Raw genomic sequence first — 57,671 nt, 5'->3', positions numbered from 1 at the left:
GCTAAAACGAGTCGTTTCATAATGTTTCCTCGGGTTATTTATCTTCATCGTCCAGTGTTAAAGACAACACACCACTTTCACTCAGCGATTTAAACCAGTGAGATGATTTCTTCTGACGGCGATCACGGTTGTTATCAAGATCAATCTCGATCAGCCCGTAACGGTTTTTAAAAGCATTCATCGGCGAGACGTTATCGGTAAAAGCCCAGAGCATATATCCCTGACAATTTGCACCGTCTTCCCGCGCCTTTAATGTCCAGTAAAGATGTTCGGCAATAAATTCAATACGATAATCGTCCTGAATTTCTCCGCTGCTGGCATCACGGAACTGGCCTTCATTTTCAATGCCCATTCCGTTCTCAGCAATAAACCATGGAATATTTCCGTATTCCGTTTTAATGCGCATTGCAAAGTCATAAACAATTTTCGGGTAAATTTCCCAGCCACGGGATTTATTCATCCTGCGGCCCGGCAGTTCAAAATGTTCGTAGTAAAACGCGGGATGGAATGGCGTCTCTTTATTCCATTCACGGGACGGGGCTTTAACACGGTGCGGGTAATACAGATTAATGCCCACTTCGTCCACCGTGTTATTACGGATAACCGCCAGTTCCTGCTCTGAATAATCAAACTGCACGTGGTGCTTTTGCAGCAAATCGAGCAATTCCTGCGGGTATTCGCCTTTAATCATCGGGTCTAAAAATACGCGGTTATAGAATAAATCGTATAAATGCGCCGCCTTCTGATCGTGCGCCGCCGCTGAACGGGCGTACGTCACTTCCGGGTTTAAAATCACGCCCATCGTGCCGTGCGAACCGTAACCTTTACGGTGAAACAGCTCGACGACTTTGGCGGTTGCCAGCACTTTGTGATGATTCCACTGCATCCATTTACCGGTGTTCTGCTCGAAAGGCCAGCGGATTGCGTCCAGATACACGCGGGTTTGCACCACTACCGGCTCGTTGAAAGTGAACCAGCGGCTGACCTTCCCGGCGAAGCGCTCAAGCACTTTATCCGCGTACAGGACAAAAAGCTCAACGACTTTTTTCGAGCCCCAGCCGTCATATTTTTCAAGCAGATACGCCGGTAATTCGTAGTGTTCGAGGCACAGCATCGGCTCAATGCCGTTGCGCTTCATCTCATCCAGAAGATTGCCGATGTACGCCGCATATTCCTCATCAACCGTACCCAGTTCGTAGTCGGTGAAAAAGCGCGACCAGTTAACTGAGGTGCGGTAATGCGTCAGCCCGCTGGCCTTCATCAGCGCCACATCTTCTTTATAACGGTTAATGAAATCAGTGGCTTTCGCCGGGCCGTAGCCGTTGTGCCAGACGTGGCGGTTGTTTTTGTACCAGAGATCCAGATACGAATCCTGCCCGTCCTTTTTGCCACTCCAGCCTTCGGTTTGCCACGCAGAAGCCGCCGCACCGAGAATAAACCCGTCAGGAATGGTGATTGAAACTTTGCTCATAATTTTCCTCGTTGTCCCGGATTCAGGCCGTTGCAGCGCGTTTTTGCTGCTGCGCGATAGCGTCAATCTGCGCCTGTTCTGCACGGCGCGAAGCCACTTTGACGAACGGCAGATAAATCAGCACAGCCACCACGATGCAGCCAATTTGGGTAATCACCGCGCCCATCGAACCGGCGGTAGACAGCCAGGCGTTGATGATCGGCGGCGTGGTCCACGGCACCATGACCACGGCACGTCCGGCAAAACCCAGGCTGGTCGCAAAATACCCGATAGTGCCGGTGATGAGCGGCGTGATGATGAACGGGATCGCCAGAATCGGGTTGAGCATGATCGGCATGCCAAAAATCACCGGTTCATTGATGTTGAAGAAGCCCGGCCCCATGGATAATTTGGCGATTTCGCGCATTTCTTTGCGGCGCGTTCCCAGCATGACCGCCAGCAAAAGCCCGATAGTGCAGCCGGAGCCGCCGATGCTCATGTACACATCCCAGAACGGCATGGTGATGATGTTCGGCACTTCATGTCCCTGCTCGAACGCCGTCATGTTCACCATGATCGCGCCCAGCAGCAGCGGCTCACGGATGGGTTTGATCATCTGATTGCCGTGAATACCAATGACCCAGAACAGTTGCGCGACAAACATCAGCAGCAGAATGCCCGGCAGGCTTTGCATCACCGATTCCAGAGGACGCTGGATCACCTGATACACCGCGTCGTACAAATACATGCCGGTCACGCGATGGAAAACGAAGCCGAATGTGGCGACGATAACCACGGTAATAATCGCGGGGATCAGTGCGGAGAACGACGCGGAAACGTTCGGCGGCACACTTTCCGGCATTTTAATCCGCAGGCCGTTAACCTTTTCCAGGCGGGAATATATTTCCACCGAGAGAATGGCAATAAACATGCCAAGGAACAGGCTTTTGGTGTCGGAGAATTGTTTCGCCAGCACGTCTTTCACTTCCTGCATCTGGCCGTTGACCATCATATCGACGGTCGTCGGCGTGACGGCAATAAAACAAATCACCGCCAGCAGGCCGGGAAATAACGAACGCGAACCGTTAATTTTGCCCAGTTCAATACCAATTAAAAATACCGCGCCGATGGTCAGGAAACTCAGCGTGGCATAGTTAATACTGCTCATAATCGGTTTGAGCGTCGCCAGCCAGGAGAACATTTCAAAGTGGGCTAATCCGTTTTTCGGATCCATCACCATATTTGAAATTAAAACTGAGAATGCCCCCACGATAATGACCGGCATTAACGTGATAAAAGAAGCCTTAATAGCCATGATGTATCTGAGGCTATTAAAAGTATTCGCGAATCCCCCGAGAGAATCGATAAAACGGTCTTTCAGTGACATGACACCACCTCTTTTAATATTGTGTTTTGCTTTACAGGTGTTTGTTTCGCATTGACCTTTTGACGTATCAGAGGATAAAGGTTGAGTGCGAATATAAAGTCAGATTCCGGTTCTGAGAGAAATTCCGTCCATCTTTTGGGTCATTATTGTCTTAATGTGGCATGCCAAAAAATAGCGGAATACGAATTAATTTCTGTGACAGCGTTCTCACATGTGAATATTGGAATTCCAATATGATGAATTCACCCCTTTCTGGTATACCAATTTTGGAGATGTCGATGGAATTCGATCTGGAACAAACGGTAATGGAGTTATTGATCAACGCCGGGGAAGCGCGTTCTAACGCGATGATGGCGATTCAGCACGCCCGCAAAAAGGAATGGGAGCAGGCGGATGCCATGCTGAAAGCCTCAGACGATGCGGCGCGCGTCGCTCACAAAGTGCAGACGCAGCTGATCGGGCTGGATGAAGGCGTGGGAAAAATACCGGTAAATCTGATTATGGTGCATTCGCAGGATCATCTGATGACCGCCATGCTGTGCCGCGAACTGGCCGAAGAAATCGTGTTACTGAGGAAAGAGATGTTTGAAAAACAGTAAATTCAACACGAAACTCCCCTGCGAAAAAGTACAGAGAACTCGTTCAGCTCCTCCCCCTTTCGCAGGGGGAGGAGCTGAGCTTACAGCTCTAAAGCGATTAACTCTTCCACCGTCTGCCTGCGACGAATCAGCCGCGGGACGCCATTTTCGAACAGTACTTCCGGCAGCAGCGGACGGGTGTTGTAGTTAGAAGACATCGATGCGCCATAGGCACCGGTATCGTGGAACACCAGATAATCGCCAATCTGCAACGGTGGGAGCGGGAAGGTTTCAACGCCGCCGCCTGCCTGCTGGGTAAAAACGTCACCGGATTCACACAAAGGCCCGGCAATCACGGATTCCGTCAGCGCCTGACCGCTGAGGTCGCGGCCATCTGCCGGTAACAGCGAAATATGGTGATAACTGCCGTACATCGCCGGACGCATCAGGTCGTTAAACCCCGCGTCGCACAACACAAAATGGCGACTGCCCATGTTTTTCACCGCACGGATTTGCGCCACCAGCACGCCGGATTCCGCCACCAGGAAACGCCCCGGTTCGATTTCCAGTTTCACTTCATGTCCGAGGTGTGCCGCAATCTGCTCACGCGCACGGTTCCACAAACCAAAATAATGGCCGGTATCGATAGATTCTTCGTCAAAATGATACGGAATCGACAACCCGCCGCCCGCTGAAATCGCTTCAATATCTTGTCCGGTTTCAATGACCTGGCGAACCATCGCATCACAAACCTGCTCAAGATGGCCGTAATCCACGCCGGAACCAATGTGCATATGAATGCCCACCAGTTTCAGGCCGTAACGGGCAATTTCAGCCAGCGCCTGCGGTAAATCGGCATGCCAGATCCCGTGTTTGCTGTTCTCACCGCCGGTATTGGTTTTCTGGCTGTGACCGTGGCCGAAACCCGGATTCACGCGCAGCCACACCGGATGCCCGGCTTTGTGCTGACCAATCTGACTGAGCATATCAATGGAACCGGCGTTTACCGGGATATCCAGCGCCGTCACACGTTCCAGCGTCGGCTGATCCAGCACGTCGGCGGTAAACACGATTTCACTGTTTTCACGCCCCGGAATAAAACCGGCCACCAGCGCACGTTCTATTTCGCCCAGCGATACCGAATCCACCTTCACGCCCTGCTCACGCATCAGGCGAAGAATATGAATATTCGAACAGGCTTTTTGCGCAAAGCGGATCACATCAAATTCACGTAACTGTGCAATACGTTGCTTAATGATTTCAGCGTCATACGCCCAGACCGGGCAACCAAATTGTTGCACAAGCGCCAGCAAATTCGCGGCGTTAAGTGCAGTGGACGTATCGTTCAGGGCGCGTGGCATAAGATTTTCCGTCAGATGAAGGCTGTCATATTTCGTTCAGTATGACGGCAGATGAAGCAGCGATAAAATATCTATTTCAGGCCAGTCTATTCATTTATGATATGGATAAATGCCTTGCCGGAATGCGATAAACTCATGCCCGCTCTCTCCTTGCGCCACATCGAAATCTTTCATGCCGTGATGACCACCGGCAACCTGACTGAAGCCGCCGCGCTGCTCAATACTTCACAGCCAACGGTCAGCCGCGAGCTGGCGCGCTGTGAAAAGCTGCTGGATTTGCAGTTGTTCGAACGCCTGCGCGGGCGTTTATACCCGACGGTGCAGGGTTTGCGGCTGTTTGAAGAAGTGCAGAGATCGTATTACGGGCTGGACCGGATCATCAGCGCAGCGGAAGGGATCCGCCAGTTTGAGCAGGCGCAGCTGTCTATTGCCTGTCTGCCGGTTTTCAGCCAGTCGCTGTTACCGGCGGTTTGTAAGCCGTTTCTCGACAAGTATCCTGACGTCAGTTTTAACATTGTGCCGCAGGAATCGCCGCTGCTTGAAGAGTGGCTGTCGGCGCAGCGCCATGATCTGGGTCTGACGGAAAATACCCAGACGCCCGCCGGTACTGAACGCCAGACGCTGATGACGCTCAACGAAGTTTGCGTCCTGCCCGCAGGTCATCCGCTGGCGGCGAAAAAGCGCCTGACACCGCAGGATTTCAGCGGCCTGAACTTTATCAGTTTGTCGGCCACCGACAGCTACCGGCAGTTACTGGATACGCTGTTCGCCGAGCAGCAGGTCACCCGGCGGCTGGTGATGGAAACACACAGCGCCGCCTCGGTGTGCAGCATGGTGCGCGAAGGCGCGGGCGTGTCAGTGGTCAATCCGCTGACGGCGCTGGATTATGCCGAACGCGACCACGGCGTGGTGATTCGCGAATTCAGCGTCGCCGTGCCGTTTACCGTCAGCCTGATCAAACCGCTGCACCGCCCTGCTTCCGCGCTGGTCACGACGTTTACCGAACATTGTCATCAGCAGGCACAACGGTTCGCAGAACGCCTCGAGGGGGTCGTCGGCGGCTGATCTTGTAAATGATAATCATTATCCATAACATGCGGGCACTGTCCCGCTATGGAAAATGAGGATCCCAATGAAAAAGCTGTTACTTCTGGCCACGCTTGCACTGACCGCCTGCTCGACCGCACCGCACAATACCGCCGTTCCCGCCACCGCGCCTTCAGGCCAGATTCAGGATTTACGCACCGGAAAAACGCTGACGCCGGATCAGCTGCTCCGCCAGCTTGCCGCCGCGCCAGGGGTCATCGTCGGCGAAAAACATGACAACCCCGCGCATCATCAGATTGAAAACTGGCTGGTTCAGCGCCTGCCGGAGATCCGCCCGCAGGGCAGCGTGCTAATGGAAATGCTGACGCCGGATCAGCAGCCGAAAGTCGATCAGGTAAAAGCCTGGCTGCAAACCGGCGCGCAAGCGCGGCCTGCCCGGGTTGCAGAGCTGATTAACTGGCAGAAAAGCTGGGACTGGACGATGTACGGCGATGTGGTGATGACCGCGATGAAAGCGCCGTATCCGCTGCTTTCCGCCAATCTGGATCGCAGTGAAATCATGGCATTTTACGAAAAACCCGTCTTCCCGGCAGGCGTTCACGCGGCGGATCCGCGGGTTCGTGATGCCATCAGCGACACCATCCGCACTTCCCATCAGCAAAATATCGATGCAAAGCAGTTACATGCGATGCTCGCCATTCAGCAACAACGCGATCGCCGCATGGCTGAGCGTCTGCTGGCCGCGCCTGCACCCGCATTGCTGATTGCCGGGGGCTATCACGCCGGAAAAAGTATCGGCGTGCCGGTGCATATTCAGGATCTGGATCCTCAGGCGTCTGTCACCGTTCTGATACTGGCCGAAAAAGGCATAGTGATTGATAAATCACAGGCCGATTTTGTCTGGACGACGGCAGCCGTGGCGGCGAAATCCGCGCCCTGATAACCCCTGATTTATTGTGACCATTGAAATTAAATTGTGGAGGAATCGAAAGTTTCTTGTTAAGACCCATTACAAATGATTACTATTATCAAATAATATTGAATCTCATTATCATTTTAATGGACTAAATGACTACTTACTCTCCTTCCGGCTCTCCGGCTGCTGCGGCGTTTGTCTTCCGCCCTCAGCGCCGGAGTCTCGGCTTTCTCTTATCAGTGACGCTTCACGTCGCGCTGGCCGCATTTTTCCTGTGGTCCGCACCCGTACCGCCACCTGTCGAACTGCCGCCTCCCGCCGTCATGCTGACGTTTTCCGCTGATATCGAAAATAACCAACTGACTAAACCGCTGCCGGTAGGCATTGTGCAGGCGGTGGATTCGGCTGCGTCCAGCCAGCAGGAAGCCGTGCAGCAGCAACAAAAAAACATCACGCCACCGGTCAATGAAAGCGCGGAAATCAAACTGGTTCAGCAGCATAAGAAACCGAAAGAACAGCAAAAACGCCCGAAACCGGTACAGAAAACGCAGGAGCGCTCGCAGGATCAAACCCGCGCTTCCGCTGCCAGTGCTGCCGCGCCACCGGCAACCGCAAGCCTTTCCGACAAAATCGCCGCACCGATGAACAGCGATTCTACGCAGTCCGCCAGCGCGAAAGTGACATGGGAAACCCGGGTGAAGGTGCAGCTCAATCGCCTGAAAAAATATCCGCAGGATGCGATTGCGCGCCACCGGACGGGTGTCGCACAGGTGGCGTTTGTCGTGGATGCGCGGGGAGAAATTGTCAGCAGCCGCCTGCTGAAATCTTCCGGCACGATGTCGATGGATCGCGAAGCGCTGGCTGTTTTGCAACGCGCCAGCCCGTTGCCGCCACCGCCGGGCGATATGCTGAAGGCCGGACAAGTGCCGGTCAGTATGCCGCTTGAATTCACACTCAGTGACGGCAGCAGCCGGAAGTCGTAAAACCAAACGGTTAATACCTTTATTCCTGAGTCTTTCAGGGAAGATTTATTTTTTTCAATATCATCGGGCCACTATGACTTTTTCACGTTTTATTACGCTGTTACTGGCGGGGACTCTCTTTTTCTGCTCGACGACAACTGCTGAATTCCAGCCGCCGGTCGCTGAAATACATCCGCATATTTTGAGCAGTGCAACGGAGCGCCGGACGGACAATTATTACTGGCTGCGCGACGATTCCCGGCAGGATCCTGAGGTCCTGAATTATCTGCGTGCGGAGAACCAGTACAGCGCGCAGGTCATGTCGCGCTGGTCAGATTTGACCAACACGCTGTATCAGGAAATGCGTCTGCGTCAGGGCGAACACACCGAATCCGTGCCCTACGAATTACGCGGTTATCGCTATCAGCAGCGTTATTTGCCGGGCCAGGATTATGCACAATATCTGCGTCAGCCGGTTGGCGGAAATACCGTCTGGCAGACGCTGGCCGATGCCAGCCAGCGTGCAGCGGGCAAAAAGTTTTATCAGTTTGGCGGGCTGGAAATCAGTCAGGATAATCAGCAGATGGCCATTGCCGAAGATACGCAGGGGCGTCGCCAGTTTGCCGTCAGCCTGCGCAATCTCACCACCGGCCGCTGGCAAAACGACGTACTGCAAAATACCTCGGGAAGTATGGCGTGGTCTGCCGACGGAAATTATTTGTTTTACATCCGTAATCACCCGCAAACGCTGATGCCGTATCAGGTTTATCGCCACAAAATCGGCACACCGGTGGCGCAGGACGCGCTGGTTTACGAAGAGAAAGATGGCGGATTTTACCTCGGCCTTTCCCGTTCGGCGTCCGGTGATTTCCTGATTATTCTCAGCAGCGGCAGTACGTCGTCTGAAGTTCATCTGATCCCGGCCGCCAGTCCGCTGGCGGTTCCGCAGCGCTTCGCGCCACGTCGTGCGGGCGTTGAATATTATCTGGATCATTACCGCGGCCAGTTCTTCATCCGCTCCAACCTGCACAGCCTGCATTTCGGTCTGTATCAGACGGCTCGCATCACAGGTCAGTGGCAAACGCTGATCGCGCCAGACGATAACCGTGATCTGGAAAACTTCGCCCTGTTCCGCCGCCATCTGGTATTGCAGATTCGCAGTCAGGGACGTGTGCAGCTCGAACAGATTGGCCGGGAAGACCACAAAACGCGAACCGTGCCGTTCGATGAAGAAAGTTACATGGCGTGGCTGGGTTCCAACCCCAGCCCGGAAACCGACAAGCTGCGTTACGGCTATTCCTCGATGACCACGCCAACCACGATTTATGAATGGGACATGGCGACCGGTACGCGCACGCTGTTGCAGCAAAAGCCGGTCGAAGGCGTTGATCCGGCGAATTACGCCAGTCAGCGGCTGATGATTACCGCCCGCGACGGCGTGCAGGTGCCGGTTTCGCTGGTGTACCGCAAATCGCTGTTTGAGAAAGACCGGAATCCGCTGCTGGCGTACGGCTACGGCGCGTACGGCATGAGCATGGATCCGGCGTTCAGCGCCAGCCGCGTCAGCTTGCTGGATCGCGGTTTTGTGTTCGCACTGATCCACGTTCGCGGCGGCGGCGAGCTGGGCCAGCAGTGGTATCAGCAAGGGAAACTTGACAAAAAACCGAATACCTTCAATGACTTTATTGATGCCACGCAGGCGCTGGCGGAGAAAGGTTTCGGCCAGCCGGGGCATTTATATGCTCAGGGCGGCAGCGCGGGCGGTCTGCTGGTGGGTGCCGTCATCAATCAGGCACCGGCGCTGTTTCACGCGGTCGTGGCGCAGGTGCCTTTCGTCGATGTGCTGACCACCATGTCTGACCCGACGTTACCGCTCACCGAAGGCGAGTACGAAGAGTGGGGAAATCCGGCGCAGCCCGCCGCCTATCAGACCATCAAATCCTACAGCCCTTACGACAATGTGCGACCGGTCGCTTATCCGAATCTGTTTGTGACAGCCGGATTGTACGACTCACAAGTGCCCTACTGGGAACCGGCGAAATGGGTCGCCAGATTACGCGCCATGAATCAGGGGAATTCCCTGATCTTACTGTCCACCGAAATGGCCGCCGGGCATGGCGGGAAATCAGGCCGCCTGAACCGCCTGAAAAATACCGCGCAGGAATACAGTTTCATCCTTGAGATGGACAAAAATAATAATAATCGCAGTCTCCGTTTTTAATTTATGGAACGCAATGCAAAGCAATAACGATTAGAAAATATCGCTCCTCGAGGGAATATGAAAAATACACTTTTCACCGGCATATTGAGTGCCGGTTTAACGCTGGCCGCACCGCTGGCAATCGCTGACACCACTGATTCAGAAAACAATAAAGAAACCGTCGCCTTCAGCCCGCTGAAAGTTTCCGCGGCAAAAGTAAACAGTGAACATGAAGCGATGGCAAAGCCCGGCGCGTTCAGCTCGCGCGGCGAAAACACCAACCTGCAATCGACCGATTCCGTGTTGCGCGGCATACCCGGCACCTTCACGCAAATTGACCCGAGCCAGGGCACGGTAGACATCAATATTCGCGGAATGTCCGGCTTTGGCCGCGTCAACACCATGATCGACGGCGTCACCCAAAACTTCTACGGCTCCTCAGTACCGGGCGGGATTTCCCACGGCTCGACGAGCAGCGCGGCAGGCGCACTGATCGACCCGAATTTCCTGGTCGGCATTGATGTCTCGCGCGGCTCCAGCGCCGGTTCAGCCGGGGTTAACGCCCTCGCGGGCAGCGCCAACCTGCGCACTATCGGCGTGGATGACGTGATTTTTTCCGACAATCCGTTCGGGATCCGCACCCGCTTTTCCGCCGGGAATAACGGCATCGGCGAAAGCGGTATGGTGGCGGTGGCGGGCAAAACAGACGCCTTCACCGACACCGGCAGTTTTGGCATTATGACGGCCATCAGCGGCAGTTCTATCGATGCTAATTTCAAAAATGGCGACGGTCAGAACAGCAGCGATTTCGGCTACGAAAAGAGTTACCGCCAGAATCCGAAATCCCAGTTAGTGAAAGTGGATATTAAACCGGATGAATTTAACTCTATTGAATTATCCGGGCGGCATTACGGGAATAAATTTACCCAGCGTGATATCCGCAGCGATGACTTCTATGTGAAATATCATTTCGCGCCCTTTTCTGAACTGGTGGATTTTAATCTGATGCTCAGCTCCAGCCGCGGGAATCAAAAGTATAACGAGGACACGCTTTATACTTTTTTTAATACCGATGCCAGCAATCAGTCCGACGCTCTCGATATTAATAATACCTCACGCTTTACGCTTGCTGACGTGGATTTGGCGTGGAGTTATGGCAGCAAGCTGATGCGAAATAAGTACGATAAAAACATCAACAGCAACGCCTGGGATCCGGATAACCCGGATGCGGCAGAACAGTCCATCGAGAACAACACTTTCCAGCCTTCCGGCAAGCAGGATGTTTACAGTCTGTATACCGGACTGGAGCTGAAAAAAGGCATCTGGCAGGCCAACTTTGACCTGAATTACAGCTATTACGATCTCAGCGGATACAAACCGGCGTGCGATCCGCGCGTCGCCTGTTTCCCGCAGGGCGGACAGGATATTCATTTAACTGAAGACGGATTTAACCCGTCGGTCATGTTGTCAGCGGAAGTCCGGCCGTGGTTCCAGCCGTTCGTCAGCTACAGCAAATCCATGCGCGGTCCGAACGTTCAGGAAGTGTTTTTCTCCAACTCCGGCGGCGCCTCCATGAACCCGTTCCTGAAAGGCGAACGGGCTGAAACCTACCAGATTGGTTTCAACTCCACCGCCGGTAACCTGTTGTTTGAAGAGGATGCTTTCCGCCTGAAGGCCCTGTATTACACCAGCAGAATCAAGAATTACATCTACAGCGAATCCTTTATGGTGTGCCGCAATGGCCGCAAATGCAGCATTGGCGAAAATATTCAAAACGACTGGGAAGATGCCAGCGATGAGTATTCCGACAACATGTATATCTACGTGAATTCCCTGTCGCCGGTGCGCACACACGGCGTCGAGATTGAAGCGGAATATGATGCCGGACGCGCCTTCGCCAAACTCTCGTTCAGCAAGGAACACACCAATCAGCCGACGTCGATCGCCACCGGTTCCTTTGGCGTCGGCAATATTAACGAGCTGCCGCAACTGTATTTCACGGTGGATACCGGCGTGCGTTTCCTCGATGAATCCCTGACCGTAGGCTCGCTGGTGAAATACACGGGGAAAACCCGCCGTACATCGCCGGATCAGAACTTCAACGAAAAAACCGGCGCGCTGGAAAACGAAGATATGCCGAAGATCCCGACGATTGTCGATCTCTACAGCACCTACGAAATCAACCGTAATGTGATGCTGAAATTCACCGTGCAGAACCTGATGGATAAAGATTATTCAGAAGCCCTGAATAAACTGAATTCTATGTACGGCCAGAATGACCCGGGCACGTCGGTTAACACAGCGCGCGGCCGGACGTATATCGCGGGCGGCGAAATCCGCTTCTGATCGCGTCACCTCAGAAAAAGCAAAAAAAGGGCCACGCAGAAATCATTCCGCGTGGCCCTTTCAACACATTTCTTACCGGTTACGCGACGGCTTTCTCAGCCTTTTTCGCCGCACGGCGGAAAGTGATCACGCAAAGCACAAAGCCGGCAGCGCCCAAACCGCCCGCTGCCAGCGGAACAACGCTCAGGCCAAGCCCGCGTTCAATCACCACGCCGCCCACCCAGGCACCCAGCGCATTACCGACGTTGAAGGCTGCAATATTGAGCGTCGACACCAGATTGGGCGCGTGTTTACCGTAGGTCACCACGTTCACCTGCAAGGCCGGTACGGCGGCGAAGTTCACCATCGCCCAGATGAACAGCGTGATTTCCGCGGCCACCAGATGCACGCTGGTGAAGCTGAACAGCACGGAAAACACGGCGATCAGCAGGAAAGTCATGGTCAGGGAAACGCCCAGACGCCAGTCCGCCAGACGCCCGCCAACCACGTTACCGATGGTCAGGCCGAGGCCAATCAGCAGCAGCGTCCAGCTGACGCCGTGCTCAGAAACGCCGGTGATTTCGGTCAGGATTGGCGCGATATAGGTGAAAAGTGCGAACATCGCCGCAGAAAAGAAGATAGTAATCGACAGCGACAGCCACAAACCCAGGCTGCCCAGCGCACGGATTTCTTTACGCAGATCAGTCGGTTCTTCCTCTTTCTTATCCGGCAGCTTTTTATACAGCGCAAACAGCGACGCCACACCGATGACAGAAACGACCCAGAAAGTTGAACGCCAGCCAAAAGCCTGCCCCAGCGCGGTGCCCAGCGGAACACCCAGCACGTTCGCCAGCGTCAGGCCGGTAAACATCAGCGCCACCGCAGAAGCACGGCGGTTCGGTGCCACCAGACTGGCCGCCACGACCGCGCCAATCCCGAAGAATGCGCCGTGGCACAGTGCGGTGATCACACGCGCCAGCATCAGGAAGCCGTAGCTATAGGACAACGCACACATCACGTTGCCGATAATAAAGATGCTCATCAGCAGCAGCAGGGTTTTCTTGCGCGGCAGTTTGGCGGTCAGCACGGCCATAATTGGCGCGCCGATAGCCACGCCCAGCGCATAGCCGCTGATTAACCAGCCTGCGGAAGGAATGCTGACATTCAGATCACCCGCCACATTGGGCAACAGCCCCATGATGACGAATTCGGTGGTACCGATGGCAAATGCGCTTAGCGCCAGTGCCAGGAGTGCGACAGGCATAAAAACTCCGGATATTTTAGTTATGTTTAATGGCTCCGGTATTCCACCGGATTGGCTTAAATACCACGTTGATCACACTTTTGACCAGACGCAGTCTGTGCCCTTACTGCCTGCAAAACGTTCAATATCCGGATTAATCTTTACATAACAATACATTGCATAAAATGCGATAAAAGCGGAAAAGGAACCGATTCCAGTAAGCGCCTTGCGCAGCGGCTCAGCGTTTTTCATCCGTCAGGGACAGCCAGCGCGGATGCCCTTTGAACCATTCCACCAGGAAATCGAGCAAAGCACGCAGCGCCGCAGGCATCTGCCGCCGTGACGCGTAAATCGCGTAAATCCCCATTTCCTGCGGCTGCCAGCCTTCCAGCAGGGAAACCAGCTGCCCGCTGGCAATCAGTGGCGCCGCCGAATAATAAGGCTGCATGACGATCCCCGCGCCTTCCACCGCGCCGGTCAGCAATACCAGCGATTCATTGGCGCTCAGGTTACCGCTCACCGGCACCGTCACTTTTTCGCCCTGATGCTCAAACTGCCACAGGCTTTTGCCAAAATAGGTGTACGTCAGGCAGTTGTGGACGCTCAGATCCTGCGGATGCAATGGCGTTCCCTGCGCGGCCAGATAAGCCGGAGATGCGCACACCACCGACGGACACAGTGCCAGCGGACGGGCAATCAGATTCGGATCCAGATCGTTAGTAATGCGCAGCGCCAGATCGATACGGTCTTCCACCAGATTGATTGCCCGGCTTTCCAGTTGCAGATCGATACTCACCTGCGGGTGTCGGCGCAGAAATTCGCTGACCGCAATCACCACCGCGCCCTGCCCGAAAGATTGCGAACAACTCAGGCGCAGCAAACCGCGCAGCGCTTCGTCACCGGTATCCGCCACGCTGGCCATTTCCGCCGCCACCGACAGCATTTTCCGGCACCGCGCCAGCGTGTTTTCGCCCGCATCGGTCAGGCTGAGTTTTCGCGTCGAGCGGTGCAGCAGGCGCGCGCCCGACCACTTTTCCATCTCCGACAGATAACGCGTCACCATCGCCCGTGACATATTCAGCGACTCGGCGGCATTGATCATGCTTCCGCGTTCGACGATGGCAACAAAGACTTGTGCAGCGGTAATTCTGTCCATGATTCATCCGGTTTATGCAACAAACAGTTGCGCATTATCCGGTTTTTCCCGCGGATTATGCAACGTACAGTAGATGCTTACTGAACGTGATTATTTTTGCTCTCTGAGGAAATGCTATGCGCTTGTGCCTGAAACCCCTGACCCTGATCGTTGCTCTGCTGGGCAGCAGCCTGTCCGCTCATGCCGCCACCGCGCTGAAAATGGACGTTTATAACCCCGGTGAAAAAAGCGTATTTCCGGTGTCTTCTGAAATTATTACCGGCGAAAAAGACGCGGTGCTGATCGACGCACAGTTCCAGCGCAATGACGCGCAGAAGCTGGTGGAGATGATCAAAGCGACCGGCAAAAAGCTGACCACCGTGTACATCAGCCAGTCGGATCCGGATTTTTACTTTGGCCTGGACGTGATCCACGCGGCATTCCCGGAGGCTAAAATTATCGCCACACAGGCAACGGTCGATCAGATCAATGCCACCAAAGACGGCAAAGTCGCTTTCTGGGGCCCCCAACTGAAAGACAACGCGCCGAAATCGGTCGTCGTACCGGCTCCGCTGAAAGGCACATCTTTTGAACTGGAAGGCCACAAGTTTGAAATTCAGGGCGTGGATGCAGAACGTACTTTCGTGTGGATCCCGTCGCTCAAAGCCGTCGTCGGCGGTGTGCTGGTGAATGGCGACAACATGCATGTCTGGACTGCCGATACGCAAACCACGACATCGCGCAAACAGTGGGTCGAAGCGCTGGATGAAATCGCCGGGCTGAAACCGTCCGTTGTGGTGCCGGGGCATTTCCTGCCAGGCGCTTCTCAGACGCTGGAAGCAGTGAAATTCACCCGCAACTATCTGCTGACGCTGGAAAAAGAACGACCAAAAGCGAAAGATTCTGCCACACTGATCGCTGCGATGAAAAAACATTATCCGCAGCTGAAAGACGATTCTTCATTACAGCTGAGTGCAAAAGTATTGAAAGGCGAAATGAAGTGGCCGCAGTGAATACACTTTTTTAAATAATGAATAAAAACTGACGGCGATATTATTTATCGCCGTTTTTTATTTTCAGAAAGTATAGAAAATTCTCTTTATTATTAATCATTGTGTTAGCCATTCGCCTTTCCTAAACAGCCGAAAAATCCTTTATTAAGCAATAACAACACATTAATCAGCAATTGAAGCCTCACTTTCCCCGTATTAGACTCCGCACGGCATTACACTTCCCCAAAAGGTACAGGGAAAATCCTATTCATTCTGGGATTACCCACCTCAATTTATATAAAGGAATATTATGAATTGGTATATCAAGGCACTTAAGAATTACTCCACATTTTCTGGCCGCGCGCGAAGAAGAGAGTACTGGTGGTTTACCCTTTTTAATGGCCTTATCTCAATGGGCGTAACTTTGATTGCCCTGTTATTTGGCGATGATTGGATTATATCGACGCTTTACTCTTTATTCGCGTTGTTACCGGGTCTGGCAGTTATGGTTCGCCGTAATCATGATGCAGGTTACAGCGGCTGGTGGATCCTCTGCCCCGTTTTTAACCTGATCCTGATGTTCTTCAAAAGTGATCCTGAAGATAACCGCTTTGGCCCTTATCCGGCGGAATAAAAGGGTGAAATCGGGTGCCAGATTGGGCACCCGCATTACTGAAAGCAATAATTCAACCTACGGTGTCACTCTGACAAATTGCCCTTCGGCCTGCACGTTGTGTCCGAAGCCGCAGTCACCGGTGGTATGCAGTTTCACGTTCTGCGGATCGAAATTCATGTCCACGCTGCATTCACCGTCACCCGCGGAGGCGTCGTCGGCTTCATGGTAAACCGCGTGATGATCTTTAATGGCCGTCACCACCGAAAATTCGCCGGTATTCGGGCCGTAATACAACGACATTTGCCCCATGTACATGCCGGTGAAATCGATTTTGAACTGCGCTTCTTCCGCTTTGACTTCCACCAGATTCCAGCTGCCGAAACCGGCATATTGCCAGTAAACGCCTGCCGGAGATTCCGGTTGCGGTAAGGCATCCAGTTTTGGCTGAATCTGCCCCAGATTGTACTGCGATTTTTTGTCCGAAGGCGCCAGCATCAGCCAGGCTTTGGCTTTCAGGTAATCTCCCTGCTTTATATAGGTCAGCGCGATGTTGTTGTAAGCCGTCGCAATCTGGTCCTGAGGTTTGTGGCAAAACTCACTCCAGGCCACCTGATTACGGAAAATCTCCCGCGCCTTGGCGAATTCCCCTTGCTGATACGCCACTTTTCCGGCGGCCGCATAGATGCCCGCTTTTACGCAATCATTCGCAATATCCGGTTCATCAATCTGAGCAAACGCCTCAACACTGGCAAAACATCCTGCCACCAGCAGTAAATTCACTGCGACTTTCATCAAACATCCTTCTACTTTTGTGGTCTACAGAGCTTCGTGCTGGAAAAACATCCTTACAAGTGGCTCATTGCTCTATCGCGCTGAGGCACTCATTCTGGGATGATTGGTTTCACAACATATCGATGACTAATGGCAATTATGACTAAAAAACCTGGGAAATCGGCGCAATGGGGCGCCGTCTGGCAGCTAATTAAGCCTTACTGGCGCTCAGAAGAAAAGTGGCGTGCCTGGGGCATGTTAACCACGATTATCATCCTCTCGCTGGCCGGCGTATACCTCAGCGTACAATTTAACGAATGGAACCGCGTTTTTTATGACGCGCTGCAAAACAGAAACTATCCGGTTTTCAAAGCCCAGTTGTTCAAATTTACCTGGCTGGCGCTGCTGTTTATCGTCATTGCGGTGTATCGCGTTTATCTGACGCAGGGCCTGCAAATGAGCTGGCGGCGCTGGATGACCGAAGAGTATATGGAGAAGTGGCTGACCAATCACGCCTATTATTACACGGAGTATCAGCATCAGGTCGATAACCCCGATCAGCGTATTTCCGATGACCTGAATTCCCTGACCAGCGGCACGCTTTCTCTGGTGCTCGGGCTGTTGTCGAGCGTAGTCACGCTGTTCTCCTTCGTGTTTATTTTATGGTCTATCAGCGGGCCGCTGTCTTTTGCGATTGCTTCCCATGAATTCACGATCCCCGGTTATATGGTGTGGTTCGCAATCCTTTACGCTGCCGTCGGTTCTGCCATCATCTGGTCGGTCGGTAAGCCGTTAGTTCGTTTAGGTTTTAATCAGGAGTGGTTCGAGGCGAACTTCCGTTTCGGGCTGATCCGTATCCGTGAAAACAGCGATGCGATTGCGTTGTATCACGGCGAGAAAAATGAGCACGACCAGCTGACCGGCAAATTTGATTCCATCAAAACCAACTGGTGGTCAATCATGCGCGTCACCCGTCGCCTGAACATTGCCACCAACTTCTACGCGCAGTTTGCCAATATATTCCCGATTCTGGTGGCATCTCCGCGCTATTTCTCCGGTGCAATCCAGCTGGGCGCGCTGATGCAAATTTCCTCGGCATTTGGGCAAGTTCAGGACGCGTTATCCTGGTTTATCAATGCGTTTGATAATCTGGCAAGCTGGAAAGCCACCGTGAACCGTCTGGCCGGTTTCAATGCCGCCATTGATCAGGTGAACGCTCAGCCGCGCGGCATTAAAGTGAGCCAAAACGCAGAACATGCGTTGAAACTTGATAACCTGACGCTGAATCTGCCGGACGGCAGCCCGCTGTTCTGCAACGTTTCTGCGGCCATGAAACCGGGCGAACGCGTGCTGGTTGCGGGGCCTTCTGGTTGTGGTAAATCCACGTTGCTGCGCGCGATTGCCGGTATCTGGCCTTATGGCGCAGGCAATGTTTCGCTGGCCGAAGGTAAGCGCTATCTGTTCCTGCCACAGCGCAGTTATATCCCGATCGGGACGTTGCGCGATGCGCTGAGTTATCCGGACACTGACCGCGAATACACCGACGAGCAGTTGCAGCGCGTGCTGGAACAATGCCGTCTGCCGCATCTGGCGAAAACTGAAGTGCTGGATGACTACGCCAACTGGAGCCAGCGCCTGTCGCCGGGCGAGCAACAGCGTCTGTCGTTCGCGCGCGCCCTGCTGATCAAGCCTGATACGCTGTTCCTTGATGAAGCGACCAGCGCAATGGATGAAGAAACTGAACACCGGGTTTATTCGCTGCTGCTGAGCGAACTGCCGGAAACCTCGGTAATCAGCGTCGCGCACCGCAGCACGGTGGCAAAATATCATCAGCATTGCTGGCAGTTCAAGAATCAGGAAAACGGCCCGTGCGGATTCACCGCTTCGGCGATTTTGGCTGAATAAAATCTGACACCACCGTCCTGTGGTTTCGAAATACAGAAAGGTTGCTGATGTCAGCAACCTTTCTTTTTTGTGTGCTGAAACCCATTTCGCGCAGAAAATCAACAGTCTGCCTGGTTCAAATGTATACCTGACTATACAATTATCCTTAAGTGACTTTCTTTAAATCCGGAGGTTCAGGTCTGATGAAAATAGATAAAAACTCGTTCATACCGCTTTACCTGCAAATCGAGCAGCAACTTACCGAGAAAATCAGCGCAGGCGAAATCAAAGCCGGTGACCCGATCCCGACGGAAGCGGCGCTGTGCGAAATCTACGGCGTATCCCGCATGACCGCACGCAAAGCGGTGGACTATCTGGTGCGTCAGGGTCAGGTCGCCCGTTTTCGCGGGCGCGGCACGTTTGTCGTCGGGCCCGCAAGGCAGGAAAAAATCATTCTGCCGCTCGACCGCCATCTGACCGCCAGCGAAGTCGCGCAGGAAAATAATCAGCGCATCGAAAATCAGGTACTGGAATTTCGCCGGACGCCCGCCAGCGACGAAATCGCCCGCGAGCTGAATATCCCGGCGGGAACGGACGTCTATTTTATGATCCGCCTGCGGTTGCTGGGCGATGAGCCGTTCGTGTATGAACAATGCTGGATGCGCGCCGATAACCTGCCGGATATCAGCCGCGCGGCGATGACATCGTCGAAATACGCCTATCTGCGATCCAAAGGTTTTCAGCCTGCGGGCAGCACAAAACTGATTTCCGCCGAACTACCTTCCAATGAAATCCGCCTGGCACTGAATCTGTCGCGCGACCAGCCGGTGCTGCATTCGCACGCCGTGGTGTCGTTTACCGACGGCACGCTGTTTGAAGTTTCCGACGTCTACTACAACCAGAAAAATTACAGCTTCAGCGTCCATGCCAAAGTTAAAAGCTAGCGGCCATCAGGCTATTCCTGACAACTCCGCCTTCACCAGATTCGCCACCTGTTCAACCTGCGGGCCATAAATAACGTGAACATCCGTTTCGGTGATCCGTTTCACACCTGCCGCACCGGTTTTCATTAACGTGCCGTCCTGCACCTGAGCCATATCTTTGACCTTAACCCGTAAACGGGTAAAGCAGCAGTCGACGGCGGTAATATTTCCCTCGCCTCCCAGACCGATAATAATATTTTTGGTTTTCTCGCCGGTTCCCTGCGCCGGTTTTGCACGTTCTTCGGCATCATTTTCATCTTCACGCCCCGGCGTTTTCACCTGCATGCGTAAAATAACCCAGCGGAAACTGAAGTAGTAAACCGGTGCATAGATGATCCCGAGGATCAGCGGATACCACCAGTGCGTTTTGCTGCCGCCCAGTACGCCGAAGATCAGGAAGTCGATCGCCCCGCCCTGCACGTTACCGATCATCACATGCAGCATCTGCATCAGTACGAACGAAAGCCCGGTCAGCACCGCATGCAGGATATACAGCACCGGCGAGACGAAGATAAAGCAGAACTCGAGCGGCTCGGTGATCCCGGTGGTAAATGACGCCAGTCCGCCCGCCAGCATCAGCGCTTTCACACGGCCTTTATGTTCGGGGCGCGCGCAGTGATACATCGCCAGCGCAGCGGCCGGCAGGCCAAACATCATGACCGGAATTTTCCCCTGCGCCAGGAACCGTGTCGCCTGCTGCGTAACGGCGTCCGGGATCATCCCCGGATCGGCCAGTGCGGCATTAAAGATATTCAGCGCACCGACAATGCTCTGATTATCCACCGTCGTTACCCCGCCAATCGGCGTGAAACGCACCGTTTCGTTGATGATGTGATGCAACCCCGTCGGGATCAGCAGACGTTCCGACGTTGCATAAATGAACGTCCCGATTTCTCCCGTGCGGCCAATCAGTTCGCCAACCCACTGAATACCCAGCGCAATCGTCGGCCAGATCAGCGACATAATGACGCCGACAACCGGCAGAACGAGGATGGTAATAATCGGCACGAAACGACGCCCGCCGAAGAAGGCAATCGCCGTCGGCAACACAATCGTATAAAACCGGTTATGCAGCCACATGGTGATGAGCCCGACCAGCACACCGCCCAGCACGCTCATGTTGTAGGTGAAAATCCCCAGCGTGTTGGTGAATTCGGCAGCGTAAATCATCGCGTTACTTTCGGTCATGCCTTTTGCGGTGAGCTTCGCAACGGTAATGGTGTCCGGTGAAATCCCCTGGGCCAGCAAACTGTAATTCACCCCGACGTGCAGCCCGACAAAGCCGATCACTGCGGAAAAGGCCGCCGTGGCCTTTTCTGCATTGGCCAGACCCATCGCGGTAGCAACGGCAAAAAACAGCGGAAGATTGGCGAACAATGCGCCGGAAACCTGACGGATAAACCCGATCACCAGCTGCAAAGTTTTCATCTGGGTAAAGGCTTCGCCGGTCACCGCCGGATTCTGTAACGCGGCCGCCAGCCCTAAGAAGATCCCGGCGGCGGCAATCACCGAGATAGGCGTCATCAGGGCTTTGCCCAGGTCGTGAATTTTGCTGCCAAGTTTAATCATCTGAAATCCCTCAATTGGGTGGCTAAAAATAAGCCGTTAATTGAGTTAAGTCACAGAATGTATAGTTGTATAGACATAGAAGTCAGGAGTATGAAAGAGATCACAGTTTTGCGCGGTAAAAGAAGAGTGGGAATGGGATCTTCAGAGGACTTTGAGTGCAGCGGTAAAAGATGCAGATGAACATAGTGGAGGGTATTCAGCCCACAAGCCCCCTTCAGGTTTAAATAGTGGAATAAGTAAAGATCATCATTAACTTTATGACGTAGAAACCTTAAAAATAAATATATCCAACAAATGAAAATCAACGAAGGGATTAAGAGTATTTACTTTCCAATAGTAAATAACTTAAAAACATCATTGATATGAATAATTAAATAATCATCAACAATAAAAAACTTACCGTAACGCGTTAATCGATCGTTAAAATCTATTGGTGTAGAAAATTGTGACAATGATCACGAATCATTATGGTGCAATAGTTATTCTTCTCTCATTGTTAAGAACGAAATAAATACTGATTTAACAAAAACAGAATAATATATTTCCACCACCATCAACTGATATAAAAAGGAGTCATACCTTGCCGTGGAGAGATCCATCCAATAATAACATTGTAAGCTGGCTATACATTTTTATATTCGCTGCCTGGGGTGGCGTGGTCAGATACATTATAGATGTACGTTCTGGGAAAATATGCCGGAGTTTTGTGGCGGTAATCGCACAGGTTATTATATCTGCATTTACAGGCGTCGTTGCCGGACTCCTATCAGAAAGTATGGGATCGGGATTTCATACCACTCTGGCAATATGCGGTATATCTGGTGCTATGGGTGTTGCCGCTTTGGATTATTACTGGAGGAGGTTAACAGAAGGCTAACATGGAACATTTTAAATTCAGTAAGAGCTCAGAAGATAATCTGAAAGGTGTACACCCTGATTTATGCATAATCATGAGAAAAGCCTTAGCATTATCCCCTGTCGATTTTGGAATTTCTGAAGGCCTCAGAAATAAAAAGAGACAACTTGAGCTGGTCGCGAAAGGAAGATCATTGACCAATAACAGTCGGCATATTACGGGTCATGCCGTTGATATCTTTGCTCTGCCAAACAATGCAATATCCTGGGAGTTCAAATATTATCAGGCGATAGCCAACATAGTTTTTGAATTATCAAAAACACTGTCAATTGAAATTGAATGGGGAGGTAAATGGGATGATTTAAACGATGGCACACATTTTGAACTATCAAGAAAAGACTATCCATAATGAAGTGATGTAATCCCTCAAAGAGGAATTGCAACCTAACGTTCGTAATGAGCATTATACGGCGAAAACTTATTAATTCTAAGATATTAGATATCTCATGAACTGATACGCCTTAGTACTGCCTATATTACGGACAATAATAACCAACCATTTTTGAAATGGTTGTCAATATAAAATTAAAGGACTAACTATGAACACCGTAAAAACTGTAACTGCTGATGAATTCCCGCTGAAAGCTGGCGATAACCTGATTATGGTTGTCCCTCATCACGACGATACCATTTTGGGCTGCGGCAACTTTGTTATCGAAGCCCTCGCCCGTGGGGTTTTAACAACCGTAACGCGCGTCTTTGTCTCTTGCAGTCGCACAAACTTCTTTGCAAATTATCAGGAAGGCCTGCTGTCTGAGGAGCAAATTCAACGCGTCACTCAGGCACGCATCGAAGAAGATACGCTGGGCTGTAATGATCTCTTTGGGGGGAGTTATAACTGGCGACAGGGGATCATCGGCGAGTGGGATGCACCAATTCGCGGCTATTCAGGCCCTATGACCGCAGGTGGGGGTTCGTGGGGAGATTTCTCTACATTCCGTCCTGAAGAAATCGACATGTATAATCGTCTGATTACGCAATATATGTGGATGCTTCAGGAGGAAAATACCACCATCCTGTGCTTAATCGCCAATGGAAGCCACGTAGACCATTTCAACGTTCGCGAAGCTATGCTGCACGCGGCATTCCTGGTGGGTGATAATGCCAAAGCTCAAATTGTATTTGTTGAAGATGAACCCTACACTTCCGATAATACTGATCAACGCTTCGTTGAATTCGACAAACTCAATGCCCGTACCGGTAATGGCCTGACGTCTCTGGGCATGCCCTGCCAGCCTGGCCAGTATAAAAATACCCATATGCATGAAATTTTCGATGCCCATTATCGCACTCAGTACACGGATGATTATGAGGCTGACTTGAATAAAAATAATGACTTTATTATTTATACTCTGGATAAGGCAAAGTATAAATCAATAACCAAAGACACCAGTTGCACCGCAGATTATTGCGTATTAGCATAATTTACAATGCTGTCAATAATGAATACCAGCTCACCATGAGCTGGTATTTTTTTGAGATATTCCAGCTTAAGCCGATTCGCGTAAAACCAGCTGACTGGAAATAACAATTCTCTGAAAATCCTGGGCCGGTTCTTTGATTTTTTTAATGATAAGCGATGCCGCTTCGTATCCTGCTTCTTCGCCGGGAGATGAAACATACGTAAGGGAAGGAGAAGTCAGGTTGATATGCATCATATCTTCAAACCCTGCTACCGAAATTTGTTGCGAGAGAAAAATATCTTTCCCGATGGTGCGCCCGATACGATGCGCTCCGTTTATACATCCAATGATTGCAGAAGGTGAATGGCATAAAATCGCAGTAATATTATTGTATTTTTTCAATAAGTCGCCCACGGCTGCGGAGGCGGCAAAAGTACTCTCTTCGCATTCGGGAAGCCAATCTTCGCGAAACGGCAAACCATATTGCGCTAATGAATAGCGATATCCCTGCAATCGTTCTTCACGGATCAGGCAGCGTTTATTTCCGCCAAGATAAGCAATACCACGATGACCACGCTCAATAAGATAACGGGTAATATTGATCCCCGCTTCACGATTATTGCATTCGACACTATCCTGAGCACCTTCTACACCTGATTTTGAAACAATCACAACGGGTAAATGACTTTCAATAACCGGATCCGGGATCTTTTTCGACAAATGATCACAAGTGAGATAAATAACGCCGGCAACACCCTGCTGTAGGAAGGATCTCAGGCAGTGGCGTAGCGTTAATTCATCATTTTGTGGCTGACCCAGAAATACCATATACCCCTGAAGCTCAAGATTACGCACAATGCTGGCCATAACCTTCAGAGAAAACGTATCGCTAAAATCATCGATAATCAGACCGATAAGATTAGAAGTATTCGAGCGCAGGTTCGCTGCAGCTACGTTGTGGACATAACCGAGTTCGTCGATAGCCGAACGGATTTTCCCGATAGTCGCTTCAGAGATTTTTCCTTTCTGGCGCAATACCAGAGAAACGGTTGAAACAGAGACGCCCGCCCGTTTCGCGACATCGGTAATGTTTACTTTTTTCATCAGGCCTCTTGCTGCTTTTGTTCTTCTCAATCGATGGCATGCGGCCTCCCTGAGGATCCCGAACGTTATTGTCCAATTGTCTCACAGAATGCCCAGTTATTTCAGGGTTCCGGGGTTGCCGGCATGACGTATCGAAAGGAATAACCGGGCCAGCAGAGGTGGCCCGTCTCATCCTAGGGCTTAAGCGTGATTTCAGACATTGTCTGGGCAATAAATTGCGCCCTTGCACCAAAAATCACCTGTATGCCTTTGTCTCCGACAAAGACTACGCCTCTGGCACCGACCTGATTCAGGCCATCTTTATTGACTAACTCACTCTTTGCTATCTCCAGACGTAAGCGTGTTATGCAGGCACTGATGGACAGAATATTTTCCTGACCGCCCAGTAACGTTATAATTTCATGAGAAATTTCCGTATCTGTTTTGTCATCACAATTCACCATCACCTCTGTACGGCCTGGCGTTTTAATATCAAAACGTCGGATAACAAAACGAAAAGTGAAATAGTAAATGATCGCCATCGGGATCCCCACGAACACGGCGCTGAGGAAGTGGGTCTGGTAGTCATTCAGAGACGGTAAAATGCCAAAAGAAATGTAGTCGATTAAGCCCGCGGAGAAGGATTTAGCAATATGCGCATGCAGCAGATACATGCACATATAAGAGACACCCGCCATCAATGCGTTGAAGACATACAACACAGGCGCAACAAAAATAAAAGTAAATTCAACAGGCTCGGTGATCCCCGTCAGGAAACACGTCAGGGCAGCAGAAAACAGAATACCGAAAGCAATTTTCTTATTTTTTGTATTGGCTTCGTGATACATCGCCAGGCAAGCCGCCGGCAATGCAAACAACATCAGCGGAAACTCACCCTGCATAAATTTGCCAGCATTCTGGTAGCTATCGCTGCTAAAAGATTTAACCCCTTCCTCCAGCATTTTGAACCAAATTGTCTGATCACCGTGAATGACCTGCCCCGTTTGTGTGGTGTATTCACCAAAGGAATACCAGAAGGAAGGATACCAAATGTGATGCAGGCCCAACGGGATAAGTGCACGTTCGACTGTGCCGAAAATAAAGGTCGATAACACCTGATTATCGCCATTGACGACTATAGAAAGCCCGTCAATCCCTGACTGGATGTATGACCAGACCCAGGGCAGCCCCATCCCCAACAAGAAAGACAGAAATGCCGTCGCGATAGCCACAAAACGTTTCCCGGAGAAAAAACCCAGGAATTCAGGCAATTGCAATGTATTGAATTTGTTGTAACACCATGCCGCAAGAATGCCGGAAATCAGTCCACCGAAGACCCCCATTTGCAGGGTCGGTATCCCAAGCACCATCGCATATTTCCCCCCGGCAGCCGCCATTTCCGGCGTGATATGCAGGAGCGTACCCATCGTGACGTTGATGGTTAACACAGAGACAGCGGCCGATAAGGCAGCAATACCTGATTCTGCGGCTAATCCGACGGCGGAACCAATCGCAAATAGCAGTGGCAGATTGTCAAAAATGACACCGCCCGCATTCATCATCAGAGGTAAATGAAAGCGGTCACCAAAAGCCAGCAGAAGTCCCGCCGCAGGAAGCAATGAAATGGGCAGCATAAGCGCCCTGCCTATCATAGACAGTTTCGACAACGATTTTACAAAACCTGAAAATATCTTCATTAGTAAATATCCCTATTAATTAGTTCGTTAACTCAAGTATAACGTTCTACTATAACGTTATACCTATCATGTCGAAATGGCAGAAATATTGATACTGTGGCCAGTCATTTGGGAATGGATTTTTTTGATAGTGTGAAGCAGCACAGCGAGAAAGCGGTAAAAGACGAGATATTCAGACAAAAAAAAGCCCACATCGGACTGTGGGCACGGGGGTTGCAACTGGCCGTCGTTCAGTACGGCTGGCAACAAGCAAATGTGAGAACTGCTCGCTCTCGGGTCTTAAGGTAACGGCTGTCGCCCGTAACCTTCAGCCTTTTCTGGTAAGCAGTGGGTTAAAATGTATAAATTTGTTTGATCTGAATCACACTTTCCCAATCACCAACAATTCATTCACTTTCAGAATATTTAACTGCTTATCATTCTTAAGAACTATCAATTAGTTTGCTAAGTAATGATATTCCTGCCCTTTACCACTGCACAAAAAGTTTAAAACCTTATAATTTCAATGGATTATACAGCAACATTTTCTTCATAATTCGAAACATTGACTCATGGGTAATGACAATATCCTTACACAGCGAAATACGGCGCTCTCGTATAGTGGGGGACTTGTTGAGAACGGTTATTCTCAATTCCCCAAAAAGAGTGAATTCTATGCGCCTGAAGTTTCTTTCTGTCAGTACGGTTGTACTGCTTTCCGCATGTGATGGTTCCGCCGGTTCTGCTTCTCCGGCGGCACAAGTGCCTGCGGTCAATGTCGTCACTCTGCACAGCCAGCCCGTCACGTTAACTACCCGTCTGCCCGGCCGCACAACCGCGGTGCGCAGCGCCGAAGTTCGTCCACAGGTCAGCGGCGTAATCCAAAAACGCCTGTTTGTGGAAGGCAGCGAAGTCAAAGCTGGTCAGCAGCTTTATCAGATTGACCCCGCCACTTATCAGGCGGCCTATGACCGCGCGATGGCGACATGGAAAAGCGCCGATGCCACCGCGCGCCGTTACAAACCGCTGGTCGAAGCGCAGGCAGTCAGCCGTCAGCAGTATGACGACGCCGTAGCTGCCGAGCGCGAAGCCGCCGCCGATGTCGAAACCGCCCGCGTCAATCTGCAATACACCAAAGTTTACGCGCCGATTTCAGGCCACATCGGACGCTCGCTGTATACCGAAGGGGCGCTGGTGACCAGTGGCCAGACGGCGTATCTGACCACGATTGACCAGCTGAATCCTATCTACGTGGACGTCAGTGAATCCTCACAGGATTTACTCAAACTGCGTCGCGCGCTGGCTTCCGGCAAATTACAGTCGGCCGGTGAAAACGCCGCACAGGCCACGCTGACGCTGGAAGATGGCAGTAAATACGCGCTGCCGGGCAAGCTGGAATTCTCAGAAGTGACGGTTTCGCAAAGCACCGGTTCCGTGACGCTGCGTGCCTCATTCCCGAATCCGCACGACGAATTACTGCCAGGCATGTTTGTTCACGCCGAGCTGCAACAGGGCGTAGATGACAAAGGGATCCTCGTGCCGCAGGAAGCGATCATGCACGACGTGAAAGGTGCACCGTACGTTTACGTGGTGAAAGCCGATAACACCGTCGAACAACGTTCCGTCACCACCGGCCAGATGATGAATGGCTACTGGCTGGCAAATCAGGGGCTGAACGACGGCGATAAAGTGATCACCGACGGATTACAAAACGTCAGGCCTGGCGCCAAAGTGAATGCCACCGAGCGCAAAGCCAGCGCCCCTGCCGAACAGGCTAATCTCGCGATGACCGATCCTTCCGCGCAATAGGTGAGCTGAATGTCTACTTTCTTTATTAATCGCCCGATATTCGCCTGGGTGGTCGCCATTGTCATCATGATCGCCGGTGCGCTGTCGATCATGAAACTGCCGATCAACCAGTATCCGAATATCGCGCCTCCGGCGATTTCCGTCAGCGTCACCTATCCGGGTGCTTCGGCGGAAACCGCGCAGAACACCGTCGTTCAGGTTATTGAACAGCAACTTAACGGGCTGGATAACCTGCGTTACATCGAATCGCAAAGTAACAGCGACGGCAGTGCCACGATTATCGCCACCTTCGATCAGGGGACTAACCCGGATATCGCGCAGGTTCAGGTGCAGAACAAAGTGTCTCTGGCCGAATCGCAGTTGCCGACCGAAGTGGTCAATCAGGGGATCCGTATTGCCAAATATCAGGCCAACTTCATGCTGCTGGTCAGCCTGATTTCAACTGATGGCAAAATGAGTAACTCGGATCTGAGTAACCTGCTGGTCACCAAACTTGAAGACCCGATTGTCCGTACCAAAGGCGTCGGCGACTTCCTGGTGCTCGGTTCAGAGTATGCGATGCGTATCTGGTTAGACCCGGCGAAACTCTATAAATATCAGCTGATCCCAAGTGATGTCAGCGCCGCCATCGAAGCGCAAAACGTGCAGGTGTCTTCCGGTTCTCTCGGCGGATTGCCGACGGTGAAAGACAGCAAACTCAGCGCCACCATCATCGGCAAAACCCGTTTCGACAGCATTAACCAGTTCAAAAACGTGCTGCTGAAAGTGAACGCTGACGGCTCGCAGGTACGTCTGAGTGATGTCGGGAATGTGGATCTGGGGCCGGAAAGTTATTCCATCTCATCTACCTTTAACGGCAGTCCTTCTACCGCTATCGCCCTGCGTCTGGCGAGCGGCGCGAACGTGCTGGATACCGACAAAGCGGTGAAAGCCACCGTCGCCGGGCTGGAGGATTCCCTGCCTGCGGGCGTGAAAGTCGAGTTCCCGTATCAGACTGCGCCGGTGGTCAGCGCTTCCATTGAAGAAGTGGTGAAAACGCTTATCGAAGCCATCGTGCTGGTGTTCTGCGTCATGCTGTTGTTCCTGCAAAACCTGCGCGCCACGCTGGTCACCACGCTGGTGGTGCCGGTCGTTCTGCTCGGGACGTTCGGGATTCTGGCGGCCGCGGGGTATTCCATTAACACCCTGACCATGTTCGGGATGGTACTGGCGATAGGCCTGCTGGTGGATGATGCCATCGTGGTGGTGGAAAACGTCGAACGTGTGATGACGGAAGAAAAGTTATCGCCCAAAGAAGCCACGATTAAGTCGATGAAACAGATTCAGGGCGCCCTGTTCGGGATCGCACTGGTGCTGTCGGCGGTATTAGTGCCGATGGCATTCTTCGGCGGCTCGACCGGGATCATTTACCGCCAGTTCTCCATCACTATCGTTTCCGCGATGGCGCTTTCGGTTCTGATGGCACTGATTTTCACCCCGGCGCTGTGTGCCACCATCATCAGACACAACGACGAGGAGAAATCGCAGAAAGGCTTTGCGGGCTGGTTTAACCGTAATTTCGACAAAGGCGCGATGCATTACACCCGCGCCGTCGGCACGGTCATCTCCCGCCGTCGTCTGTTTATGCTGATTTACCTGCTGATTGTGATTGCCACCGGCTTTATGTTTACCCGCGTGCCCACCACTTTCCTGCCGGATGAAGACCAGGGCGTGATGCTGGTTCAGGCCACATTGCCGGCCAACGCCTCATCACAACGTACGCAGGAAGTGCTCGATAACGTCCGTGAATACCTGATGGATAAAGAAGGCGGGATTGTGTCGTCGGTGTTCACCGCCAACGGCTTCAGCTTCGCCGGTCGCGGGCAGAACGTCGGTATCGCCTTTGTGCAGCTGAAAACCTGGGCGAAACGTCCGGACGCGGCGCAGAAAGTTCAGGCGCTGGCGGGTCGTGCAATGGCGCATTTCGCCACCATCAAAGACGCCCGCGTGTTTGCTTTCGTTCCTCCTGCGGTCATGGAACTGGGTAACGCCACCGGCTTCGACTTCTTCCTGCAAGACACCAACGGCAAGGGTCACGCCGCGCTGATGGCCGCACGTAACCAGTTCCTGCAACTGGCGTCACAGGACAAACGCCTGACCGCTGTGCGTCCTAACGGCATGGAAGATGAGCCGCAATATCAGCTGGAAATTGACGATGAACGCGCACAGGCGTTGGGTCTGAGCCTCGACGACATCAACAATACGTTGTCGGCGGCCTGGGGTTCGGCGTACGTGAACCAGTTCATGTACAACAACCGCGTGAAGCGCGTTTACATCCAGGGCAAGGCGGCTTCGCGTGTCACGCCGGAAGATTTAAACAACTGGTATTTCCGAAATTCCAGCGGCGATATGGTGCCGTGGAGCGCCTTTGGCAGCGGTAAATGGGTTTACGGTTCACCGCGTTACGAGCGTTTTAACGGCGTGTCCTCCGTCGAACTGATGGGCGCACCGGCACCGGGCTACAGCTCGGGCGACGCCAACGACGCGGTAATGGAAATCGCGGCCAAATTGCCACCGGGTTACAAAGTGGCATGGCACGGCCTGAGCTATGAAGAAAAGCTTTCCGGCTCACAAACTCCGGCACTTTATACCCTGTCGATGATCGTGGTGTTCCTGTGTCTGGCGGCACTTTACGAGAGCTGGTCGATTCCGTTCTCGGTCATGCTGGTGGTTCCGCTTGGGATCTTAGGCACCATCGGCGCGGTATTGCTGCGCGGATTATCCAACGACGTCTTCTTCCAGGTCGGCCTGTTAACCACCGTCGGACTGGCGGCAAAGAACGCCATATTGATTGTCGAGTTCGCCAAAGAGCTGCATGAGAACGAAGGCATGTCGGTTACGGAAGCGGCGATTGAAGCGGCCAAACTGCGTATCCGGCCAATCATCATGACCTCGATGGCCTTTATTCTGGGTGTATTCCCGCTGACGATTTCCAGCGGTGCGGGCGCAGGCAGCCAGCATTCCATCGGTACCGCCGTGGTTGGCGGGATGATTACGGCGACCTTCCTGGCGATTTTCTTCGTCCCGATGTTCTACGTGACGATTGTGAATCTGTTCACCCGCAAATCGAAAAAACATGACAAGGCGCTTCCTGCGTCTGAGGCAACACACCATGAATAAATCGCATTTCGCGCTGTCACTTATCGGCGCGTTTACACTCACCCTGCTGGCGGGCTGTACGATGGAGCCGCATTATCAGCGCCCTGCGCTGCCGGTCGCCAGCAGCTGGGACGGTGCCAAAACCGGTGCCGCACAGGATATCGGCTGGAAAGCGTTCTTCAGTCAGCCGGCGATGAACCAGCTGATTGGTATGTCCCTGACGAATAACCGCGACCTTCGGGTCGCGGCGTTAAACGTCGATACCGCCCGCGCGGCCTTCCAGATTGACCGCGCCGCGCTGCTGCCGACCCTCGACGCCAGCGCCGGTGAAACCAACCAGCATCTGCCGGGCGGATTGTATTCGACGCAAAGCACCGGACCGGTAACATATCAGCAATACAGCGCCAATCTGGGCGTGACGTCTTATGAAGTTGACCTGTTTGGCCGCGTGCGCAGCCTGCGTGATCAGGGGCTGGAAACCTATCTCGCCACCGAAGCGACGCAGCGCGCAACGCAAATCTCGCTGGTGTCCGAAGTGGCTTCCGGTTACCTGAGTCTGGCGGCGGATAACGACCTGCTGAAACTGGCGATCAATACCGCCAACAGCCAGAACAAATCCTACGAGCTGACCAAACGCAGTTACGACTCCGGCATCAGCACCTCTCAGGATCTGGTGCAGGCCGAAACCACGGTACGCGCGGCGCAGGCCGATATCGCGCAGTACACGCGCCAGGTACGGCAAGACGTGAACGCACTGACGCTGCTGGTTGGCACCACCATTCCACCGCGTCTGCTGGCGGACGCCACCCTGCAACAGGACTGGAAATTCCCGCAGACACCGGCTGGCTTACCGTCTGATCTGCTGACACGACGCCCCGATATTATTGCAGCGGAACATACGCTGAAAGCGGCCAACGCCAACATCGGCGCAGCGCGTGCTGCGTTCTTCCCGAGCATTACACTGACCGGCACCGCCGGTTCTGAAAGCGGCAGTCTGAGTAAACTGTTCGACGGAGGCACCGGCGCGTGGTCATTTATGCCCTCGATCAACATTCCAATCTTCGACGGCGGTGTGAATCAGGCCAATCTCGACATCGCGAAAGACACCAAAAAAATTGATATCGCCAACTATGAAAAAGCGATTCAGACGGCGTTCAAAGAAGTGTCTGATGGTTTAGCCGGTCAGGCGACTTATAAAGACGAACTTCTGGCGCGCCAGCAGGACGCCGACGCCAACCAGCGCAACTACGATCTTTCGCAGATGCGCTTTAAAGGCGGTATAGATAATTATCTGAGCGTACTGGTCGCGCAACGCTCGCTGTACTCAGCCCGGCAAACGCTGATCACCACACAACTTGCCCAACTGAATCAGGACATCAGTTTGTATAAAGCGCTGGGCGGGGGATGGAAGGAATAGGTTTTGAATAATTCTTTCTGTTTTGAATCGTTGAACATGTCACACCGAGTTGTCTTTAATACCCCCACCCAACCTCCCCCTTCGCAGGGGGAGGAGCCGTACTGAGGGTATCTGCAAATGCGGTGATGATATTTTTCTCACACCAGTGCTGCGGCCTTCATTCCAATCTTTTTTTAAAAGCCCCGCTGTCTTTATTTTAATAAGGCGAAGCGTCCAGATGCACAATAACTTTATAGCTTCCATTATCGAATGAGGATATATCGCCACGAACGCGAAGATATAGATGATCATTGTTGGCTGTGGCCGTGGCCTTGCTGTCAGATGTGACCATGAATGCCCTTTGATCATCAATGTGAGCCATAAAATCAGCCTCACTTTTCGTCGCATCATACAAATAATAGTGGTACGAAAATGACGTCATTGCTCCGGCGCTGGCCTGGGTTATATATAAGGTGACCAGATTATTCACTTTAACCTTCTTATATAACTCCTCTTCCACTGAAAATTTAAGAAAGTGAATGACCCATGCGATTAACATAAACGCAAAAAGTACAGGCACCAAAGCATAGCGTTTTTTAAAACCCCGTTCTTTTTGCATAATCGATACCACACTTTATCCAGAACTGATCGTTTGAGTCGCCACCGTCGTCTTTAAGCCATAAATATGCCGGGATTGCCATTCTGATAAATTCCTTTTTAAAAAGTGAGGCAATACGTTATGCCCGTATGTTTTCACAAACCATTCGAGAACCTTTAAAAATGGAATTTTCAGAAGTTTGTTACTGGTGAACTCCCCTTGTTTCCTCATTTGCGCCTGCCGTCACGCTCGCTAAGTGTTTCTTTATGTTAAATTTGTTAAAATATTTAGACAATTTTTGAGCGAAAAGCTTTTGCCGTGCGGCTTCCGCGCGGGTTGATGGTGTAAATTTTAAGGAAACAATATGGGCATCACTCGTCGTGATTTTCTCAATGGTGTGGCTATTACGGTCACTGCCGGTATGACTCCGTTTGAGGCGCTCCGGGCTTCGCCGCAAACGGCCACGCAGTCGTTGTATTACCCGCCTTCCCTTACCGGTTTGCGCGGAAATCATCAGGGTTCTTATGAAGCGGCGCATATCCTCGGGCGCGAAGGCAAAAAGGTCGAGTCTTCCGGTTTGCCTGTTGAGGATGAGTTTGATCTGGTGGTGGTCGGGGCCGGGATCAGCGGGCTTGCGGCGGCGTGTTTCTGGCAGGAACAGCACGGTAAAGATCAGCGTATTTTGCTGCTCGATAACCATGATGATTTCGGCGGCCACGCCAAGCGTAATGAATTCCACGTCGAAGATAAAATGCTGCTGGGCTACGGCGGCAGCGAGTCCTTCCAGTCGCCGCGCACCAATTTCAGTCCGGTAGCAATGGGTCTGCTGAAAACCCTGAACGTCGATATCGAGAAGATGGCGAAAGACTTTGATCAGACGTTTTATCCTGATCTGCACCTGAGCCGCGGGGTGTATTTCGACCGGAAAAACTTCGGTGTCGATAAAATTGTCAGCGGCGATCCGGGACGGGCTGTGGCGGATGATATTCCACCCGATCGCCTCAATGGCCGCGATATTACTGCATTCATCAGCGATTTCCCGCTGCCGGAATCAGACCGTCAGGCGCTGATCGACCTGCACACTGAATCGAAAGATTATCTGCACGGCATGAGTCAGGAAGAAAAAATCGCCTGGGTCGACGGGCACAGTTATACCCAGTTCCTGCGCGAAAAAGTCGGGCTGAGCGAAATCGCTATCCGCTATTTCCAGCAGCGTACCAACGATTTTCAGGCGGTCGGAATTGATGCCACCTCTTGCAGCGACGCCCGCATCTGCGCCCTGCCGGGGCTCGAGGGCATGGGATTACCTCCGCTGGATGCCGAGTCTCTGGCCGATCTCGACGAGCCGTATATTTTCCACTTTCCGGACGGCAATGCCGGTTTAGCACGACTGATGGTTCGCCATCTGATCCCGGACGTGGCGCCGGGTAACACGATGGAAGATATCGTGCTGGCGAAATTCGATTACAGCCAGCTGGATAAAACCGGGCAGCCGGTGCGTCTGCGTCTGAACAGCACCGGGATGCATGTCGCCAATGTCGAACACGAAGGTAAACCGGCGGTAGAAGTGACGTACATGACCGGCAGCACGCTCCACCGGGTTCGCGCCGGACAGGCGGTAATGGCCGGCTACAATATGATGATCCCGTATCTGGTGCCGGAAATTCCTGAAGCGCAGAAAGCCGCACTGAAAGAAAACGTTAAAGCGCCGCTGGTCTATTCGAAAGTGGTGATCCGCAACTGGCAGCCGTTTATTAAACTCGGCGTCCACGAGATTTATTCCCCCGCCGCGCCTTACAGTCGCGTGAAGCTCGATTATCCGGTGGATATGGGCGGCTATCAGCATCCGCGTGATCCGAATCAGCCGATTGGCCTGCATATGGTTTACGTGCCAACACTGCCGGGCAGCGGCCTCAGCCCGCGCGAACAGTCGCGTAAGGGGCGCGCGTTATTGCTTGGCACCTCGTTCGATGTGCATGAAAAGATGATCCGCGATCAGCTTCAGGGCATGTTCGGTGAAGCCGGTTTTGACCATCAGCGCGACATCATGGCGATCACCGTCAACCGCTGGTCGCACGGCTATTCCTATTTCCTCAGCGGGATGTTCGACGACGAAGAACAATCGCAGAAAACCATTCATCTGGCGCGTACACCGGTCGGACGTATCACCATCGCCAATTCAGATTCCGACTGGAGCCCGTACGCTAACTCGGCAGTGGATCAGGCCTGGCGGGCAGTGAATGAACTGACGGCCATGAAGAAGGTGAGCGCATGAAAAAGCTGATGATTTTTGCCACGCTGATGGCCACGGCGGGTTCTTCGATGGCGATGTCCGAAGGGGAATATGTCGCTAAATCCGCTGACTGCGCGGCCTGCCATACGTCGCCGCAGGGTAAAGATCTGACCGGTGGCGTGCGTTTCGCCACGCCGGTCGGTGAGATTTATTCCACCAATATCACGCCGGATATTCAGCACGGTATTGGCAGCTACAGTTTTGAAGAGTTCGATAAAGCGATGCGTAAAGGCATTGCCAGAGACGGTCATGCGCTCTATCCGGCGATGCCCTACACCTCTTACGTGAAAATGAGCACGAAAGACATGCGCGCGCTGTATGACTATCTGATGAAAGAGGTGAAACCGCAGCCCGTGGCTAACCGTGAAAATGACATCAGCTGGCCAATGTCGATGCGCTGGCCGCTGCGCGTGTGGAACAGCGTTTTCCTCGAAGACGGTGAGTTTATACCGCAGGCGGATAAGAGCGCGCAATGGAACCGGGGCGCTTATCTGGTGCAGGGTGCCGGACACTGCGGTGCCTGCCACACGCCGCGTGGCTGGGCGCAACAGGAGAAAGCCGTCGATGAAAAGGACAGGGCATTTCTCAGCGGCGGCGAGCTCGATGGCTGGTCTGCGCCCTCCCTGCGGGGCCTGAAAATGAGTCAGCCGGAACTGGTGACGCTGCTGAAAACCGGTCGCAATACTCATGATGCCGTCAGTGGCCCGATGGGAGAAGTGATCACCAACAGCACGCAGTTTATGACCGATGACGATCTCAACAGCATGGCGGTTTATCTGCTCAGCCTGAAAGCTGAGCCGCAACCGGCACCGGCCAAAAAAGCCGTCGCAACACAAGCCGGACAGCAGACGTTTATGCGCTACTGCTCGACCTGTCACGGCGTGCAAGGCGACGGGAAAGCGTTTGCCATTCCGGCACTGGCGGGCAATCTGACCGTCAATTCAGAGGATCCGCAAACATTACTGCGCGTGATCCTCTACGGAGCCCGGACGCCGGTGACGGCAGAACATATGTCCAACACCATGCCGGGCTACGGCTGGACACTGACCGATCAGCAGGCGGCTGATCTTACCAATACCCTGCGCGCCAGCTGGGGAAATCAGGCAGCAGAAGTCACGCCGGGCGACGTGGCTAAGGCAAGGAAAGCAGGGAAATAAGGGTTTGTTTCACCGCAGGTAAAACGGGCTCAAACAGCTACTCCCCCTGGGAAGGGGGAGTTGACCGAGTTTTTATTATTTACCCACATCCCCGTTCCAGCCGCCGCCTAATGCGGCGATTAGCTTAACGCTGGTGACCATCTGGGTGCTGAGCAGTGACAACACGCTTTGCTGCTGGGTCAGGCTGGTGTTTTCGGTGGTGGCAACGTCGAGATAGTCGATCATCCCGGCCTGATACTGGTTGTTGGTGACGCGCGCGGATTCTTTCGCGGAGTCGGCGGCGTTCTGGCGGGCAACAAGTTCGGTGTCGATCGTGTGCAGCTCGACCAGATAATCTTCCACCTCCTGCATCGCGGTTAACACGCTCTGGCGATAGCTCGCGACGTCGGCGTCATACGCGGCTTCGGCTTGCGCCACTTTGCCGCGGGTGGCGCCGAAATCCAGCACCGTCTGGCTGAGTTCCGGGCCTAAAGACCAGACACGATTTGGCAGTGAGAACAGGTTGTGTAACGCCGAACTGGTGAATCCGCCACTGGCGCTCAGGGTCAAATCAGGATAATACGCGGCAGTCGCCACACCGACGGCGGCATTGGAAGACGCCATGGTGCGTTCAGCCGCGGCGATATCAGGACGTCGCTGCAACAGCTGCGAGGGGATCGCGTCCGGCATCGCAGGCAGGTTCAGTTTCACGTCACGCGCGGCGAGGCTGAACTGGGCCGGTGGCTTGCCGATCAGCACCGCAATCGCATGTTCCAGCTGCGCGCGCTGCCATTGCAGGTCGAGTGCGGAAGCTTTGGTACTTTCAAGCTGCGTCTGCGCCTGAGCCAGCGTGGCGCGCGAGGTATTGCCGCCCGCGTACTGGTTCTGTATCACGGTCAGGTAGCGCTGATACGCATCGATACTTTGTTTGTACAGCGCGATTTGCTGATCCATCACGCGCAGCTGGAAATAATCCTGCGCCAGTTCAGACTGCGCACTGAGCGTCGCGTCAGCCAGATCGGCCTTGCTGGCCTGCGCGCTGGCATCCTGCTCTTCTGCCGTGCGGCGAAGTTTGCCCCAGAGATCCAGTTCCCAGCTGGCGCTCAGTTCTGCCGTTTGTTTGTTAGTGGCAGACGTCGATGTGCCGCTGCGCGTGCTGCCGGCGGTGGCATCCACGGAAGGATATAAGTCGGAACGCGCCTGCGTCACCAGCGCCTGTGCCTGACGGTACTGCGCGGCGTACTGCGCGACGTTCTGGTTGGAAATTTGTACCTGCGTCAGCAGCGATGACAGTTCAGGATCCTGATACACCGACCACCATTCACCTTTGGCCTGATTGTCTTTCGGAATAGCCGCCGTCCAGCCTTTGGCTTCTTTAAATGCCGTTGGCATCGCGACATCAGGCCGCTTGTAATCCGGGCCGACGGTACAGGCGCTGACCAGAAGTGCCAGCGCCAGCGGAACAAGACGGAACACTGGAGAACGCGGTTTTTGCAGAGTCATCGGATTCGCTTCAGGGTAAGAATTCATTGTTTTATCAGTCATTAGAGCTGACCTCCGGCGGTGTCGCATGCGGGCGCAAACGGTGCCATAAACGGTGCGTCGCGCGGCTGGTGCGATCCATATACAGGTAAACCACCGGCGTGGTGAATAAGGTAAGGATTTGGCTCAGCGCCAGCCCGCCGGCGATCGCCAGACCCAGCGGACTGCGCAGATCTGCGTCACCGCCGCTGCCCAGCGCCAGCGGTAACGCCCCGAAGAAGGCCGCCAGCGTGGTCATCAGGATCGGACGAAAACGCATCAGACAGGCCTGGGTGATCGCCTGTTGCGGCGACAATCCGAGCCGTCGTTCGGCATCCAGCGCGAAGTCGATCATCATGATCGCATTCTTTTTCACGATACCGATCAACAGCAGGATCCCGATCAGTGCGATGACCGTCAGCTGAGTATTGGTCAGCAACATCAGCAACAACGCGCCCAGACCGGCCGACGGCAGCGTCGAAAGAATGGTCAGCGGATGAATGTAACTTTCATACAGCACGCCTAGCACGATATACACCGCCGCCAGCGCCGCCAGAATCAGCCACGGCATGGTTTTGGTCAGCGCTTCGAATGCCTGCGCCGTACCGGCGTAACTCCCGTGAATGGTGTCCGGCAAACCAATCTGCGCCATGGCGGTTTTCAGCGCGGCCTGCGCATCTTCCAGCGCATAACCATCCGCCAGGTTGAAGGCAATGGTCGTGGTCGCCGTCTGGCCCTGATGCGAAACCGACAGCGGCGAATTCGCCCCGCTGAACGTCGCAAAAGCGGATAACGGCACCTGCGCGCCCGCGTCGGTCACCACGTAAAGCTGGTGCAGCACATCCGGGTTGCTGGTGTAATCCGACGTCAGGTTCATGACGACGTGATACTGGTTCAGCGTTTTGTAGATGGTGGCGATCTGCCGCTGACTGAAGGAATTGTTGAGCAGCGCGTCGATCATTTTCACGTTCACGCCGAGCCGCGTGGCGCGATCGCGGTCGATGTTGAGCATGATTTCCTGCCCGCCGGTCTGCGAGTCCGAATCCACGCCGGTCAGCTGTGGCAGTTTCGCCAGCGCTTTCTGCACTTTCGGTGCCCATTCGCGCAGCAGAGAAAGATCGTCAGCCTGCAAACTGTACTGATATTGCGCGTTCGCGCTGCGTCCGCCGATATGCAGATCCTGCGCGGCCATCAGGAACAGCTGCGAGCCCGGCACTTTGGCGGTCGCCATCATCAGACGGTTAGCCACCTGATTGGCGGTCGCGGTGCGTTTGTCAAAATCTTTCAGGCGCACGAAGAAGGTGGCGGTGTTACGCGCACCAAACCCGCCGCTGCCCGCTGAACTCATAACGGCTTCTACCGCCGGATCGTCCTGAATGATCTTGCTGTATTTCAGCACCTGCGGCTGGATCGACTGAAATGACGTGTTCTGATCCGCACGCAGCATACCCATCAGCATGCCGGTGTCCTGATCCGGGAAGAAGCCTTTTTCCACCACGGTATAGAGATAGAAATTGAGGATCACGGTGAGGAAAAGGCCGACCAGCGTGATGAGCTGATGGCGCATTACCCAACCGAGCGCGGCGGAATACGCCGCCAGCAGCCGGTTCAGGCCACGTTCGATCATCCGGTAAATGCGCGGCTGTCGTTTTTCCACCGGCGGTTTACGTTTCAGGAAACGGGCGCACAGCATGGGCGTGAGGCTCAGCGACACCAGCATCGAGATTATCAGCGAAACGCTGAGCGTGACCGCAAATTCGCGGAACAGACGCCCCACAATACTGCCCATCAGCAGGATCGGGATGAAAACGGCAATCAGCGAAAGCGTCATGGAGAGCACGGTAAAGCTGACTTCCTGCGCGCCTTTCAGCGCCGCGCGCACCGGCCCCATTCCTTCCTCTATGTGCCGCGTAATATTTTCCAGCACGACAATGGCGTCATCGACCACAAAGCCGGTAGAGATAATCAGCGCCATCAGCGAGAGGTTATCAAGGCTATAACCGAGTAAATACATCACCGCGCAGGTACCGATTAATGACACCGGCAGCGCCAGCGCGGGGATCAGCACCGCATTCCAGTTGCGCAGGAACACGAAAACGACCGCAATGACCAGCAGCGTGGCTTCCAGCAGGGTCATTTCAGTGTCGCGCAGGGAAGCGGAAACGTTCGGCGAGCGGTCGAGCGCCAGATTGAGCTGAACGTCGCCCGGCAGGCTTTCTTTCATCAGCGGCAGCGCGGCTTTAATGGCTTCGATGGTTTCCAGCATGTTCGCGCCAGCCTGACGCGTCACGCCAATCATTACCGACGGCGTGCTGTTGTAATAGCCGACGTTATATTTATCTTCAACGGAATCATAAACATTGGCGATATCGCTGAGGCGGATTGCCGAACCGTTGATGTAAGTAATAATCAGCGTTTTGTACTGTGCGGCGGTACTTTGCTGGCCGTTGCCTTCAATCATCCACGACTGATTCGCGCCTTGTAGTAACCCTTTCGGCAAATTGCTGGTGCTGTTGGCAATCGCGGTGCGGATGGTGTCGAGGGAAATGCCGTAAGACGTCACCGCCTCCGGGCGCAAATCAATACGCACGCCCGGCAGCGCGGAACCGACCAGAGAAACCTGCCCGACGCCGTTGACCTGTGCGATTTTCTGTTGCAGCTGGCTGGAGGCAATATCGTACAGCTCACCCTTGCTGCGCGTGGCCGACGTCAGCGCCAGCATGATGATGGGCGCATCCGACGGGTTGGCTTTGCGGTACGTCGGCAGCGACGGCATGCTGCTGGGTAATAACGAGCGCGAGGCGTTGATCGCCGCCTGCACATCGCGGGCGGCACCGTTAATGTCACGGTCTAAATCGAACTGCAAAATGACGCTGGTGGAGCTTTGCGAGCTGCGCGAGGTCATTTCCGTCACACCGGCGATTTGCCCGAGCGCCCTTTCCAGCGGCGTGGCGACGGTGGCCGCCATGGTTTCAGGGCTGGCACCCGGCAGGCTCGCGCTTACCAGAATGGTCGGGAAATCCACCTGCGGCAGCGGCGCGACCGGCAACAGGCGATACCCCAGCAAACCGAGCAGGAGGATCGCCAGCGTCAGCAGCAGTGTCGCGACCGGGCGGAAAATGAAGAAACGCGAGATGTTCATCGGTTATTCCGCCCGCTGTGCTGCACGCCGGTGACGTGGGTTAAGGCGGTGAGATAAACGGTCAAACATCAGGTAGATCACCGGCGTGGAGAACAGCGTCAGGATCTGACTGAAGATTAACCCGCCGACGATCACCAGCCCCAGCGGCTGACGCAGCTCGGCGCCGGATCCGCTCGCCAGCATCAGCGGCAGCGCCCCCAGCAATGCCGCCATAGTCGTCATCATGATCGGACGAAAACGTAATAAACACGCCTGATGGATGGCTTCGCGCGGCGAGAGTCCCTGCTTGTTTTCCGCATCCAGCGCAAAGTCGATCATCATAATGGCGTTCTTTTTCACGATCCCGATCAGCAGGATCACCCCGATCAGGGCGATCAGGCTGAATTCCGTTCCGGCGAAGATCAGCGACAGCAACGCGCCTACGGCCGCCGACGGCAGCGTGGACAGGATCGTCACCGGGTGAATGAAGCTTTCGTACAGAATGCCCAGCACCACATACATGGTCAGCAGCGCAGCCAGAATCAGCCACAGCGTATTGCCGGTGGCGCTTTCAAACGACGCAGCCGCGCCCTGATAACGCAGGGTGATGCTGTCCGGCATGGCGATATCCGCCACGGTCGTTTTGATGGCCTGCTGCGCCCGTTCCAGCGAATAGCCGTCTTTCAGGTTGAACGATACGGTTACCGCCGGGAACTGATTCAGACGCGCCTGCAACAGCGCACCGGTGCGCATATGAATTTGCGCAATCGACGTCAGCTTGATCATGCCGTTGGTCGCGCCGGAATTGGTGGTGGTCGCACCGCTGTCGGACGTCGTTGTTGAGGCCGTGGTCGCCGTGGTGGCCACCGTGCCGGACGTAGACGTGCTGTTGTTGGTCGCCAGATATACATCATCAAACGAGGCCGGAGACTGCTGGAACTGCGGTGCCACTTCGAGCACGACGCGGTACTGGTTTGCCTGGGTAAAGATAGTGGAAACCAGACGCTGGCCGAATGCGTTATACAGCGCGGTATCGACGTCTGACGCCGTAATGCCGTAACGCGCAGCGGCATCGCGGTCGAGTTCGACATACGCAATCTGCCCCTGATTTTGCAGGTTGCTGACCACGTCGCTGAACTCCGGCAGCGCGCTGAGTTTTTCCAGCAACTTCGGCGTCCATTCCACCAGATTTTCGCTGTCGGCGTCGTCGAGTGTGAACTGGTACTGGCTTGGCGTGACCTGGTCGTCAACGGTCAGATCCTGAGAGGCCTGCATATAAAGCTCAATGCCCGGCACGCCTGCGGTTTCCTGTTTCAGGCGTTCGATAATCGCCGGTGCGCGCTCGCTGCGCTCATCAAAAGATTTCAGGCTGATCTGCAAACGTCCGCTGTTCAGGCTGGTGTTATTGCCGTCCACGCCGATGGTGGAGGCCACACTTTCGACGTCCGGATCGTTGAGGATTGCCGCCGTCAGTAACTGCTGCCGACGCCCCATTTCACTGAAAGAGACGTCCTGCGATGCCTGCGTGATGCCCTGGATCATCCCGGTATCCTGCGACGGGAAGAACCCTTTCGGCACAATCACATACAACAGCGCGGTAAAGACCAACGTCGCGGCCGCCACCAGCAGCGTGAGCTTCTGGTGATTGAGCACGACGATCAGCATGCGGTCGTAAGCGGCAATCATTTTGTCGAAGAACTCGCCGCCTTTGCGGTAAAACTTACTCTGTTTTTCTTCCGGCGTGTGGCGCAGTAAATAGGCGCACAGCATCGGAGTCAGCGTCAGGGAAACAATCATTGACACCAGAATCGACACCGCCAGCGTGATCGCAAATTCACGGAACAGACGCCCGACGACGTCCCCCATAAACAGCAGCGGGATCAGTACGGCGATCAGCGAGAATGTCAGGGAAATAATGGTGAAGCCGATTTGCTGCGAGCCTTTCAGCGCCGCCTGCATCGGCGTTTCGCCCTCTTCCAGCCGCCGCGAAATGTTTTCCACCACCACGATGGCGTCATCGATAACGAAACCGGTGGCGATGGTCAGCGCCATCAGCGAAAGGTTGTTGAGGCTGAAACCACACAGGTACATTACGCCAAAGGTGCCAACCAGCGAAAGCGGCACGGCCACGCTTGGGATGAGTGTTGCCGCGACATTGCGCAGGAACAGAAAAGTGACCATCACAACCAGCGCAATCGACAACAACAATTCGAACTGAACGTCGCTGATCGACGCGCGAATGGTTTGCGTCCGGTCAGACAAAATGCTGACTTTGACCGATTCCGGCAGGGCTTCCTGCAATTTCGGCAACTGCGCTTTAATGGCATCCACAACCTGAATCACGTTCGCGCCCGGCTGACGCTGAACGCTGATAATGATCGCTGGCTGCTTGTTGGCCCAGGCGGATAAATACTGGTTTTCCGGTGCTTCGGACAACGTTGCCACATCGCGTAAACGCAGCGCCGCGCCGTTTTCATAATTCACAATCAGATTGCCGTACTCATCCGCCGTGCGCAGCTGATCGTTGGCATCGATAGTGATCGAGTGATGCGGGCCGTCGAAACCGCCTTTAGAACCGTTAACGTTGCTGTTACCGATCAGCGTATTAATGGTTTCCAGGCTGATGTTGTGCGCCGCCAGTTTGCGCGGATCGGCTTGCACGCGTATAGCCGGCTGGTGCCCGCCTGCGAGTGTCACCATACCGACGCCGGAAATCTGCGACAATTTCAGCGCCACGCGGGTATTCACCAGATCCTGCACTTTGGTCAGCGGCAGCGATTCGGACGTGGCCGCCAGCGTCAGTACCGCGGCATCCGCCGGGTTAACCTTTTTATAGGTCGGTGGATTCGGCAGATCGCTGGGCAGCAGGCTGTCGGCGGCGTTGATCGCCGCCTGCACTTCCTGTTCGGCGACGTCGAGCGAGAGATCCAGCGAGAATTTCAGCGTGATTATTGAAGAACCGCTGGCGCTGGTGGAATACATCTGGCTCAGACCCGCCATCTGGCCGAGCTGGCGTTCAAGCGGAGCGGTGATGCCCGACGCCATAACGTCCGGGCTGGCGCCCGGATACAGCGTGGTTACCTGAATGGTCGGATAATCGACCTGCGGCAGCGCCGAGGTCGAAAGCATGTTGTAGGCAAAAATCCCCGACAACAGCACGGCGACCATCAGCAAAATGGTCGCGACCGGCCGGAGAATAAAGAGGCGTGAAGGATTCATTTAGACCCGCTGTCTTTACCGGCTTCGTTTTTACCCGCGACAGCGTTGTCAGCGCCGGTGGTCGCTTTATCCACGCCGCCGCTTTGCTGACGTTCTTTTGAAGAACCACCCGCTGCGGCCGCATCCAGTGAATTCGCCGTCACGATCTGAACTTTCGCGCCGTTGGTCAGGCGGTCAATCCCCGTCGTCACCACCTGTTCGCCGGGATTCACACCCGATAAAATCGCGACCTTATCGTCACCGAAGTCCGGGCCGGATTTCACTGAACGGCGCTCAATGGTGTTATCGGCTTTCACCACGTAAACGAAATCGCCGTCGCTGCTCAGCTGCAATGCTGCCGCCGGGATCACCGTGGCGTCTTTCAGCACGGACACCTGCAAACGGGCATTCACAAACTGGTTCGGATACAGCTTTTCATCGGCATTATCAAACAGCGCTTTCAGCTTGATGCTGCCGGTGCTGGTGTCAATTTCGTTACTGATAAACTGGAGTTTGCCCTGATCGAGGACTTCGCTGCCGTCCTGATTAAACGCCGTGGTCGGCAGCTGATTTCCGCCGCGCAGCGCTTTGAGTAAGGTTTGCAGATTGCTCTGCGGCACGCTGAAGGTGACGGCAATCGGCTGAGTTTGGGTGATCGTGACGATACCGGTGGTAGAACTGCTGGTGACCATATTGCCCGGATCAACCAGACGCAAACCGACGTGCCCGCTGACCGGCGCGGTGATTTTCGCGAATTCAAGATTCAGCTTGGCCGCCGCGATTTGTGCCAGATCGGCTTTCACCGCGCCCGCATACTGACCGGCGGTCGCAATCTGGCTTTCCAGATCCTGACGCGCTAAGGAATCCTGCGCATACAGTTTGCGGTAGCGCGCTAACGTCAGTTCTGCACTTTTCGACAACGCCTGATTCTGCGCCAGATCGCCCTGATATTGTTCCAGCGTCGCCTGATAGCTGCGCGGATCAATCTGCGCCAGCAACTGCCCTTGCGCGACTTTCTGCCCTTCGGTGAAATACACCTTCATTAACTGGCCATCAACCCGGCTGGTCACCGTCACGGTCGCATTCGCCACCACCGTACCCAGCGCACGCAAATAAACAGGGACATCCGCCTGCGTGGCTTTTCCTGCCTGCACCGGTGTATCCATGCCCATCATCATCTGACCGCGCATCGCCCGCATACCGCCGCGGCCGCCCGCCCCTTTTTTTGCCGTGTGATCAGACGCGCTTTGGTGGAAAGCAAAAAACCAGACCAGGATCGCAGCAACGATAATGGCGACGATAACCCACACAAGGGTGCGTTTTTTGGAACGAGAAGAGGCAGTCGGCAGCATAAATTTCTTGGTTTCGCAGTATTAATGAGGAGAAAACAGCTGAAATAAGACCTTCAACCAGAGATTTTCTTATGTACTTCATTCAAAAGTGACAGCGCATTATCCCTAAAAGTGCAGGTGGCTGTTTTTAGGACAACGTAAAGATTTCGTTAGCAATTAAGAAATTCCATTTCAATCGCCCGCGTGAATTATACGCGCTAATTTTGCCTCCAGGCATCCCCAATGTTAAGAGGTAAATGAGAATGAATATTGAAGACGCTGACAGAAAAGCATCAGGAAGTGTCAGGTCATCTCGAAATTTTGTCAGGAAAACGCAGGGTTAGGATAGAAAATGACCTGTCATACCCCCTCAACGGGTGATAAAACCAGAGGTAAATCCTGAAAATTAGACCTATTGATAATTTATATTGTTTGCGCTGACCCCGACTTGATATGGTGATTTTTCTGATTGTTTTTCATCTTCATGGCAGGAATTCAGAAGAATGCAGACAAAATTTCAATCCAGACCGGTCATCGGTGTCACATTGGACAGTGAAGACGCCGGTGGTTACGCCGATTTTCCCTGGTATGCGTTACGTCAGAATTACATGAGCAGCCTGGCCGGGCTGGGCGCGGTGCCACTGGCATTGCCGCATCACGCAGAACTGGCCGACGAATATCTGGCGCTGTGCGACGGAATTGTCGTGACCGGCGGCGCGTTTGATGTCCCGCCGGAGTTGTTTAACGAAACGCAAAACAGCGATCAGGTTCGCCTGAAACCGGGCCGCACTGAATTCGAAAAGGCCATCGTCAAAGGCGCCATGCAGCGCAATATGCCGCTGCTGGGTATTTGCGGCGGTCAGCAACTGCTGGCCGTTTTAACCGGCGGCACGCTGCATCAGCATATTCCCGATGCACTGCCCGACGCGCTGGAACACAGCACGACGGTGGATACCGAAAATGCCGGTGGTAAGAAACGCGCGCGGCATCCGGTTGAAATTGTTGAAGGCACATTATTGAGCCGTTCGGTCGACCGTGATCATTATGAAGTGAACAGCTCACATCATCAGGCGGTGAAAACCGTCGGGCCGGGCAGCATCGTCAACGCGCATGCACCGGACGGCGTGATCGAAGGCATTGAGTGCGAAGGGTATGATTTCTGCCTGGGCGTGCAATGGCACCCGGAATATCTGCAACATCAGCAGGATACGCAGTTACTTAACGCGTTTGTCGCGGCCGCGTCGCGCTACCAGCAGGCGATGCGCTCAGCCGGTAAAGCGATGACAGAAGTGATGACCGATGTGATTGCACGTACCGGAAACGAACAGGCATGAATCAGGCGGCGCTGAAAGCCAGAACCGATGAGAAGCTGCGCGAGCTGAATATCGACCCGGCGGTTATCGCGCACCGCACGCTGCCGTACTTTGAAGAAGTCAGTGAGCACTTACTGGTGGACGCAGAAACGGATGCTGATACCGGTAAAATCTACCGGCTGATCGCGCCCGCCACTCAGGCATGGCGCGAGATGAAACGGCAGGCCGCCGCCGACGGCGTGGACATTTATCTGGTTTCCGCCTGGCGCAGCCTTGATTATCAGGCCGGTTTAATCCGCACTAAGCAAGCTGCCGGGATCGCGCCGGAAGACTTTTTCACATCGCTGGCACCGCCGGGATGCAGTGAACATCACACCGGCTGCGCCGTGGACATCAACACTCCCGGCTGCGACGAAGTCACCGGTATCTTCGGTGAAACCGATGCTTTCCGCTGGCTTGAAGCCAGCGCCGCGCGCTTTGGCTTTATGATGTCCTTTCCGCCGGATAATCCGTGGGGATTCATTTACGAACCCTGGCACTGGTGCTGGCATCCGGCAAAAAAGTGAGTGACGCCCGTCACATCTGCCATAACTAAAATTGTCCCCAAAACATTTATCTGTTAGGCCAATTTTCTGTTTCATTTTTAGAACAAATAAAACACACTATGCCTTCAGAAGGCCTTCCGCGTCGGAGGCCTGATCTTTACACCTTCTTAAAAAGTCATAAATTTCAATGCAATCAGATACCGTTTCGCGCAGGACAGCATGGCTTCGCGTTGTGATGATGGCTATAGCCGCGTTCATCTTCAACACCACTGAATTTGTGCCTGTCGGGCTGCTCTCCGACATCGCCGCCAGTTTCAATATGCAGACGGCGCAGGTCGGCCTGATGCTCACCATCTATGCATGGGTCGTCGCGCTGATGTCGCTGCCACTGATGCTGCTGACCCGTAACGTTGAGCGAAAGCGTCTACTGATCGCGATTTTTATCCTGTTTATCGTCAGCCACATTTTATCCGTCGTCGCCTGGGATTTCTGGAGTCTGGTCGCGTCACGCGTCGGTATCGCACTCGCCCACGCCATTTTCTGGTCGATTACGGCCTCGCTGGCGATCCGTGTCGCCCCGGCCGGTAAAAAAACGCAAGCGCTGAGTATGTTAGCCACCGGCACCGCGCTGGCGATGGTGCTCGGGCTGCCGCTCGGGCGTCTGATTGGTCAGTATCTCGGCTGGCGCACCACGTTCATGAGCATCGGCGTCGTCGCGCTGCTGACGCTGATTTGCCTGATTAAATTGCTGCCGCCGCTGCCAAGTGAGCATACCGGTTCGCTGAAAAGCGTGCCGATGTTATTCCGACGTCCGGCGCTGGTAGGGATGTATGTCCTGACCGCGCTGATAGTGACTGCTCACTATACGGCGTACAGCTATATCGAGCCGTTTATCCAGACCGTCGCGAATATGGGTGAAAACTTCACCACGTTCCTGCTGCTGATCTTCGGCGGTGCAGGGATTTTCGGCAGTATCCTTTTCAGCGTGCTCGGTAACCGTTTCCCGGCCGCCATGCTCAGCGGGCCTATTCTGATGGTGACGCTCAGCATGTTGTTACTGTTTGTCGCGGCGATGAATCCGGTCGCTATTTCAATACTTTGCGTCATCTGGGGGCTGGCAATGATGATTATCGGCCTGGCGATGCAGGTGCGCGTGCTGGCACTGGCGACCGATGCGACCGACGTTTCGATGTCACTGCTTTCCGGCATCTACAATATCGGCATCGGCGCGGGCGCGCTGATTGGTAATCAGGTGAGTTTGCATCTTGAAATGAGCAACGTCGGTTATGCCGGTGGCCTTCTCGGGTGTATCGCGTTTGTCTGGTGTCTGACGATTTTCAAACGCTACCCGCAGCTGAAAATTACGAGCTGATTCGGTAAGAATGTTTCAAAAAAAAGCCCAAATGCGATCCCTGCATTCGGGCTTTTTTGTTTAACGTAACAATTTCAGATTGCCTGTCAGCGACTTAATCCACTTCTCCGGCCCGACAAAACCGACGCCATCCAGCACTTCATCGTATAAATCCCGCAACGGGAAAGCTTGTTCGTATTCCTCAAACGTATGCATCGTGCGGGCAAATACCGGGAACGGCACAACACTGCACTCCCCTTTCGCTTCAAGCGCTTTAAACATCAGTGCCTTAATGTGATCCGGCGTCGCCTGTAAAATTGGCAGCGGATATTTCGAGATAACGTCAGTGCTCACCCCTCTTGCATCACACAGCGAATGGCCTGCCAGCATCGGAAATTTTGCCGCCAGACCGATACCAATCACTCCCGCCGTATTCGCCAGTAAACCGTGCGGAAGCTCAGGATTGAGGATAATTGCCACCCGGAGAGTGTCTGCCATGTTTGCGCCCTTTTCATCGTTATGGATGCAAAAATCATAACCGTCTGCGACTGAAAGGTGCTTTCTTTTATCGCTGTAAAATGCCCTAATCTGGTCATTCCTTTCCGAAAGCACTCAATAACAGGCAAATTATGTCCACATCAGAAATTTTACCGGCAGACATTCGCATTCTCAGGCAACTTCAAAAATCGGGGCGCATGACCAACCAGGAGCTGGCCGAAAAAGCCGGCATGGCGGCGTCGCCCTGCTGGCGGCGGATGAAACAACTGGAAGAGAACGGCGTGATCACCGGTTATCAGGCCAATATCGACAGAAAAAAAATCGGCCTCGGACTGCTGGCGTTTATTCGCGTGAAAATTGACAGCCACAGCGAGGAAGATGCACAGCGTTTTGAGCAGCAGGTAGGCGCGTTGCCGCCAGTGATTGCCTGTTATGCAATTGCCGGTGACGCAGATTTTTTGTTGCAGGTGGTGGCGAAAGATCTCGACAGTTTTTCCAGTTTTGCGATGGAAGTCGTGCGGCGTTTACCGGGGATTAAAGAGATGCAGACTGCGTTCGTGCTGCGGGAAGTCAAACCGCTGGATGCGTTGCCGCTGGACGGTTTATAGCCCGCTGCCCGGCGGCACGGATTATTTCCTGCGCAACGTGACGCGCTTTTTTACCGCCTTGCCGCAACCGGGTTTTGCCCAGACTGGCAAGGAATATATGCCCGGCCCTTATGCTGTCAAACATAATTCAGCCATTATGCGTATTCTCAACGATAAATAGATCACATAACTACTACCGGAAATCATTCCGGCCTCGCCAGCTAACAGGCTTTTAGCTCTGATAAGGCAGCGTCACATTCTCAGGGGCAAACGGTGAAACACATTTTCTATAGCAAAACAAATAAAGTATCCGTAAGTAGTGTTAATGGGAATTTATAATCACTCCATTCAGTATTTTAAGAAATTTTCTGTAAATTATTCAGAATTTTCTTTCCACATCCCAAATGACTTAAGTTTTTCACGATAACATCCCCCTAAGATATAAAAACAGGAAGGTAACCCTCACTTATTATAATAAAAAGCCTAAACCCATAGAAAAATCTTAAATAAAAACCTTATTCATTCATAAGTTAAATATAAAAAACAAATTTCCATGCGATTATTTCATCTGGTAAAATTAATCTTCCTCCCTTAATGATAATAGCAGCTATTTACCTGTAACCCCAGTGGCTCAAGGGATTCAAGAGAAAAAAGAATGTTGCCAGCCAACTCAAAATGCCTGTTCATCGATGAAAAATAGGATAAAACCTCGGTAACGAGCGCATTTTCTGTATTGCTTAATTTGAGTTAAGGAATATCATGACGAAACAAGGCGCTTATTTAAATGCATCAGCTACCTGCGTCTTTTTATTAACTCGTTAACTGAACCCGTTTGTGGCCTTGCAGGAAGCAGCGCTCTACGTTTCTGCGTGTCGCAAAATGAGATATTCCCACTCCAGACAATATGCAGAAGGTTACCCATGTCTAATAGCTTCCAGAATGAGATTCCGAAAGCGCGCGTTAATATCAAGCTTGACCTGCACACCGGTGGACTACTAAAAAAAGCCGAATTACCGTTAAAGCTAATGGTAATGGGCGATTACAGTAACGGAAAAGAAACTCGCCCGTTATCAGAACGCGAAAAAATCAACATTAATAAGAATAACTTTAATAGCGTGCTGGCTGAATTCAGCCCTTCCCTGAATCTGATCGTTGAAAATACGCTAGCTGGCGATCACAGCCAGGAAGATATCTCTCTCAACTTTAATGACATGAAAGATTTTGAGCCGGAGCAAGTTGCCCGACAGATCCCACAACTCCGCGCCATGCTGTCAATGCGTAATCTGTTACGTGACCTCAAATCAAATCTGCTCGACAACGCGACCTTCCGTAAAGAACTCGAAACCATCCTGAAAGATCCGTCACTGAGCAACGAATTGCGCAATGAACTGGATGCTCTGGCGCCGAAGGCGTAACCGCCTCCAATTAATGGATTAATGCGAGATAATGCTTATGTCAGTTAATAACGAAAATGCTTCTTCCCATCAGACTACTGTTCTGGAACGTACTGAAGCAAACACTGTTTACAGTTCCCTGTTTGATAAAATCAACCTCAAACCCGTCTCTTCGCTGGGTGACTTGAATGATTTTCAAGATACCTCCGCACTGGCGGACGTCACTGCCGACCAGCGCGTCACAGCCGCTGTTCAGGTCTTCCTGGAACGCCTGAAACTTTCTGGCCAGACCGTTGAACGCCTGGATAAAACCCTGCTCGATCACCACATCGCCGATCTTGACGATCAGATCAGTCATCAGCTTGACGAAGTCATGCATCACCCTGAGTTTCAGCGGATCGAGTCAGGCTGGCGTGGTCTTAAATTCCTGATTGATCGCACCGATTTCCGCCAGAACGTCAGAATCGAGTTGCTGGATATCTCTAAAGAAGACCTGCGTCAGGACTTCGAAGATTGCCCTGAAATTATCCAGAGCGGTCTATACCGTCATACTTACATTCAGGAATATGATACGCCGGGCGGCGAACCGATCGGTTCTGTGATTTCTAACTACGAATTTGATGCTTCAACGCAAGACATGGCGTTGCTGCGTAATATTTCTAAAGTCTCTGCTGCGGCACATATGCCGTTCATCGGCTCCGTCGGCCCTAAATTCTTCATGAAAGATTCCATGGAAGAAGTGGCTGCCATTAAAGATATCGGCAACTACTTCGACCGTGCGGAATACATCAAATGGAAACACTTCCGCGAATCTGACGACTCCCGCTATATCGGTTTGACGATGCCGCGCGTACTTGGCCGTCTGCCTTACGGCCCGGACACCGTCCCTGTCCGCAGCTTCAACTACGTCGAAGAAGTAAAAGGCCCGGATCACGATAAGTATCTGTGGACCAACGCTTCGTTTGCCTTTGCCGCAAACATGATCAAAAGCTTCATCAAAAATGGCTGGTGCGTGCAGATCCGTGGTCCGCAGGCTGGCGGTGCAGTAACAGAGTTGCCGATCCATCTTTACGATTTGGGCACCGGCAATCAGGTGAAAATCCCTTCTGAAGTGATGATCCCGGAAACGCGCGAATTTGAGTTTGCCAACCTTGGCTTCATCCCGTTGTCTTACTACAAGAACCGTGATTACTCCTGCTTTTTCTCCGCAAACTCAGCACAGAAACCTGCGCAATTCGACACCGTTGCAGCGACTGCCAACAGCCGTATCAACGCCCGTCTGCCGTACATCTTCCTGCTGTCACGTATCGCGCATTACCTGAAACTGATCCAGCGTGAAAATATCGGTACGACGAAAGACCGCCGTCTGCTGGAGTTGGAACTGAACAACTGGGTTCGCACGCTGGTGACTGAAATGACCGATCCGGGCGACGATTTGCAAGCTTCCCACCCGCTCCGTGATGCGAAAGTAACCGTTGAAGATATCGAAGATAACCCGGGCTTCTTCCGCGTGAAACTCTATGCAATTCCTCATTTCCAGGTGGAAGGCATGGACGTGAACCTGTCGCTGGTATCTCAGATGCCGAAGGCTAAGGCATAACGAAGTTACGATGAAAATTTATCGTCCGTTATGGAATGACGGGGCCTTTTTGGCCCCGCAACAGTTCCAACAACAAGCGCGCTGGGACGCCTTTGTCGCAGATACAGTGGCAAATATGACACTTGCTCATCCCTGGGGTGTCATTGATGTCGCTTTCGACAGTGGCTCATTGGCCATCTTTCGTCTGAATGCACTTCGGCTGGTTGTCCGCTTCCCAGATGGCACGCTCATTGATACCGATCTGTCGGACAGTCTTCCACCAGCTTGCGATTTATCACCGGTATCAGATCGTGATCACGTGGATGTCGTGTTGGCACTTCCTCTTCTGTCGGCTAACGGCGGTAATCTGGATGACGGACAGGACAGCGAGCGTCCGCGCCGCTGGAAACAGGAGTGGGTCACCGTACAGGAACTGTCAGGTCATGAGCGAACTGAACTGGCAGTCATGCGTCATGCGGTCACACTCCGTTTTGCTCATCAGGAAAATAGCGCATATCTGACCTGCCCTGTCACCCGTCTGACGCGTAATGCCCAAGGGCAATGGATGCCGGATAATGACTTTATCCCACCCATGTTAGCTCTTGCGGCAAGCCCTGTCGTCGTCACGGAACTCGGCGATTTGCTCCATCGCCTGCAAGCGCGTCGACGCCGTCTAATGGCGATGCGCCGCGAAAGTAATGAAAGGATGGCTGATTTTGCCGTGGCTGATGTCTCTCTGTTCTGGTTACTCAATGCGTTGAACAGCGCAGAGCCCGTGCTGACAGAGCTTTATCAGGCACCCGCTCGTCACCCGGAGCTGTTCTATCGCGAACTGGTCCGGCTCGCGGGTAGCCTTTTGACATTTTCTCTTGAGCATAAAGCTGAAGACATTCCGCTTTATCAACATGATGCGCCAGAGCAGGTTTTCCCACCTCTGTTCACTCTGCTTGATGCTCTGCTCGAAGCCAGCTTGCCGTCCCGCATGATAGCTATTGAACTGACATATGAAGGTCAGTTCTGGACAGGCTCTCTTCACGACGCTCGTCTTCGCGAAGGAGCTGATTTCTATCTTTCTGTACGTTCCTCCATTCCTAATCACCTTCTTCAAACTCAGTTCCCGCTGTTGTGTAAAGCAGGCAGCTTTGAAGACGTATCAGATGTGGTCAACGTGGCGTTGAATGGTGTTGTCATGAAAGCCTTGTCGCACGTTCCGGCAGCAATTCCGCTTCGTCTTGAAAACCAATACTTTGCCCTTGATCTCAATAGCCCTGCTGCGCAAGCCATGCTGGATGCGGGTAACTGCGCGTTCTACACGCCAGGATCGTTAGGCGATATCAAACTTGAACTGTTTGCGGTGCTTCGCTCATGAGCAAAATGAATACATCGATTATTGATGAAATCTTTTACCCGTGCTGGCTGATGGTCAGCCAGTTGCGTAACGGTCAGGAAATCGAAGACGGGGAAGCGTTGTACCGTCGGGCACGTGAATGGATTGATTGCGCTCGTGAATCTTTGTCGAAGGCTGGTTTCAGTGAAATTAGTTGCGACCATATGTTGTACACACAGTGCGCATTACTGGATGAAAGCGTCTTGAATCGTCAGAAACAAGATAGCGGGTACGCAAAATGGATCAAAGATCCACTCCAGGCTCGTTACTTCAATACGCTTAACGCCGGCGAAGAGTTATGGGAGCGCATTCGCACGGTTCTTAATGAACCCGCTCCGGATACAGCCGTACTAACTTGCTTCTATCGCGCCCTGACTCTTGGGTTTTCTGGTCGATACCGTGAACAAGGTGACGAACGCCGAGAAGACGTTGTGCGTAAACTGAGCCAGTTAGTACCACCCTTTATTTCGGCCCAGGATACGCCGATAGTCTCGCGATCATCTCGCCTTCGTTCCGGGCGTAAAACCTACTGGTTCTCATGGGTCGCAGGAATCGTCGTACTGATCGCTTTGTGGTTCGCGCTGAACTCAACCCTGGTGCATATGGTGTCTCAACTGACGGGGACCCAATAGCGAATGCGTGGATTAACACAGCTATTACTTCTCCTTCTGGCGACCTGCCTGTCTTTGTGGCTCATACTCGGCTTTTGGCCATTGGGAACTGGCAGCCGTGTAGCGCTGAGTATGCTTGTGATCATCCTCGGCGGTACCGCCGGTTATTTTCAATGGCGCAGACAAAATCGTAATGATGTTGCTTTCGCACACATAGCCGATACGGTTCTTCCACCGGAAGATTTTCAGGGTGCCGTTGTGCTTATTTGCGGTGACAGTGCCCCGTTATTTTCTGCGTCCGTTCCTTTTCATGAGACACAGCAGGGTTGGTATTTGCCGGTTGCAATGCCCGAACACTTGTCCATGATGGCTCAACATCTGGCATCTGAACGCCCCGCGCTGATCGCCCAGGTCTCAGTGTTACTGGCCATCATTCCAGAGCAGCATCAGGACAAAGATGACTTCATTCAGTCACTGCGCATATGGCACCGGGCTATTGTGCAATGCAAAAGCTGGCTGGCTGGTGTCCCCCCTGTATGGGTTAGCATCTGGCTTTCCCCGCCCGATGTAGCATCTGTGCAAACAGAACGTTGGTACACAGTCACTCCAGGTCAGAAAGATGTTCAGGTCCGGGAAGCCGGCTCTGGAGTAATGCCGCTGTCAGTCTGGAGCCAACAACCGGATGCCAGAAACGTACAGGAAAGATTAAGTGCCACTTTCTGGATGGAAAGCCTTCTTCCCTGGCTTAAGAGCCATGTTCAGGACATCTTTGTACAGCGCCAGGGCGATATTCCCGCACTAATCCCCTGTATCTGGGCTGTCTGTTTTTCGCCTGTGACAGGCTGTCAGGACAATTTGTGGCAGAAATATGTTGCAGGTTCTACCACTCTGGCGCCAGCCCCAACGACAATGCCGGACTGCCTGCCGCTGCCGGAAGCGTTGTTACCCTATTTACCCCGTCGCCGCGGTATTTCCCGTCTGATGCAGACGTTGCGAATTGCCGGCTTACTGTGTGGCATATTTTTACTTTTTGCGCTGCTCGCATCGTTTGTCAACAACCAACGCTTAATTCAAAGTGTGAGTGACCATCTCGCACTGTACAACCGTCTCACTGGCACCCCTCCGGCTCCGAAAACTGTCGCTCAGCAGCAGCTACGCGCCGATGCGCGTTTGCTGGACGAATGGCTACGCAGCGGCGCACCAATGCGTATGACATTAGGGTTATACCAGGGGATGCGACTAATCCCTCCTCTTGAGGCTGCCATTAACAGCTGGTCACCGCCACCGCCACCTCCACCAATCATCAATAAAATTGTGCAAGGTCCTAAAACCATCCGTCTTGATGCCTTATCGCTGTTTGACGTCGGTAAATCCGAACTCAAAACAGGGTCAACAAAGGTGCTGATTAATGCACTGGTTGGGATCAAGGCCAAACCAGACTGGCTTATCGTCGTCGCAGGCCATACCGATGACACTGGCGATGATAAATCCAATCAGGTTCTTTCACTCAAACGCGCTGCATCGGTTCGCGACTGGATGCGTGATACAGGCGATGTCCCTGAAAGTTGCTTTGCAGTACAGGGATATGGTGAAAGCAATCCTATTGCAACAAACGACACCCCGGAAGGCCGTGCGGCTAACCGTCGTGTCGAAATCAGTCTGGTGCCACAGGCCAATGCCTGCAAGGCGGCAGCAAACCAACACGTTTCAAATGATTGAAACGTGGTCAACCTAGAAATGGAGAACTACCCATGGCAATTCCTGTTTATTTGTGGCTGAAAGACGACGGCGGCGCGGACATTAAAGGCTCCGTAGACGTAAAAGATCGCGAAGGCAGTATCGAAGTCGTTGCACAGGATCACAACCTGTACATCCCGACCGATAACAACACCGGCAAACTGACGGGTACCCGTATTCACACCCCGTTCCTGTTTACCAAAGAGATCGATTGCTCCAGCCCGTATTTGTACAAAGCAGTGACCACCGGTCAGACCTTGCGTTCTGCTGAGTTCAAATGGTACCGCATCAACGACGCTGGCCAGGAAGTGGAGTATTTCAACACCAAACTGGAAAACGTCAAGCTGGTGAAAGTCGCACCAAAAATGCACGACATCAAAGATCCTGCGATGGAAAAACACAACCATCTGGAAATGATTGAGCTGCGTTACGAAAAAATCACCTGGACTTACAAAGACGGCAACATCATTCATTCCGATTCCTGGAACGAACGTACCACCGCGTAATTCCCTACAGCAGACGGTTCGCCGTCTGCTGTTTTTGTTGTTTCCAAAACTGCCCTGCTTCCCGGACGGTTTCGTAAACACCAAATAATTCGGACATCGACCTTATGGGCCTGGGTTCCTGCAAA

At 53.1% G+C, this 57,671-nt stretch carries 44 protein-coding genes (1 of these 44 running past the window's edge); 28 read left to right on the top strand and 16 right to left on the bottom strand.

From position 1 onward, the window contains the following. The 3 genes in view from GW579_RS21395 to GW579_RS21385 are tightly spaced (at most 22 nt apart) and all read right to left on the bottom strand, a layout consistent with a single transcriptional unit that may run on beyond the window. Positions 1-20 carry the 5' portion of a PTS sugar transporter subunit IIB gene (locus GW579_RS21395; RefSeq protein ID WP_101079257.1) on the bottom strand. Its footprint begins 298 nt before the window's first position, so only the first 20 of its 318 coding nucleotides appear in the window; it begins with the start codon at positions 18-20; its stop codon lies off the left edge, out of view. Between the two features lie 14 nt (positions 21-34). Further along, on the bottom strand, positions 35-1,471 hold the full coding sequence (locus GW579_RS21390; protein WP_165061735.1) for a glycoside hydrolase family 1 protein: 1,437 nt from the start codon (positions 1,469-1,471) through the stop codon (positions 35-37). A gap of 22 nt (positions 1,472-1,493) precedes the next feature. Beyond that, complete coding sequence (locus tag GW579_RS21385; RefSeq protein WP_101079259.1) at positions 1,494-2,837, bottom strand: PTS sugar transporter subunit IIC; 1,344 nt, start codon at positions 2,835-2,837, stop codon at positions 1,494-1,496. A 278-nt stretch (positions 2,838-3,115) separates the two neighbouring features. Between GW579_RS21385 and GW579_RS21380 the strand changes: the two genes are divergently transcribed. After that, a complete protein-coding gene (locus tag GW579_RS21380) occupies positions 3,116-3,436 on the top strand; it encodes a PTS lactose/cellobiose transporter subunit IIA (RefSeq protein WP_152325444.1) in 321 nt (106 codons plus the stop codon). Positions 3,437-3,516: 80 nt separating this feature from the next. Here the strand turns inward: GW579_RS21380 and lysA are convergent, their stop codons facing one another. Continuing rightward, positions 3,517-4,776, bottom strand: coding sequence for a diaminopimelate decarboxylase (gene lysA / locus GW579_RS21375; RefSeq protein WP_165061732.1), 1,260 nt, complete (start codon positions 4,774-4,776; stop codon positions 3,517-3,519). Between the two features lie 135 nt (positions 4,777-4,911). Between lysA and GW579_RS21370 the strand changes: the two genes are divergently transcribed. The 5 genes from GW579_RS21370 (at position 4,912) to GW579_RS21350 (ending at position 12,247) form a co-directional block, all read left to right on the top strand. Next, positions 4,912-5,841: a LysR family transcriptional regulator gene (locus tag GW579_RS21370; RefSeq protein WP_165061729.1), complete on the top strand. Its 930-nt coding sequence runs from the start codon at positions 4,912-4,914 to the stop codon at positions 5,839-5,841. Between the two features lie 67 nt (positions 5,842-5,908). Next, on the top strand, positions 5,909-6,763 hold the full coding sequence (locus tag GW579_RS21365) for a ChaN family lipoprotein (protein ID WP_165061726.1): 855 nt from the start codon (positions 5,909-5,911) through the stop codon (positions 6,761-6,763). Between the two features lie 128 nt (positions 6,764-6,891). Then, entirely contained in the window at positions 6,892-7,722 is an 831-nt protein-coding gene (locus GW579_RS21360) for an energy transducer TonB (RefSeq protein ID WP_165061723.1), read from the top strand. Positions 7,723-7,795: 73 nt separating this feature from the next. Next, complete coding sequence (locus GW579_RS21355) at positions 7,796-9,922, top strand: S9 family peptidase (RefSeq protein ID WP_165061720.1); 2,127 nt, start codon at positions 7,796-7,798, stop codon at positions 9,920-9,922. A 57-nt stretch (positions 9,923-9,979) separates the two neighbouring features. Next, positions 9,980-12,247: a TonB-dependent receptor domain-containing protein gene (locus GW579_RS21350; protein WP_165061717.1), complete on the top strand. Its 2,268-nt coding sequence runs from the start codon at positions 9,980-9,982 to the stop codon at positions 12,245-12,247. 79 nt (positions 12,248-12,326) lie between these two features. Here the strand turns inward: GW579_RS21350 and GW579_RS21345 are convergent, their stop codons facing one another. Both GW579_RS21345 and GW579_RS21340 read right to left on the bottom strand, forming a co-directional pair. Then, on the bottom strand, positions 12,327-13,490 hold the full coding sequence (locus tag GW579_RS21345; RefSeq protein WP_152325418.1) for an MFS transporter: 1,164 nt from the start codon (positions 13,488-13,490) through the stop codon (positions 12,327-12,329). 217 nt (positions 13,491-13,707) lie between these two features. Further along, positions 13,708-14,625 carry a LysR family transcriptional regulator gene (locus GW579_RS21340; protein ID WP_152325417.1) on the bottom strand — a complete coding sequence of 306 codons (918 nt, stop codon included), beginning with the start codon at positions 14,623-14,625 and terminating at the stop codon, positions 13,708-13,710. A gap of 116 nt (positions 14,626-14,741) precedes the next feature. On the opposite strand from GW579_RS21340, the gene GW579_RS21335 reads away from it, so the two are divergent. Beyond that, complete coding sequence (locus GW579_RS21335) at positions 14,742-15,617, top strand: MBL fold metallo-hydrolase (protein WP_165061714.1); 876 nt, start codon at positions 14,742-14,744, stop codon at positions 15,615-15,617. A gap of 289 nt (positions 15,618-15,906) precedes the next feature. Then, complete coding sequence (locus tag GW579_RS21330; protein WP_152325416.1) at positions 15,907-16,230, top strand: DUF805 domain-containing protein; 324 nt, start codon at positions 15,907-15,909, stop codon at positions 16,228-16,230. A gap of 57 nt (positions 16,231-16,287) precedes the next feature. On the opposite strand, the gene GW579_RS21325 is transcribed toward GW579_RS21330, so the two are convergent. Further along, positions 16,288-17,004, bottom strand: a complete 717-nt coding sequence (locus GW579_RS21325) for a tetratricopeptide repeat protein (RefSeq protein WP_152325415.1) — start codon at positions 17,002-17,004, stop codon at positions 16,288-16,290. 129 nt (positions 17,005-17,133) lie between these two features. On the opposite strand from GW579_RS21325, the gene GW579_RS21320 reads away from it, so the two are divergent. Together GW579_RS21320 and GW579_RS21315 are read left to right on the top strand one after the other, a co-directional pair. Next, positions 17,134-18,888 (top strand): ABC transporter ATP-binding protein/permease, encoded by a 1,755-nt coding sequence (locus GW579_RS21320; RefSeq protein ID WP_152325414.1) that lies wholly within the window; start codon positions 17,134-17,136, stop codon positions 18,886-18,888. 182 nt (positions 18,889-19,070) lie between these two features. Then, a complete protein-coding gene (locus tag GW579_RS21315) occupies positions 19,071-19,811 on the top strand; it encodes a GntR family transcriptional regulator (protein ID WP_152325413.1) in 741 nt (246 codons plus the stop codon). A 6-nt stretch (positions 19,812-19,817) separates the two neighbouring features. On the opposite strand, the gene GW579_RS21310 is transcribed toward GW579_RS21315, so the two are convergent. Beyond that, a complete protein-coding gene (locus GW579_RS21310; protein WP_165061711.1) occupies positions 19,818-21,419 on the bottom strand; it encodes a PTS transporter subunit EIIC in 1,602 nt (533 codons plus the stop codon). Between the two features lie 580 nt (positions 21,420-21,999). Here GW579_RS21310 and GW579_RS21305 point away from each other — a divergent pair. From GW579_RS21305 to GW579_RS21295, 3 genes are all read left to right on the top strand, one after another. After that, entirely contained in the window at positions 22,000-22,296 is a 297-nt protein-coding gene (locus GW579_RS21305; protein ID WP_165061708.1) for a phage holin family protein, read from the top strand. A 1-nt stretch (position 22,297) separates the two neighbouring features. Next, positions 22,298-22,684: a M15 family metallopeptidase gene (locus tag GW579_RS21300; RefSeq protein WP_152325410.1), complete on the top strand. Its 387-nt coding sequence runs from the start codon at positions 22,298-22,300 to the stop codon at positions 22,682-22,684. 190 nt (positions 22,685-22,874) lie between these two features. Beyond that, entirely contained in the window at positions 22,875-23,759 is an 885-nt protein-coding gene (locus GW579_RS21295; RefSeq protein WP_152325409.1) for a PIG-L family deacetylase, read from the top strand. Positions 23,760-23,825: 66 nt separating this feature from the next. Here the strand turns inward: GW579_RS21295 and malI are convergent, their stop codons facing one another. Both malI and GW579_RS21285 read right to left on the bottom strand, forming a co-directional pair. After that, on the bottom strand, positions 23,826-24,842 hold the full coding sequence (gene malI, locus GW579_RS21290) for a Mal regulon transcriptional regulator MalI (protein ID WP_165061705.1): 1,017 nt from the start codon (positions 24,840-24,842) through the stop codon (positions 23,826-23,828). A gap of 173 nt (positions 24,843-25,015) precedes the next feature. Continuing rightward, on the bottom strand, positions 25,016-26,518 hold the full coding sequence (locus tag GW579_RS21285; RefSeq protein ID WP_152325407.1) for a PTS transporter subunit EIIC: 1,503 nt from the start codon (positions 26,516-26,518) through the stop codon (positions 25,016-25,018). Positions 26,519-27,172: 654 nt separating this feature from the next. Between GW579_RS21285 and GW579_RS21280 the strand changes: the two genes are divergently transcribed. Genes GW579_RS21280 through GW579_RS21270 form a run of 3 tightly spaced genes read left to right on the top strand, consistent with a single transcriptional unit; the run spans position 27,173 to position 32,861 of the window. After that, positions 27,173-28,306 (top strand): efflux RND transporter periplasmic adaptor subunit, encoded by a 1,134-nt coding sequence (locus GW579_RS21280; protein WP_165061702.1) that lies wholly within the window; start codon positions 27,173-27,175, stop codon positions 28,304-28,306. 9 nt (positions 28,307-28,315) lie between these two features. Continuing rightward, complete coding sequence (locus tag GW579_RS21275) at positions 28,316-31,465, top strand: efflux RND transporter permease subunit (protein WP_152325405.1); 3,150 nt, start codon at positions 28,316-28,318, stop codon at positions 31,463-31,465. Further along, positions 31,458-32,861: an efflux transporter outer membrane subunit gene (locus tag GW579_RS21270; RefSeq protein ID WP_165061699.1), complete on the top strand. Its 1,404-nt coding sequence runs from the start codon at positions 31,458-31,460 to the stop codon at positions 32,859-32,861. Before GW579_RS21275 ends, GW579_RS21270 begins: the two co-directional genes overlap by 8 nt. A 196-nt stretch (positions 32,862-33,057) precedes the next feature. On the opposite strand, the gene GW579_RS21265 is transcribed toward GW579_RS21270, so the two are convergent. After that, positions 33,058-33,459, bottom strand: a complete 402-nt coding sequence (locus GW579_RS21265) for a hypothetical protein (RefSeq protein ID WP_165061696.1) — start codon at positions 33,457-33,459, stop codon at positions 33,058-33,060. 343 nt (positions 33,460-33,802) lie between these two features. Between GW579_RS21265 and GW579_RS21260 the strand changes: the two genes are divergently transcribed. Further along, on the top strand, positions 33,803-35,713 hold the full coding sequence (locus tag GW579_RS21260; RefSeq protein ID WP_165061693.1) for an NAD(P)-binding protein: 1,911 nt from the start codon (positions 33,803-33,805) through the stop codon (positions 35,711-35,713). Beyond that, positions 35,710-36,888 carry a c-type cytochrome gene (locus GW579_RS21255; RefSeq protein WP_165061690.1) on the top strand — a complete coding sequence of 393 codons (1,179 nt, stop codon included), beginning with the start codon at positions 35,710-35,712 and terminating at the stop codon, positions 36,886-36,888. The genes GW579_RS21260 and GW579_RS21255 overlap by 4 nt, the downstream gene beginning before the upstream one ends. A gap of 75 nt (positions 36,889-36,963) precedes the next feature. On the opposite strand, the gene GW579_RS21250 is transcribed toward GW579_RS21255, so the two are convergent. From GW579_RS21250 to GW579_RS21235, 4 genes are read right to left on the bottom strand one after another with little or no spacing between them, the layout of a single operon-like run. Next, on the bottom strand, positions 36,964-38,412 hold the full coding sequence (locus GW579_RS21250) for an efflux transporter outer membrane subunit (protein ID WP_165061687.1): 1,449 nt from the start codon (positions 38,410-38,412) through the stop codon (positions 36,964-36,966). Next, entirely contained in the window at positions 38,405-41,530 is a 3,126-nt protein-coding gene (locus GW579_RS21245) for an efflux RND transporter permease subunit (RefSeq protein ID WP_165061685.1), read from the bottom strand. The genes GW579_RS21250 and GW579_RS21245 overlap by 8 nt, the downstream gene beginning before the upstream one ends. Positions 41,531-41,533: 3 nt before the next feature. Next, positions 41,534-44,728 carry an efflux RND transporter permease subunit gene (locus tag GW579_RS21240; protein WP_165061682.1) on the bottom strand — a complete coding sequence of 1,065 codons (3,195 nt, stop codon included), beginning with the start codon at positions 44,726-44,728 and terminating at the stop codon, positions 41,534-41,536. Continuing rightward, positions 44,725-46,059: an MdtA/MuxA family multidrug efflux RND transporter periplasmic adaptor subunit gene (locus GW579_RS21235; protein WP_165061679.1), complete on the bottom strand. Its 1,335-nt coding sequence runs from the start codon at positions 46,057-46,059 to the stop codon at positions 44,725-44,727. The genes GW579_RS21240 and GW579_RS21235 overlap by 4 nt, the downstream gene beginning before the upstream one ends. A 482-nt stretch (positions 46,060-46,541) precedes the next feature. Here GW579_RS21235 and GW579_RS21230 point away from each other — a divergent pair, with 482 nt between their 5' ends. From GW579_RS21230 to GW579_RS21220, 3 genes are all read left to right on the top strand, one after another. Continuing rightward, complete coding sequence (locus GW579_RS21230; protein ID WP_152325396.1) at positions 46,542-47,372, top strand: gamma-glutamyl-gamma-aminobutyrate hydrolase family protein; 831 nt, start codon at positions 46,542-46,544, stop codon at positions 47,370-47,372. Continuing rightward, on the top strand, positions 47,369-47,917 hold the full coding sequence (locus GW579_RS21225) for a M15 family metallopeptidase (protein WP_165061676.1): 549 nt from the start codon (positions 47,369-47,371) through the stop codon (positions 47,915-47,917). The genes GW579_RS21230 and GW579_RS21225 overlap by 4 nt, the downstream gene beginning before the upstream one ends. Positions 47,918-48,083: 166 nt before the next feature. Further along, positions 48,084-49,268 carry a sugar transporter gene (locus GW579_RS21220; protein WP_152325394.1) on the top strand — a complete coding sequence of 395 codons (1,185 nt, stop codon included), beginning with the start codon at positions 48,084-48,086 and terminating at the stop codon, positions 49,266-49,268. 60 nt (positions 49,269-49,328) lie between these two features. On the opposite strand, the gene GW579_RS21215 is transcribed toward GW579_RS21220, so the two are convergent. Further along, positions 49,329-49,745: a DUF2000 domain-containing protein gene (locus GW579_RS21215; RefSeq protein WP_152325393.1), complete on the bottom strand. Its 417-nt coding sequence runs from the start codon at positions 49,743-49,745 to the stop codon at positions 49,329-49,331. Between the two features lie 131 nt (positions 49,746-49,876). Here GW579_RS21215 and GW579_RS21210 point away from each other — a divergent pair, with 131 nt between their 5' ends. The 7 genes from GW579_RS21210 to GW579_RS21180 all read left to right on the top strand — a co-directional run bounded on the left by GW579_RS21210 (position 49,877) and on the right by GW579_RS21180 (position 57,546). Continuing rightward, complete coding sequence (locus tag GW579_RS21210; protein ID WP_165061673.1) at positions 49,877-50,353, top strand: Lrp/AsnC family transcriptional regulator; 477 nt, start codon at positions 49,877-49,879, stop codon at positions 50,351-50,353. Between the two features lie 899 nt (positions 50,354-51,252). Continuing rightward, positions 51,253-51,747, top strand: coding sequence for a type VI secretion system contractile sheath small subunit (gene tssB, locus GW579_RS21205; protein WP_152325391.1), 495 nt, complete (start codon positions 51,253-51,255; stop codon positions 51,745-51,747). Positions 51,748-51,778: 31 nt separating this feature from the next. Then, positions 51,779-53,326, top strand: coding sequence for a type VI secretion system contractile sheath large subunit (gene tssC, locus GW579_RS21200; protein WP_165061670.1), 1,548 nt, complete (start codon positions 51,779-51,781; stop codon positions 53,324-53,326). 10 nt (positions 53,327-53,336) lie between these two features. Then, positions 53,337-54,674, top strand: coding sequence for a type VI secretion system baseplate subunit TssK (gene tssK, locus GW579_RS21195; protein WP_165061667.1), 1,338 nt, complete (start codon positions 53,337-53,339; stop codon positions 54,672-54,674). Beyond that, a complete protein-coding gene (tssL, locus tag GW579_RS21190; RefSeq protein WP_165061647.1) occupies positions 54,671-55,324 on the top strand; it encodes a type VI secretion system protein TssL, short form in 654 nt (217 codons plus the stop codon). The genes tssK and tssL overlap by 4 nt, the downstream gene beginning before the upstream one ends. A 3-nt stretch (positions 55,325-55,327) precedes the next feature. After that, positions 55,328-57,022: an OmpA family protein gene (locus GW579_RS21185; RefSeq protein WP_165061644.1), complete on the top strand. Its 1,695-nt coding sequence runs from the start codon at positions 55,328-55,330 to the stop codon at positions 57,020-57,022. A gap of 32 nt (positions 57,023-57,054) precedes the next feature. Further along, positions 57,055-57,546, top strand: coding sequence for an Hcp family type VI secretion system effector (locus tag GW579_RS21180; RefSeq protein WP_165061641.1), 492 nt, complete (start codon positions 57,055-57,057; stop codon positions 57,544-57,546). Positions 57,547-57,671: the final 125 nt, after the last annotated feature.

The sequence above is a fragment of the Rahnella contaminans genome, assembly GCF_011065485.1.
In the GTDB taxonomy this organism is placed as follows: Bacteria; Pseudomonadota; Gammaproteobacteria; order Enterobacterales; family Enterobacteriaceae; genus Rahnella; species Rahnella contaminans.
Note: the sequence above shows the minus strand (reverse complement) of the source record. Positions and strands in the feature narration are given on the sequence as shown.

Bases quoted from the DNA above. Each gene is read 5' to 3' on its own strand.
- GW579_RS21215 (WP_152325393.1), bottom strand. From the start codon at position 49,745: ATGGCAGACACTCTCCGGGTGGCAATTATCCTCAATCCTGAGCTTCCG.
- GW579_RS21185 (WP_165061644.1), top strand. From the start codon at position 55,328: ATGCGTGGATTAACACAGCTATTACTTCTCCTTCTGGCGACCTGCCTG.
- GW579_RS21345 (WP_152325418.1), bottom strand. From the start codon at position 13,490: ATGCCTGTCGCACTCCTGGCACTGGCGCTAAGCGCATTTGCCATCGGT.
- GW579_RS21240 (WP_165061682.1), bottom strand. From the start codon at position 44,728: ATGAATCCTTCACGCCTCTTTATTCTCCGGCCGGTCGCGACCATTTTG.
- GW579_RS21295 (WP_152325409.1), top strand. From the start codon at position 22,875: ATGAACACCGTAAAAACTGTAACTGCTGATGAATTCCCGCTGAAAGCT.
- GW579_RS21310 (WP_165061711.1), bottom strand. From the start codon at position 21,419: ATGATTAAACTTGGCAGCAAAATTCACGACCTGGGCAAAGCCCTGATG.
- GW579_RS21325 (WP_152325415.1), bottom strand. From the start codon at position 17,004: ATGAAAGTCGCAGTGAATTTACTGCTGGTGGCAGGATGTTTTGCCAGT.
- tssK (WP_165061667.1), top strand. From the start codon at position 53,337: ATGAAAATTTATCGTCCGTTATGGAATGACGGGGCCTTTTTGGCCCCG.
- GW579_RS21280 (WP_165061702.1), top strand. From the start codon at position 27,173: ATGCGCCTGAAGTTTCTTTCTGTCAGTACGGTTGTACTGCTTTCCGCA.
- GW579_RS21320 (WP_152325414.1), top strand. From the start codon at position 17,134: ATGGCAATTATGACTAAAAAACCTGGGAAATCGGCGCAATGGGGCGCC.
- tssB (WP_152325391.1), top strand. From the start codon at position 51,253: ATGTCTAATAGCTTCCAGAATGAGATTCCGAAAGCGCGCGTTAATATC.
- lysA (WP_165061732.1), bottom strand. From the start codon at position 4,776: ATGCCACGCGCCCTGAACGATACGTCCACTGCACTTAACGCCGCGAAT.
- GW579_RS21370 (WP_165061729.1), top strand. From the start codon at position 4,912: ATGCCCGCTCTCTCCTTGCGCCACATCGAAATCTTTCATGCCGTGATG.
- GW579_RS21360 (WP_165061723.1), top strand. From the start codon at position 6,892: ATGACTACTTACTCTCCTTCCGGCTCTCCGGCTGCTGCGGCGTTTGTC.
- GW579_RS21315 (WP_152325413.1), top strand. From the start codon at position 19,071: ATGAAAATAGATAAAAACTCGTTCATACCGCTTTACCTGCAAATCGAG.
- GW579_RS21230 (WP_152325396.1), top strand. From the start codon at position 46,542: ATGCAGACAAAATTTCAATCCAGACCGGTCATCGGTGTCACATTGGAC.
- GW579_RS21270 (WP_165061699.1), top strand. From the start codon at position 31,458: ATGAATAAATCGCATTTCGCGCTGTCACTTATCGGCGCGTTTACACTC.
- GW579_RS21340 (WP_152325417.1), bottom strand. From the start codon at position 14,625: ATGGACAGAATTACCGCTGCACAAGTCTTTGTTGCCATCGTCGAACGC.
- GW579_RS21355 (WP_165061720.1), top strand. From the start codon at position 7,796: ATGACTTTTTCACGTTTTATTACGCTGTTACTGGCGGGGACTCTCTTT.
- GW579_RS21180 (WP_165061641.1), top strand. From the start codon at position 57,055: ATGGCAATTCCTGTTTATTTGTGGCTGAAAGACGACGGCGGCGCGGAC.
- GW579_RS21285 (WP_152325407.1), bottom strand. From the start codon at position 26,518: ATGAAGATATTTTCAGGTTTTGTAAAATCGTTGTCGAAACTGTCTATG.
- malI (WP_165061705.1), bottom strand. From the start codon at position 24,842: ATGAAAAAAGTAAACATTACCGATGTCGCGAAACGGGCGGGCGTCTCT.
- GW579_RS21225 (WP_165061676.1), top strand. From the start codon at position 47,369: ATGAATCAGGCGGCGCTGAAAGCCAGAACCGATGAGAAGCTGCGCGAG.
- GW579_RS21220 (WP_152325394.1), top strand. From the start codon at position 48,084: ATGCAATCAGATACCGTTTCGCGCAGGACAGCATGGCTTCGCGTTGTG.
- GW579_RS21235 (WP_165061679.1), bottom strand. From the start codon at position 46,059: ATGCTGCCGACTGCCTCTTCTCGTTCCAAAAAACGCACCCTTGTGTGG.
- tssC (WP_165061670.1), top strand. From the start codon at position 51,779: ATGCTTATGTCAGTTAATAACGAAAATGCTTCTTCCCATCAGACTACT.
- GW579_RS21365 (WP_165061726.1), top strand. From the start codon at position 5,909: ATGAAAAAGCTGTTACTTCTGGCCACGCTTGCACTGACCGCCTGCTCG.
- GW579_RS21260 (WP_165061693.1), top strand. From the start codon at position 33,803: ATGGGCATCACTCGTCGTGATTTTCTCAATGGTGTGGCTATTACGGTC.
- GW579_RS21255 (WP_165061690.1), top strand. From the start codon at position 35,710: ATGAAAAAGCTGATGATTTTTGCCACGCTGATGGCCACGGCGGGTTCT.
- GW579_RS21210 (WP_165061673.1), top strand. From the start codon at position 49,877: ATGTCCACATCAGAAATTTTACCGGCAGACATTCGCATTCTCAGGCAA.
- tssL (WP_165061647.1), top strand. From the start codon at position 54,671: ATGAGCAAAATGAATACATCGATTATTGATGAAATCTTTTACCCGTGC.
- GW579_RS21265 (WP_165061696.1), bottom strand. From the start codon at position 33,459: ATGCAAAAAGAACGGGGTTTTAAAAAACGCTATGCTTTGGTGCCTGTA.
- GW579_RS21250 (WP_165061687.1), bottom strand. From the start codon at position 38,412: ATGACTGATAAAACAATGAATTCTTACCCTGAAGCGAATCCGATGACT.
- GW579_RS21245 (WP_165061685.1), bottom strand. From the start codon at position 41,530: ATGAACATCTCGCGTTTCTTCATTTTCCGCCCGGTCGCGACACTGCTG.
- GW579_RS21275 (WP_152325405.1), top strand. From the start codon at position 28,316: ATGTCTACTTTCTTTATTAATCGCCCGATATTCGCCTGGGTGGTCGCC.
- GW579_RS21380 (WP_152325444.1), top strand. From the start codon at position 3,116: ATGGAATTCGATCTGGAACAAACGGTAATGGAGTTATTGATCAACGCC.
- GW579_RS21335 (WP_165061714.1), top strand. From the start codon at position 14,742: ATGCGCTTGTGCCTGAAACCCCTGACCCTGATCGTTGCTCTGCTGGGC.
- GW579_RS21350 (WP_165061717.1), top strand. From the start codon at position 9,980: ATGAAAAATACACTTTTCACCGGCATATTGAGTGCCGGTTTAACGCTG.
- GW579_RS21330 (WP_152325416.1), top strand. From the start codon at position 15,907: ATGAATTGGTATATCAAGGCACTTAAGAATTACTCCACATTTTCTGGC.
- GW579_RS21390 (WP_165061735.1), bottom strand. From the start codon at position 1,471: ATGAGCAAAGTTTCAATCACCATTCCTGACGGGTTTATTCTCGGTGCG.
- GW579_RS21300 (WP_152325410.1), top strand. From the start codon at position 22,298: ATGGAACATTTTAAATTCAGTAAGAGCTCAGAAGATAATCTGAAAGGT.
- GW579_RS21385 (WP_101079259.1), bottom strand. From the start codon at position 2,837: ATGTCACTGAAAGACCGTTTTATCGATTCTCTCGGGGGATTCGCGAAT.